Origin of the sequence: Ensifer sp. Root31, from assembly GCF_001424825.1 — a bacterium.
Taxonomy (GTDB): Bacteria; Pseudomonadota; Alphaproteobacteria; order Rhizobiales; family Rhizobiaceae; genus Ensifer; species Ensifer canadensis.
The window spans coordinates 57,672-114,374 of record NZ_LMCO01000022.1; the positions used below are offsets into that span (position 1 = coordinate 57,672).

Here is a 56,703-nt window from a genome sequence, read left to right on the forward strand (position 1 = left end):
GGCTCGACGAGAACCACGACAACGGCAAGCATGCCAAGCGATATGAGATACCAAACCCCGAGCCCTTGGAGGTATTGCCGCAGGACGACGAAGACGATGGTTCCGATGATTGGGCCTTCGAGACTCTTAATGCCGCCGATCACCACGATGAAGAGAACGAATATCGTCCAGTCCAGCATCGAAAACGACGACAAATGCGATATGCGCAACGTCTGCAATGTGACCAGGACGCCCACGAGGCCCGTGAACGGCGCCACGACCAGATAGCTCAGGATACGCGCGGCTGGCAAGTTCACGCCTGCCGTGACGGCGCCCTCCTCATCGTCGCGCATCGCCAGGAGAGCAAGCCCGACACGCGAGCGCATGATGAGCCAGATGCCGAAAAGAATAGTGACTGCCGTGGCCAGAACCATGAAGTAGATAGTCATCTGGCGAATGTCGTTGCTGGCGCCGAAGCGTTTCACGAATGACACGGGCAAGGCCATGCCCGATCCGCCGCCGAAACTGTTCAGGCGGCTCGCGACTAGCAGGAAGACTTCAGCCACGACCCAACTGCCGACCGCAAGATAGGCTGCGCGCAGGCGGAATATGATGGCCAGAATGATACCCCCGGCGAGAAGGCTGAACAGCATTGCCCCGACAATCGCCACCGGGATGGGGAGCTTGGCCAGGATGACGAGCCCGAAGAAGGCATAGGCGCCCACACCGACGAGAGCATGCTGCCCGATGACGACAAGGTTGGAATAGCCGGCAAGCAGGTTCCACAGCATGGCCAGCGAGAGTATCGTCAGCGCCTGCATCATCAACTGGATATCGGCTGGTCCCAACGCAAAGGGCACCACCGTCAATCCCGCAAGCACAAGCACCAGCGCGAGACGCAAAGCCCAGGTCAAAAAACCGGCAAAAGTCGTCGTCATGGCTTACCTCTCAGGTTCTTGGAAAAAGTCCGTTCGGGCGAAGCACGAACAGGGCGAGGAAGGCGAGATGCCCTCCAAGAATCTGGAACGCCGAGTCGATTGATGCCCCCACCGTTTGCGCAACGGCGATAAGGATTCCGGCGAAGAGGACACCCCAGTAACTGCCCAGCCCCGCCAGCACGACTACCTCGAAGGCGACAAGCAGACGGCTCGGCCCGATCGACGGATCGAAATTTGTCCAGATCGCCATGAACGTGCCCGCGACTGCGATGGTCACGCCGACGATCGCCATGACCGCGGCCTGAAGCCGCTTGACAGGAAGACCGTTGAGCCGCCCGGCGGGAAGATTGTCTGCAATCGCCCGGATCGCAATCCCCAGCCGCGTGTGGTGCAGCAGGCGGTCGAGCAGGAAGATCGACAGGATTGCGGCGACAAAGATCATGAGAGGCACGACGCCCAGATAGACGCCCGGTAGGAGCGGAATCGATGCCGCTTCGAGGCCACCTGCCAAGACACGCTGCGGATCGGCGCCGAAGCCGGCAAGCAGGGAATTCTGGATGACGATCGACAGTCCGAAGGACACGAGGATGACCTGCAACTCCCCCAGGCTGGCCGCTCTCTGGAATACCCCCAGCTGCAGGAGCCAGCCGAGGCCCATGCCTACCGGGATCATGAGAATTGCAGCAATCAGTATCGGAAGGCCGAGCGCGTGGGAGAAGGTCAGAAACAGGAACGAAATCAGCACGATCATGTCGCCGTGAGCGATGTTGACGAAACGAAGCACCCCGACCGAGACCGCAAGGCCGAGCGCATACATCGCATAGAGCCCGCCTAGCATCACTGCCTGAAGTGCCTGATTGAGAATGTCGGACATGGTGTCAGCTCCCGAAATAGTGTTTTGCGACGGTGTCGAGGTTGACTTTTTTCGTATCCCCTGAAAGAGCGATCCGGCCTTCCAGGAAACAGTAGAAGTGGCTGCCGAAAGCGAGGGACCGGCTGATATCCTGCTCGACGACAACGATGCCGATACCTCGCTCGCAGATGCGTGGCAGGATTGCGTACAGATTGTTCACCACGATGGGCGCCAGACCCAGGCTGATTTCGTCGCACAGCAGGTATTTCGGATTTGCCAGGAGCGCCCGGCCAATGGCGACCATTTGTTGCTGGCCACCCGAAAGCTCGCGCGCCTTTTGCCGCCGTCGCTCCTTCAGGATGGGGAACCAGTCGTAGATATCCGCAAAGCCCAACCCGCCGCCACGCCCGACCTGCAGCCCAATGTCGAGGTTTTCCTCGACGGAAAGCGATGGAAACAGCCAGCGGCCCTCCGGCACCAATGCGACGCCCTTCCTGATGATCTCGGCGGTCGTCAACCCGACCAGCTCTTCTCCGTCCAGGCGGATGCTTCCCGATACCGTGCCCGCCTGACCGATTACCGCCTTGAGTGTCGACGACTTTCCCGCCCCGTTTGCGCCGATAAGGGATGTGATCTGCCCCCGTCGCGCCTGGAGCGACACGCCATGCACAGCATGGAAGTTGCCGTAGTGCACATGAACGTCACTCAGGTGCAGCGCATTGCCCGCCGACATTGTCATGCGCTGACCCCCTGGCTGATTTCGCCCATGTATATTTCCCGGACCTTGCCGTCCCCCAAAACGGCTTGCGCGTCGCCGCTGGCGATGATCCGCCCTTCGCCCAGCACTACGAGCCGCGTCGCGACGCAGGTAAGCGCATGAATGACGTGCTCGATCCAGATCACCGTGACACCATGGGCATGGACTTTGCGGATGATATCGAGGAGCGCATTGCATTCCGCATCGGTCAGCCCGCCGGCGATTTCATCGAGAAGCAGAAGCTTCGGTTGCACCGCAAGTGCCTTAGCCAGTTCGAGCCGCTTGAGATCGAGAAGCCCAAGCGAACCCGCCGGAAGTTCAGCGCGATGCATCAGACCAGTCATTTCGAGCGCCGAGGCGGCCAGGGGCCGCGCCGCGGAGATGGAGCATCCTGCGCCATGAACCGCGCAGACCAGGGCGTTCTCGTAAACGGACATACCGCGAAAGGGCCGCGGAATCTGGAATGTTCGACCGATCCCAATGTGGCAGCGCGTCCAAGGCGGTGTGCGGGTTATGTCGTTTCCCTCATAGGCGATCCTGCCTGACGAAACGCGAAGGTTGCCGTTGATAAGGTTGAAAAGTGTACTTTTTCCCGCTCCGTTCGGGCCGAGTACTCCCACGATTTCCCCGCGTTCGACCGACAGGGAGACATCCGTGAGAATCTTCAGAGCCCCGAAATTCCTTGAAATGGAAGAGAGTTCCAGCATCGCAAATTTTCCGTTGAAACCGGTTCTGCAGCGCCGGCAGCGCGGACGCCGCCGGCGCCGTTCGATCAGGCATAGGGGATGGGGAACGGCGCACGGTCCACGGGAATTCCCGGCGCCTGGGAGTTGTCGACCACATACATGTCGAGAAGGTAGGGCGAGCCGTTGGCTGCATCGTCCCATTGCACCATCACGACACCCATGTGCGACGAATTGGGCAAACTGCCGGTCGAGAAGTCCACGTTGCCGATCAGGGTCTGAAGGCTCGTGGCCTTAAGAGAGTTCCGTATCGAGGCTCTGTCGTCCACGTTTTCGCAGCGGCGAAGTGCGTCGATCATGACCTCCAGCATCGCATGGGTGGAGCCTAGCGTGGCGGCCCATTGCCGCCCGGCAGCGGCTTCGTAGGCGTCGATGATTTCGACCGCATTCTGCCCCGTGATCGTGGAGCGGAACGGATAAGCCCTGGAAAACCAGATCGGCACGCTGACGCCCCGGGCGCGTTCGCCCAATGGCTTGATGGACGGCGGATATTCGCTCGACTTGGATGCTATCATGACCTTGGGCTGGAAGCCCTGCTGGGCGCACTGATCCCAGAACAGCGTGAAGGCCGGCGGCGGCACGACACATTGCGCCAGTTCCGCATTTGCGGCCTTGAAGGCAGAGATTTGCGTGGAATAGCTAGATGCCGGCAGATCAAACCGGCCAGGATCTACTATTTTATATCCGGCGGCGCCAAAGGTGCCTGAGAAGGCATCCGACAGCGCGATGCCGTCCGCGTCGTTCGGCCAAAGGCCGCCCATTACCTTGTTGGTCTGGATCTTGTCGATGAAGGAGAGTATCGACTTGGCATACGTCGGGCCATCGAAAAAATGGATGAAGGTCCATTCGAAGCCGACCTTGGGATCGCCACCGCGACCGAAGAACCAAGGCTCCACCGGTAATGCTGTCGAAAGACTGGGTACGCCGTTCAGTTCGCACTGGTCCGATGCCGGGTTTGCTGTCTCAGGGCCACCGTAGCTCAAAATCATGTCCACGCCGTCGCGCTGGATGAGCTCCAGCGCGACCTCGGATGCCCGGTTTGGGTTGGACTGGGTGTCCTTGACGATAATTTCGAAGGGATACTCGCGGCCGGCGATTGTAATCTTGTTGCCCATCGCTTTCAGAATTTGCTCGACGACAAATCCGGTCGGCTCAGCGAAAGCAGCCATCGGGCCGGTCTCGGGGGAAACGATGCCGATCTTGACGGCACGCTCGCCAGCTAGGGCTGGGCGGGACAGGGATACCGTCGCCAGAAGCGCGACCCCAGCCTTTAAGACACTACGTCGGTTTACTGCCATCTCCATATTCGCCTCCCATGCGAAATGTCATTCGAAGTGATTTTCCCAGGATCGTTCGTCGCCGGCCTGGACCGACTGCCCTGCCCGAATGCACGCTTGTCCCTGTGCCTTGGCGTGGCGCAGGGGCGTTTGCTTCTTCTGAGAAGGATAGAAAAGTGGGTCGCGAACAATCGTCGCTAACGCGCGGGACCGTGAAGTAGCCGGAGCCGGCCTGCCCAGGATAACATCGCAATGTCACCGGCGCGGCGAGAAGGCGTCCTATCGTCCAGCATATCTGATCCTCCGTATCAGCTTTCCGATTAGAGAGAACAGGGGCGTTAGGCCAGCAACAGAACCGTCAATTTCCGATATCAGACCTGCAAGCCAAGGTATTTCGGGCTCTTCTTCGGCTCGCGAAAACGCTCCGCCTCCGGACGCAAAACTCCTAATAAATTTTGCTGGAATTGCGCCACGGCCTGAACGTCGATGACACGCCGATTGCGGTATTCGGTCGGAGTCTCGCCGGTGACCTGACGGAAGACGCGAGCGAAATGGCTTGCACTGGAGAAGCCGAGATCAAAAGCGATGGTTTCTATCGATTGATGACGCTCGCATAACAGGCGGCGGGACTCTTTAATCCGCAACTGGTTCGCAAAGCGCGCCGGCGTCATGCCGAACTGCCGCTTGAAATTCCTCAGGAGCGAGGATTCGCTCATGCATGCAATGCGGGCCAGCTCTTCGTTCAGAATAGTGTTCGAAAGATCCTTGCGGATCATTCTGACCGCTGCCGTAATGCCGTTGTCCATCCCGTCGGCCTCCTTCATTTCCAGGAGGTCGCGGCTGCGCGATTGCAGGAGCGACATCAACATCTCGTCGATCCGAGCGTCGATACGCATGTCACGAAACATCGGATCATCCTGGCGGAACAAATCCATCATCATCTCGAGCCCCAGAACATCTGCATCGCTGCCGCGCAAGATCGAAAACTTGCGCCAGTCAATTCGTGCGCTCAAGCTGGAGCCCGCCGATGAAAGCTGATGGTTCAGACGCGAAACTATATTGTCCATCCGTCCCGTCTCAATCTCGATGCAGTCGCATGTGATCGGCGCGTCTGCTCGGGCGGCTCCGAGATCTATGTGGATTTCCGTATCCGGCGGGACGTATAACGCATCGCCCGTCCGGAAGCCGAACGCGGTGCTGTTTCCAACACTCATGACCTTGAAGCCATCCGTCAATCTGCAGATGGTCGGATTCGAAAAGCGAAGCAGGACTATCGCCGGCGTATTGGTATAATATCGCGCAGCTTCGGAATGGGCCGTATAGTGCGCCGTCCGATGTTCGACGAGCTTTTCCACTTCTATCGACGAGCTTCCTACTTCCATCGTGGCCGGCAGATAGATCGAATGACGTTCGGCCCTGTCAAAGGCGGTGCCCTCACATCCCATGATTTCCTCCTCAACCAGGAAATGCCAAGCTGGGCAACGACAGACGCCGGAAGCATGTCAAGCTTGATTTCGCCGGATCGAATTCGGCCGCCGTCGGCGGCGCAGCCCAGCAGTGTCTGGCATACATGAGCGATACTCCCTCGCAAGATGTCGTGTCGGCCGCGATGTTCCGCGCGAAAAGATCGTCCAAGCCTATGGGCACCATGAAAACCTGGTTGCTCCAGGTTCAGAAAATTGTGAACGCGTGCACCTCCCGGCAGGTCAATCTCCCCAGGACGACACCTACAGTGTCGACCCTTGTCCCGACAGCCCGGGCGTGCCGCGTTTTCCGTCAGGTTCGTGACGCAGGCGCCAATATGCCGGGACCGTTCTCGTCACACTGCCCAAACACGCCGATCGCCCACACCGAGATAGAGCGTTTCCCATAAACACCGGATCGAGGTAACGCTCTATCTCTTTGATTTTACGCAAAACCGCTCAGCATTTTTGCTGGAATTGCACTAGGTTGATGGCATCCAGTACTTGGCACGCAACTAAGCCGGGCGCGCGATTTGCTTCCAAATGTCGATGATCACCGAACTTACAATCAGCGAGACGCCGAACCACGCCAGACTGCTATTGTAGGTATCGATTCCGAATAGATGCTGAGCGCTGCAATAGTCGGCCAAGAACACGCAGACGCTGTCAACTGAAAGAGCGCAGCCCAGGATCTCAGTCCGCACGCCGGCGGACGTTTGCCAAATGGGACCGTACACCGCCCACCACCAGAAAATCGCCGAGAATAGGAAGACAAATCCGCCAGCACAGGCAGCAACTGCAATGTTTCTGATTACGATCGAGTTCATATCCATCACCCCAGGGTTAAGACCTACCCGCTCGCCGAACTGCGAGAACACCCGCGACGATGATCAGGATGCCCAGCGTCATCGGTTGGGCGTAGCCGTTTGCGCGTACGATGTTCATGCCGTTTGATAGGATCGTCACGAAGAGTGCCCCGACAAGGCAGTTCCAAATTGTGCCACTTCCGCCAGCGAGGGAGACGCCACCAACGACGACCGCGACGATTGATTGTACTGTAAGCATCGCGCCCCCAAGCGTCGGCTCACCTGATCCGACCCTCGCCGTCAAAAGTAAGGCCGCGAGGCCCGTGAGCAGCCCCCCGCCCACATGGGCCGATATCACGACGTTTGATACTCGAATGCCGGCTACACGCGCGGCGCTTGGATTGGACCCGACGAGGTAAAGTGCGCGGCCAAGTACCGTGTGTTTCAAAAGGAAATGCCCGCCTACGACAACAACGACAGCCACCAGAATCGCGCTTGGAACTCCAAAAAGCGGCGCCCCAGCAAAGATGGTCGTCAGCGACGCGGGCAACCCCGCGATGGGGATGCCTTGGGAGACTGTAAGCGCCAGGCCAAGGCAGATATTGAAACTGGCCAGAGTGGTAATGAAAGGATCGATGCGCAGACGCGAAATCGCGATGCCGTTAATCAGGCCAACTACCACGCCCGTCCCAAGCGCCACAGCAGTCGCCACCGCAACGACAACCAGTCCGGAATATCCCGATGCGACAGCCACAACGGCCATCGAGCTCAGAACGCTCGCCAAGGAGACGACGGTTCCAATCGACAGGTCAAATCCTCTGACGATGATGGGAAGCATCTGAGCAACTGCCACAACAAACAGGAGGCTCGTTTGCAATCCAATGTTGGCAAGGTTCTCGAGCGAAAACATGCGTGGCTCGAAAAATGCAAAACAGAGCGCGAGCGCAATCAACGCGGCCAACGGCGCCATCTCGTTCAGATGATCGCGCAACACATCCTTCAGGACCGCTGCTTTGCCAGTATTCGCTGCCATTTCAGTTTCTGAGCTAGGCAAGATCACGATCAGTTCTCCCAGAAAGATAAGCTGCGCCGAAGAGGATGAAGCCGACCGCGACGGTCAGCAACCGACTATCCATCCCGACAAGGTTCAACCCATTCGTGACGATGACGAGCAGCAGGGCGCCAAGGAAAATAAGCTCAGGCCGCGCCCGGCCACCCTTGAGGACAGTTCCGCCAAGGATCGCGCCGGCGATGCTATCCATCAGGAAAGACTGCCCCAGGCTCGGATCACCCGAACCTACCTGGGCGGTCAAAAGGAAGCCGCATAGACCCGCCAACATCGAACAAATCGTGTAGGCACTCAACTCGGTGAGATCAGTGCGCACTCCCGCAGCTTTAGCTGAGAGTGGCGAGCTGCCTATAGATCGCAGATGCCGTCCGAAGGGCGTCAAGTACCAGAAAAAAATGGTCACGACCAAACACGCGGCATAGATGTGAACCTGCAGCGGCAACCCCAGTGGGCGGCTCCGAGCTATATCATGCGTGAGCAGCGTCGGCAGGCCGTAGATCGGCGTGCCTTGAGTGAGCCAGGACGCGAAAGCCGCCAGCAAGGTCCAAGTGGCAAGCGTTGCCACCAGAGGAACCAGCTTCAAGCGTGTTATCAGCAACGCATTGAAGAGGCCGACCAACGCGCCTACCCCCAGGCTGACCGCGCCCCCGACCAGAACCACAACGGCTTCGTGTCCAACGAAGATAGGCATCAGCTCAACCATTGCCATTGCGGCAACCACGCTGGAGAGGGCAATGACAGCTGCGATCGATAAATCCAACCCACCAACAGCGATGACGAACATCTGGCCAGTCGCCACAATCGCGATCAAAGAGGCGTTTCTGAGAATGTTGGAAACATTGCCCATTCCCAGAAAGCGCGGGGCTAAAAGTGCGTACGAACAGCTCAGTGCGGCGAGCAAAAGCACGGTCGTCAAGCCGCGCCCCGGTCGCCACAATGCCGGTGCTGCGGGCCGAGCGGTTGCGATGACCTGGCTCATATCTGTGCTCCCACTTGGCTCGAAATCTGGAATATTGATCCCAGAATATTCGCATCGCTTATACTGTCGCCGCGCAACTCGCGGACGGGACGTCCAGCGTGCATGACGTAAACCCTATTCGAAAGATGGACGATCTCATTGTTGTCCGAAGAAATCAGGATGACGCCAGCGCCTCTTGCCGCAAAGTCGACGATGACGCGGTAGATTTCAAAGCGGGCCCCGACATCGACACCGACGGTCGGCTCGTCAAATATCAGCACATTGAAATCACGGGTCAACGCACGACCGATGACCACTTTTTGCTTGTTTCCGCCCGACAAAGCTCCGGCGATAGCTTCGATATTGCGTGGCCGAAGCCGTAGAGTATCGGCGATCTTGCCGGCCAGCGTTCGTTCCGACTTCAGCCTCAGAACAGCAGAACGCGATACCGAACGATGGCGGAGCGCGGCCATCGTCATGTTGTCGCGAACGGACCGCGTTGCAGCCAATCCATCCCGGCCGCGGTCGGCAGGAAAATAGCAAAGTCCCGAACGGATCATGTTGCGGGGAGTCGGCTTCTCGTGAGACCTGCCGCGGAATTCGATTTGGCCAGCAGCGAGCGGCTCCAGGCCGAACAGCGCTCGCCCTAGTTCGCTCTTCCCGCAACCGACGAGCCCAGCTATTCCGACAATTTCGCCGGCTCTCACTTTCAAGTCCGTGGCGACAACAGCCCCACATGCGGTTTGTATGCCGGATGCCCGCAACAAGATCTCTCGTGCGGGCTCCGGCTTGTCGGGAAATAGGGTCCCCACCTCCCGGCCCGTCATCCCCTGCACCAATTCCGAATCCGAAATGCCGGCCATCGACCGAGTAAAGACATGTCGGCCATCGCGAAGAACTGTTATACGATCGGCCAGACGTCGCAATTCGTCCATCCGGTGCGACACGTAGATTATCGCAACGCCCCGCACTCTCAGGCGCTCGACTGTTTCAAACAGCTTGGCCGCTTCATAGTCCGTCAATGAGGCTGTTGGCTCATCCAGTATCAAAACTTTGGGTAAGATGAGCAACGCTTTGGCGATCTCCACCATCTGTCTGGCCGAGCGCGGCAAATCCCCAACAACGGTTGATGGATCCACGACAAATGACAGGCTCGATAGGATGTCTTTCGCTGCCTGACGCATCAGTCGATGTTGAAGAATCCCGAACCTCTTTGTCTCCCGCCCCAAGAACAGATTCTCTGTCACCGACAGGTCCGGAGCGAGTGAAAACTCTTGGAATACGGAAGACACACCGAACATTCTGAGATCGGCGGGCGAAAGATTGGAGCCGTCCTGACCGTTCAGTACATATTCGCCCGAAGTTGGCTTCTGAAGTCCGGCAATGATGTTGATCAGTGTGGACTTGCCGGCCCCGTTCTCACCCAGAAGTGCATGGACCTCGCCCGGGAAAAAGCCGACCGTAACGTTGTCCAAGGCTTGAACACCAGGATAGCGCTTACTGATGTTTCGGAGCTCTGCTATTGGCTGCATAATGGCCTCCCTAATCGGTGCAAGAGGCGCGCTGGGCACGCCTCTTGTGCCACCGCTATTCGACTGAAAAGATTGGCTGAAACCCTTCCGGCGCGAAGGCGCGCCTGAGATCGACGCTGCCAATGTTTTCGACAGTCAAGGCTTCCAGCACGGGTCGAACTTCGCCATATTGACCACCGCTCTTTTCGAGCTTCTGGACCGCCAGATCCACGGCTACTTGAGCCATGGCGACCGGCCATTCCACGGTCGCGGCGTAGACATCGCCATTCTTGATGCCGTCCAGAATAGCGGCACTGCTATACCAGGTAGCCACCTTGACCTCGCCGCCTCTTCCAGCATCTTCAATCGCACCACCCGCCACTTCAGCAGTTACCGCCGCGCCAAAGATCATGTCGATGTGATCATACGTTTGAAGTGCATCTTCAACGAGCCGGAGCTGTTCGCTCTTGCCCAGATCTCCGTATTTGACGTCGAGAATCTTCACGTTGCTCGACTGTACCGCCTTCGCAAAACCGGCAGCAGCCGCTTCGGCAAATCCAGCACCGGCAGGGCCAGGCATTACCACGACCTTCGGCTCCTTGATCGTCTTCAGATATTTAAGGGCCTGAGTGCCGCCGATGTACCCGCCCATCTCGGGATCGTTCAAAACGTGGGCATCAACTGGGGCGTCGGGAATTGGATTGGCGAGTGCAATCTGGACGACACCCTTGCTCTTCCCTTCCTGAACCTTCTTTGTGACGCCAGCCTGAGAAATGGCAGAAACAATAATGGCGTCAGCGCCGATCGCCAGGCAGTCGTCATATTGGGCGACCTGACGCACAAGGTTTCCGTAGCCGCCCGCCTCGAACACGGTCAACTTCACGCCCAGGCGCTCAGCTTCCGCTACCAGCCCATAGTCGATAGCGACCCACCAGCTATCCTTCATATGAGGCAGTATTGCGCAAATGTGCCAGCGTTTGACCGCCTTTTCGGGCGGAACAAAGTCGACCATCCGTTTCGACCCCGTGGACCAGTCCTCGACGGTCCACGGCCACCATTTGTAGTCATCCGCAGCAGCCGCCGTGACGGTCGCGACCGCCGCCAACAACCCAAATCCTGTCACCCGCGAAAAACGCTTGTGCATTATTCCTCCTCCCAGCTTTTTAGCCGTGTCGCATCACTGAGCGACGCTCCCTTTGTTGAGGCGACCCATAGAAGGGTCACCAAATAATCAGTATACTTACCATCTCCTTTATCGCTTGCCGCATTCTATGCCTCCACACGAATTCGGAACGATTGGTAATACGATATATCGCCACGTGGAGGCGCATATTGGTCCGGGCACAGCACCGCCCACTTCACAATGAAATGCCAGGAAGTTCCTGGCATTGTTCATATCGTCAGGGTTCCTTGACCAAGCGCAAAGGCGCGCGAGAAAGTTCGTTCGCCCCGTCGGCCGCCTTTCTCAAGAGCTTGAGAAAGGTCGCCTTTTCCTTTGTGTCCAAACCTGAAAGAATCGCGCTCTGGACTTCCTCGACCATGGAGTCTATGCACCGAATGGCTTCGACGCCCGAGGGTTGAAGAAACAACTGCCGGACTCGCCGGTCGTTGGGACTCACCTTGCGAATGACGAACTTCTTTTGCTCAAGACGATCGATCACGCCACCGATTGTAGTGCGATCGTAGGCAATCGCGCCAGCCAGCGTGGTTTGATCGATACCTGAATACCGCTCAATCGCCTTTAACGCAGCATACTGAACCGAGGTCAGATCATATCCCGCTCGAGCAGCTGCTTCTACGAACACCGACGCTCCAACCTGCGCCATGCGGCGCACTAGGTGTCCTGGCATATTGTAGAGTTCCAGGTCGTCAGAATTTGCCAAAGTCCACCACCATTCTGATTGTCTTGGCGGGTACATGCTCATGGCTATGTGGTGCAAAGTGTGCGGCATATTGCAAGTTCGTTTTTTCGAACCCATGACACTTCACCGCCTGCACGAAATCAAACACGAGCCCCCGTCGTTTTGCTCACTTGGCGAAAACAGTAACCTCTTCCTGTTCTCCAAGTACGTGGAATGCCACGATTTCAGCAGGCAAGGTATCGCTGACGTTCTCGGCGATCAGGTGAACAGCGCCAGGATGTTCGAAAAACGTTTGACCCGGGCCGTAGACATGTGCCGGTTCGCCCTGGAGCTGAGAGCGGATCATTCCGGAAACGACGTAGACGGAGACGGTGCCGCCATGGGTGTGAGCGCCGGCGCAAGCGTTCGGCGGGAAATGAACACGGGCGATAATGGCTCTGTTTCCCGGCAGCTGACCAAGCGGGTCAATTCGAACAACCTCGGGCAACTCCCTCGGCCGGCTCGGATCGCATAAGTTGCTCGCGGTTTCGTCGATACTGTCAACAGATTCTTTCTGGCCCAGGCTCACAATGGCCCCCGCCGCAACCATCGCGGCAAGCACCACTCCGCCGAGTATTGGCAATAGGGGGCGAACATGCCTCCCTCCTATCGTTGTAGAACTCATCAGATCCTCCCAAACTTCAGGCTCAATTAGAAATGGCCGCGATCGCTCAGTTGCAAGGGGAGCACCGCGGCCTCCCTATTCTCAAAGGGCGTGGATCTCGGAAAGAATGTGAGCGCTCATACCGCCGTCGGTCGGAATGTTTGCGCCCTTGATCCATCCGGAACCGTCGCTGAGCAGAAAGGCGACAACCGGGGCGATGTCACTTGTGCGCCCAGGGCGGTCCATTACCTTCATATCCTCTTCAACGCGCTCTCCAAGCGTTTTGACGAAGTCGGCCAATATCGGCGTTTCGACTGGGCCGGGGCTGACGGCATTGACCCGAATGCCACGATCACGCCATGTCCAACGGTTTTTAATCGTCCAAACGATGACCGCTTCCTTCGAGAAGAAATAGCTTCGATTGGCATCGATGCCAAATTTCTTGCAGAACTCCGGTACATCATCGAAATCAAGGCTTTCGGAAGCCTTGATTGCTTCCAGGCCGTTTGGCCAACCGATGCCGGCCAGTGACGCGATGCTTACGATTGACGCGTTGTCTGCAAGCTTCGGCACGAGCTTTTCGGTCAGATACCTAAGCCCGACAACGTTGACTGCAACAACCTGTTCAGGCGGGCGCGTTGGCGGAACACCGGCGATGTTTGCCAATCCGTCCAAACCGGACGGAAGGGCGGACACGAGTTCATCGATCGAATCCCGGCGTGAGAGATCTGCAGTGTAGAAACTGTCGACGTTGGTCGCCGGCTTGTTCAGATCAACGCCGATAACTGTACCACCTTGCTCCTTGATGACGCGGGCCGTCTCAGCGCCAATACCAGACGCCACTCCCGTAACTACGATTTTCTTTCCAGCGAGCATAATTGCCTCCCTTCTATTTTGATAATCTAACGAAGCCAAAACGTCACATCGGATAGCGTGGCGCTTCATCTCGGATGGTGACCCAGAGCCATTCGCAAAATTCCTCCCAATTCGCCGGCCCGCCAATGCGGCTGCCGTTACCGGATGCTCCACGCCCGCCGATCGGATTCACGACATCGTCTGCAATCGTTTGATCGTTGATATGGAGCATTCCAACATTGATCTCGTTGCCGAGGCGCAGTGCCCTTTGAATTGACTGGGAGATAACAGCCGCGGACAAGCCATAGTCACCGCTGTTTGCCAGCTCAGCAGCCTCGTCGTCCGATTTGAATGTGGTAACAATTGCGATCGGCGCGAAGACTTCTTCATTGAACGCACGCATTTCTGGTGTAACGCCCACAAGCACGGTGGGCCGCATGTACGGTCCGTCTGTGGTGCCGCCGGCGACGATTTTCGCACCCTTTGACACAGCGTCATCGATGATCGCCTGAGCCCTAGACAACTGGTTCGCGTCGATGATTGGACCTAGAGCGACCGCACCACTCATGGGATCGCCGTAGGGAAGTTGTTCAGCCCTTTTCTTCAGAGCATTTATGAACTCGTCGGCGATCCGCTGATGGACGAGGATACGTCCAGTCGCCATGCAGATTTGACCCTGATGAAGATAGGCTCCCCAAGAAGCATTAGACGCTGCCACTTCGAGATCGGCATCGTCCAAAATAATCAAGGTATTCTTGCCCCCAAGCTCGAGCGACAGCTTTTTCAGATGACGCCCAGCCAATTCGCCGACCAGCCTGCCGGTCTTGGTCGAACCGGTGAATTGGATCATCGAGATGTTCGGATCGACGCAGAGCGCCGTCCCCGTTTCGACGTGGCCAGGCAGCACATGCAACAGGTCGGCGGGCAGCCCCGCTTCTATCAACAAGCTAGCAAGCAAGAAGCCACCGGAGACGGGCGTTCTGTGGTCCGGCTTCAACACCACAGCGTTACCGACGGCCAATGCCGGCGCAACGGCCCGCGTCGACAAATAGAGCGGAAAGTTAAACGGTGAAATGACGCCGACGACCCCGACCGGGACCCGTTTGCAGTAACTGATCCTCCCAAATTCGCTTGGCAGTACATGGCCCTGTGGCTGGGACGTCATGCTCGCGGCCAGGCGCAGCGCTTTCACGGTGATTGAAAGCTCAAACTCCGCCTTGGCTCGAATGGAGCCTGCCTCTCGAACAAGCCATTCTATCAGCTCTTCGCTGTTTGCCTCCGCCAGATCTGCGGCCCTGACCAGTATGGACGAACGGACACCATAGTCTGTCCGCTCCCACTCCCTTTGTGCCTGCTTCGCCGACAATGCCGCCTTGGCTACATCGCGACCGCTGGCGATGCCAACCTCGGTAAGTGCATTTCCGGTCGCGGGCTCCTTCACTGGTGCGACTTCCTCCGAGCTCTTCCAGCCGCCCGAAAAGAAAGCACCTCGCCAAACCGTTTCCTGAATCAGCTTGTTGCTGCGCACATCCATTCTCGTTTCCTCCCTATTTGGCCTGCTAAACCCGCGATGCTCACTTCCGTTATGAACGCTGCGCGGCAAGCAATCCTTACTTAAGCAGTATACTCATCATCAGTATACTGTCAATATCCTCGATGGCTCTTGCTGCCTTTGGCGGATTGCCCGAAACCCTTGTTTTCTCGTGCGGCAAAGGATGTGAATGTCGCTGTCCATTTGCAGAACAGCAAGTCGTCCAGTACTGACAGGGCTAGGCAGTCCACCTTCTTAATCAAACTTGCCGGGAGCAGGTGAACAAGTGGCGGCCGCATGATCCAACACAGCCTTGGGCTCGGCCCGGAAGCTAATAGCCATTCTGTTGTAGGCATTCATGAGCGAGATTGCGATCGTCAGATCGACGAGTTCCTTGTCATTGAACACCGCGCGCGCTGCTTGATAGTATTCGTCCGGAACGGCCGTTTCAGCCACCCGGGTTACGCACTCAGCCCACGCAAGCGCTGCTTGCTCGCGCTCATCAAACAGGCTTCGCGCTTCACGCCATACCTGTACAAGAGCAATTTTCTCGATTTTCACGCCCTTCTTGAGCAGATCGCGTGTGTGCATATCGATGCAATATGCACAACTGTTAATCTGAGAAACGCGAAGGTAAACCAGCTCGACCAACACTGAAGGAAGGTCCGCCTGCGAAATGTAGCCATAGACGCCGCCTAGCGCCTTCGCGCCGGACGGCGCGACGTTATTGTAATCAATACGAACACTCATATTAGACCTCCATATTGACCCAAAGTTGTTGGGTTGTCTGTCTGTCACTAAAGCCTGGCGAAGCGCCAGGATGCCGGGTGGAAGCCACCAGATTGCCCAAAGACGTCCAGAGTGACTTCAGTTTCTGGCGTCCAGTTTTTTAAAGAAGACCCGGCATTTCGCCGTCTCCATAGATACGACTTGTGCGGCATGCGTTTACGCGATTTCTCCCGCGTTCCTGATATAGTATGTACACTTACCATCAGCTTACTGTCAATTAGAATAATCGCACGAAATTTTATTCGAGAAGCTGTACGAACGAGAATTCCGGCGGATGCTTACGTTTGGCAGGCGAAGTGACGGTAGGTCATCACGCCCGTAGCTCTGCGGCCGTATCGTGCAGCATCAACGCATCAATGACGTGAGCCGGCGCGTTGTGGACGGCGGCTAGCGCTCGTGCCACGCAATGCGGATCACGTCTCAGCCCGCGGAACCGGGCAAGCGCAAGGCTGACCCGTCGAGCGGCATCGGGTTGCGGGGCTGGCGGATGCTGGAGTGCCGCAACTATTTGCTGGATGACGGAACCCGCCAGCAATAGGGCAAAGCCGCGATCGATTACCGCATCGCGGCTCATGTCCGTCTTGTCGGCCCAGCTTACAAGGCGCAGTATCCGGTGATGCAATCGTGTGCGTCAAACTTCCCTTCTAAGGGCCGCCATTTCCCACAACAGGTCGTTTAGGCCTCCTCTCTTGACCTGCGGCGGACGGATCAGCCAAGTGATCCGCCAGTATCGCGAGAAGCGTCGGCTTCGAAGGGTTTCCCTCGGCGTTCACCAGATGAAAGACAGAAAGACAGTCGACGTGCCAATGCCGGAGAATTTCGGATTTCAGGCAAACTCCAAGTCCGTCTGCCACGTGCCATGACTTGCCGTGCTGGCGCCGAACGCTCCATCGATACCGGAACCGCCGTAGAGCCAGTCAACGCTATCATACCAACCTTCAGGAGTCCGCGACCGCATGATGGAATTGCGCAATGCCGCATGACCATCGGCCGGATGATAAATGTTTTCGCCGATCCAGCGCGATTGCAATTGGACACGGGCGGTACGCAGCACACGTTTGCTCTGATAGATTGCAAGCGCTTTTTCGATATCGGTCGTCGTTGCGAGCTCATTCGATATGCAGACTGCATCCTCCATCGCCATGCACGCACCCTGTGCGAAATACTGCAGCATCGGATGCGCGGCGTCGCCCAAGAGCACGACACGTCCGTCCTGCCAATTCGAAATCGGTTCGCGGTCGCACAGCACCCAGAGCTTCCAGTCGCGTCCGTTGTCGATGATCTTCCTCGCCATGGGATGAACATGTTCGAATCCGCGCTTTACCTCTTCCGCGGTGACGGATTTGCCCGCCACCGGTTCTGACGCATTGTTGTGATAGGTGACGACCAGATTGAACGCTTTCCAGCCGGACAGCGGATAGTGAACGATATGACATTTGGGACCCGCCCAGAGTGTGGCGGCATTCCAGCGAAGGTCTTCAGGCATAAGTTCGGTGGGTATGACTGAACGGTAGGTTGTGTGGCCGGAAACACGAGGTTGGCCGTCACCGACAACTTTCATTCGGATGTTGGACCATAGACCATCCGCGCCGATCAGGGCACTACCGACGACCTTTGAACCATCGGCCAGGGCGGCGGTGACGGACTTGCCATCCTGCTCGTAGTCGATCACTTCCAAGCCCGTCCGAAGTTCAATCAGCGGGTTCTCCCGGGCCGCCTTGAGCAGGACGCCATGCAGATCACCGCGATGGATCACCGCATACGGGTTGCGGAAACGCTGGCGGAACGCGTCATCCAGGGGAATACGCATAATTTCCTCGGCGCTTAGCGCATCCATAAGCCTGAGGCTATCGATGTAGACGGCCATGGCCCGGGCCGTGTCGCCGACGCCGAGCCAGTCGAAGCAATGAAAGGCGTTTGGGCCGAGCTGGATGCCGGCGCCGATTTCACCGAGCACCGGCGCCTTTTCGAGAACGAGGACCTTAAAGCCCTGCCTGGCAAGGCCAAGCGCTGTCGAAATGCCGCCGATACCGCCGCCGGCGACGATAATGGGTAAAGTCTGTGTCATGGTTTCCTCCATCAATATCGAAAATCATGTGCGTACGGCGCGCTCGAAGGCGCGAACGTGCTCGCCGCCGCGCAAATGAATACCCAGGGCCTTAGGCAGCCTCGGCGTCCGGCTGCTTCATCGGATGCGCCTCGGCGAAGGCGGGTAGGGCCTCGCAGGTCTCCCGTAACCGCCGGAGTCGCGGATAAGCTTCGAGGCTAAGACCGAACCGGTCTGCGGAGAACATCTGAGGTATTAGGCAGATTTCAGCGAGGCCCGGCCGGTCGCCGAAAGCGAATGCCTGTTTCGGTTCCCCTGCCAGAAGCGCCTCGCAGGCCGCAAGCCCATCGCCGATCCATCGCTGACACCAGATATCGAGCGCCGCCTGATCCGCTGCGAACGTCTCGCGCAGATAGGCCAGCACCCTCAGGTTCTGCAGTGGATGGATGTCGCACGCGATGACCTGCGCGAAGGCCCGCGCCTTTGCGCGGACGAACGGTTCCGTCGGAAGCAGCGGCGGCTCGGGGTAGGTTTCGTCCAGCCACTCTATAATGGCCAGCGATTGCGTCATGACTTCCTCGTCGACTTCCAAGGTCGGAACCAGAGCCTGCGGATTGAGCGCCGTGTAGACGGGCAGCTTCTGCTGGCCGCCGCCTTTGCGTAAATGGACCGACACGAAATCGTAGCCAATATTTTTCAGGTTGAACGCGATACGGCAGCGGTATGCGGACGAACTGCGGAAATAGCCATGGAAGATCATTCGGGAGCCCCCACCGTCAATTCAACGGGGTCCAGCCCGTCGATCGTGCCTAGAATCCTGTCGCCCGGAACGACCGCGCCGACACCGGCCGGAGTTCCCGTATAGATCAGGTCACCGGGTTCGAGATGATAGAAATGGGATAGATGGCTGACGATTTCCTCCACTTTCCAGACGAGATCGGAAAGCTTCGCGTCCTGCTTCACTTCGCCATTGACCGAAAGGCTGATCGCCTGATCCCTGACCGTGAATTCGGCCGCGCGGGTTATAGGGCCGATGACGGCGGATCGCTCGACATCCTTGCCAAGATCCCACGGGCGCTGCTTGGCGCGGGCGGTTAGCTGGAGATCGCGGCGGGTCATGTCGAGGCCGCTGGAATAGCCGTAGATCGCCTTGGCTGCATCCTCCACGCTGACCCTCCATGCCGGAGCGCCGATCGCGATCACCAGTTCCATCTCATAGTGATAGTTCTCGGTGCCTGGGGGATAGGCGACGGTCTCACCGGTCTGCACGGTCGCGAGTGCCGATTTGGTGAAATAGAAGGGTGCTTCGCGGTCCACTTCGACGCCCATTTCCTTGGCGTGCTCGGCGTAATTTCGGCCGACGCAGAAGATGCGATGAACTGGATAGGCAGCCGTTTCGCCCCGAACCGGAACCGTGGGGAACTCGGGCGAGGGAAAAAGGCGAGCGGTTGACGTGTTCACGAGGGTATCTCCTGTTGAATGGTTCAATTGTGGCGCCACAAGGTCGCTTTGACCGTTGCGACACCGTCGAGGCGGCGCGCGCCACGGCCAGAAAGCCAGCGAAGCAGGTCCGCGGCGGCGCCGCGGATCTCGGAACCGCCGGCCCCAACGACCAGCGGCTGCGATCGATCGGTTGGCATCAGCGTCACGTCGAATGGGGCGTTCGTGGCAAATTGCAGGAGCAGCCTGTCCGTGAGGTCTGCCGGAAAATCCAGAAACGAACCGCCATTGTCGAGGTCGACGGCGCTGATCCAGATCTCACTGGCGCGAAACCACGGTGTCTGCCGGATACATCGCGGTCTCCCCGAGTCGTCTGTAGCCCATTGGTCCCATTGCGCATCCCCGAGATCGCGCCACTCGACATTGAGGTGAACCTCGGCGTGGTCGAACAGATAGCGCAAGGCGCCTGCGGGAAGTGTGCCCCCGAACGTGATCTCTTCATCCCGAGAGGACGTGGATTCGTAAATCGGCGTCCCATTGCCGGTTCGAGTCGATTCCACCAGTCGCGCAAAAGCTCGTGCCCGATAACCGACCTCGGCCACGACATGAGCCCTGGTCCGCCCCGGCAAGAGAGACGGGCCGTGGAAGTCGCGATCGGCGAGATCCCTGAGTTTGCGGGCGAAGTAAGCAGTGCCCCGGCGGACCAGCGCAAGATCGGCGTGGGGAGCCGAAGCGGCATCGTAGCGGGCCCCCTGTCCCTGACGCGCCCGCAACTGCGACCGGGCGTTGTCCTCCTCGTCGATGCTCATCGCCGTCCCGCTTCGATTTGCGAACGCGCGAAATGGAGCCGCTCCATGATCGGCGCGTCGGAAAAGCGGAAGAGGTCGAATTGAGTGTCCGCCCAGAGCGACCACGACACCCAGGAAGGGATGACGAAGATATCGCCCTTGTCGAGCGAGTACTCGACATCGCCAATGACGGCGCCGCCCTTGCCCTCGAATACCTGGAAGACAGTCGAGCCGACCTCGCGGCGGGAGGGCGTCACCGCGCCGGAGCGCAGGCGATGAAACTCGGCGCGGATCGTCGGCATCACGTCGCCGCCCGTCGTGGGATTCACATAGCGGATCGCGGCATGGCCTTGCTCCATTGTTGCGGGCTGTCCTTCATCCTCCAGTAGAAGCTGTTCGGTCAACGCCTGGTCGGTGTATTCCCAGCGATAGGCGCCGATGGGGGAGCTTGCCGTGTCTTGCAGGCCAGACAACGGACGCAAGCCGGGGTGAGCCCACAAACGTTCGCTTCTGGAAAAATTCGGGGTTGCGTAGTCGGTGACGCGTTCCGAACCGAATTCGAAGAAGCCGACGTCGTTCTGATAGGAAAAAGGAATGTCCAGGCCGTCGATCCAGGCCATCGGCTGGTCGGTGTCATTGTGATGGCCATGGAAATGCCAGCCGGGTGTGAGGAGAAAATCGCCGCGGCTCATCCTGACGGGATCACCATTCACGACAGTCCAGACGCCCTCGCCCTCGACCACGAAACGGAAAGCGTTTTGCGAGTGCCGGTGCTCTGGAGCGGTTTCCCGGGGTTCAAGATACTGGATGGCGGCCCAAAGGGTTGGAGAAATATAGGCATTGCCTGGAAGCCCCGGATTGGAGAGCCCGAGGGCGCGACGTTCGCCGCCGCGGCCGACAGGAACGAGGCGACCGGACTCCTCCGCCAGCGGCAATAGTTTTGCCCATTTCCAGACGTGCGGTACCGCCTTCGGCTTCGGATGAAGCGGCATCAGATCGCCAATCTGCGTCCACAGCGGCATTACATGCTCTTCCTCGAAGCTTTTGTAGAGCGCGCGCAATGCCGGACTATCTTCAGGCTGTGTGGAATGATCAATAACTTCAGTCGTCATGGAAGACATGGGTTTCTCCTCTTTCTAGCCAGTTGAGTCAGTATTCCGCGCCAACAAACTGCGGACGGTTCGCGGTCCGGGCACGGGAACCCTCCCTGGAGTCTCGTTGACCGCCTCAACGCATCGCATTTAGTATGTATACATATCATATGTATTCTTGTCTATAATTAAGCGCGTCATGCTTGCTAAATCGGGGGGGGATCCGTAAAGCTGATACGAAACAAGGGCATAGACGCTTATGACTGAACTTTATGATTTGCCCGGCCATCTGATTCGTCGGTTGCATCAGATTTCCGTATCGATTTTCGCAAACCTCATGTCCGAGGCCGGCATTGACTTGACCCCCGTGCAATTCGCAGCGCTGGTAAAGGTCCGCGACAACCCAGGGATCGACCAGGCAACACTAGCTGGTTTGATCGCCTACGATCGCGCGACCATTGGGGGAGTCGTCGACCGTCTGGTCGCCAAGGGACTTTTGCAGCGCGACGTGAGCAGCAAGGACCGTCGTGCGCGGGTGCTGATACCTACAGATGAAGGAGAACGCATTCTGGCGAGTGCGATGCCGATCATTCACTCGGTGCAGGATGAACTTCTCACAGGTCTCAACGACAAAGAACGCAGCCAGTTTGAGAACCTCCTGCGTAAGGCGATAGCCGCTATGAACGATGCGAGCCGCGCGCCGTTGAGGTTCAAGTCCATCGACATTGAATGAAGGATAGATAACTGATCGACAGCGCTCGCGGCGGACCATTGCTAGACTTTGAGAGCGTTACGGCTACAGCGCGCGTTCCACATCCGCTGCTCCGGTCGCCCATCGGCCTTTGCTAACCCAATGAGTTTCAAGAGACGGAAGGGTTTATTCCGGGATTTGTGTTCGCGTCAAAGATATCTTGCAGTTACCTCTTTCGCCTGCGGGTTTTCAGTATATCGGGGGCAGTCGTGAGCTCATGGGTGGGCGTGCGAGCATCATGGCTGACCTCATGCAGCACCAGGTCCTCGATGGCGACGAGCTCGCCCTCAGTCCACAACGAGGCGCAGGCATCGGCGAAATGCATCCTTTCGATCCCCCCTTCCCCGACCGGCGAGCGTTCGATCCGCTCGTCGAGTCGCACCAGTGCGAAGCGGTACGGCCACCCGATCTGGCCCGGTCCCCTTAACGGTATCTGGAGCACATATGGTGGCACGGCGGAACATTGTTACGGTCGAGAAATCGCTTATTGTTGCCGCGATCAACCGTCACGAGGCTAGTACATTTATGTGCGTATTCCGGTGATGCCGGACGGCTATTCCAATCTGAAGCCGGACAGGTATTCCAATCTCATGCCGGACACGATTCCGATTTGAAGCCGGACAGTTGGCGTGCCCCTGGGTCGTATGTGTTTTTGACCTGAACCGCGTTTCGCGGTCAAGCCGGGGTTGCTTGACCGATGGTCACGGCTTTCTGTTTTCGCATACTNAGTGCGTATTCCGGTGATGCCGGACGGCTATTCCAATCTGAAGCCGGACAGGTATTCCAATCTCATGCCGGACACGATTCCGATTTGAAGCCGGACAGTTGGCGTGCCCCTGGGTCGTATGTGTTTTTGACCTGAACCGCGTTTCGCGGTCAAGCCGGGGTTGCTTGACCGATGGTCACGGCTTTCTGTTTTCGCATACTCTCGCCGCTGAGCTCGATGCGATAGGCATTGTGTACGAGGCGGTCGAGGATGGCATCGGCAATGGTTGGATTGCCGATCATGTCGTACCAGTGATCGATGGGAACCTGGCTTGTGACGATGGTGGATCGCTTCTCGTAGCGGTCCTCGATGATTTCCAGGAGATCGCGACGCTGCTCGTCGTTGAGCTTCTCCGGACCCCAGTCGTCGAGGATGAGCAGGTCGGTCCTGGCCAGGGCCTTTAGGACCTTCGGATATCTGCCGTCGCCGCGCGCCAGGGCGAGTGTGGCAAAGAGCCTGGGGAGGCGATGATAGGCAACGGAGAGGTCCTCACGGCATGCCTTGTGTCCAAGAGCGCAGGCAAGCCAGCTCTTTCCGACGCCGGCGGGTCCGATCAACAGCAGGCTGTGGCGCTGCCTGACCCAGTCGCAGCCGGCCAGCTTCATGAAGAGATTGCGGTCGAGGCCGCGGGCGGCGCGGAAGTCGATATTCTCGATCTGGGCGTCGTGGCGCAGCTTGGCGGCGCGGGCTCTCGCCTCGAAGCGCTTCTGGCGGCGGGTGGTCGCCTCGCGTTCGAGAAGCAGGGCAAGCCATTCGCCATGCTCGAGGCTTCTGGCTTCCGTTTGCATCTCGAGTTCCTGATAGGCGCTTGCCATGCCTGTCAGGCCGAGTTCGCGCAGCATGTCGATGGTTGGGTTGATCAGCATCGTTGGGTGTCTCCTCAATGAAAGTAGCCGGGACCGCGCAGATTGACGTGCTCCATGACGGCGGCGGGTTCGGTGGAATGCCGTGCGCTCTTGTGGGTGGCGATGAGCGAGGTGATGGTCTTGCAGGTCAATCCGCCGATCTCGACGGCGCGCGCCGAAACGGCCTCGGCGCGGTCGCGGGTGATGTCGCGATAAAGGCGCAGGATGCCCAAGCATGTTCTGAAGCCTTGTTCCGGATGCGGCCGGCTGGCGAGAATGGCGACGACCAGCCCTTCGGTCTGCGGACCGATGGACGCGCCCCAGCGCCGGAAGCGCTCCGGTGTCCACTCGGCATAGCGGCGATGGGAGCTGGGCATGTGCGCGGGATCTGTTCCATAGCGCGGACCGCCATAGCGGCGCTGATGCACAGCGACGCGTTTGCCGCGATGGAAGATCTCGATCATCCGTGCGGTCGCCCGGATATCGACCTGCTGACGGATAAGGGCGTGCGGAACGGAATAGAAGAAGCTCTGGAACTCGACATGATAATCCGTCGAGACCCGCGCAAAGCGCCATTCGGCGAACTCGTAATTATCGGCGGGCAGGCTTGCGAGCGCCGCGTGTTCAACCGTCTCGAAGAGATGTCGGCGGCTGACGCCCAGCCTTCGCATGATGTGATTGTTGATGCGCTCCAGCACGTCGGCGATCGCGGTATTGGCCTCGGCGAGCGAGAAGAAAGTCTGCTTGCGCAAGCGGCCGAGAAGGCAACTCTGGGCGAAGCGCATGCCGTTCTCGACCTTGGCCTTGTCCTTGGGGCGTCGCGGTCGCGCCGGCAGAACGCCAACACCATAGTGGGACGCCATCATGCCGTAGCTGCGGTTGATCTCGGGATCGTAGAAGCTTGCGCGGCTGACGCCGGACTTCAGATTGTCGGGCACGATCAGGCGGGGCACGCCGCCGAAGAAGGCGAACATGCGCACGTGCGAGCCGATCCAGTCCGGCAAGGTCTGGGTCCAGGTCGCCTCGGCGAATGTGTAGCTCGACGCGCCGAGCACGCCGAGGAACAGCTCCGCCTCGCGGATCTCGCCAGTCTTGCGATCGACGATCGGCACCTTCTTGCCGGAATAGTCCACGAAGACCTTGTCGCCGGCAGCGTGCTCCTGGCGCATCGTCGGCGAAAGGCGCTGCTCGAAACCGCGGAACAGCTCGCAGAAACGGCTATAACCATAACCATCGGGATGGACGCTGCGATACTCCTCCCACAGGATCAGCAGTGTCACGCAGGGCTTCTTCAGCTCAATGGAAAGCTCCGCCCAGTTAGGCTCGTGACGTCGCCGCTGGCCCTGTTTGACGCCGGCGCGGATGAAAAGCCGATGCTCGAGCGCATCGTCTGTCAGTTCTCCTGGCAATGGCCAGTTCAACCCAGCGGCCTTAGCCCGATCCAGGTTATCTTGCACCGTGCTTCGGGCGATCCCGAGGGCCACCGCAATCTCGCGTACGCTTGTCCCGCCGGCAGAGAGCCGAAGCATCTGTCGTATGTGTCGCATGGTCAGCCTTCTCTTTGACGGCATGAAATTCCCCTCGTGGATACTGAGGAGATTCATGCCAAGGTTGCTGACCCAAGGGCATCGTCACGACGGAAAAACCGTCCGGTAATTGATTGGAATGCTGTCCGGCTTCAGATCGGAACGCTGTCCGGATATTGATCGGAATCCCGTCCGGTTAATTCCCGGAATCCGCATGCGCGTGTTCGTCTTGCTGATGGGCTTCCCGGGCGTCGGAAAGCTGTAGTTGAATTGTGCACCCTCCTCCCCGCAAAAGTCATTGGTAATCATTGGTTCAACAATCCAATATCTCGCCTCCCGGACGACGACGGGCTGACGCCCCTCCCAAACGGGATATCGGACTACACTGGGAAAATCCGACAGGTCGTCCTAGACGCGATTGTGGCCTAAGCCCTCCGTCGGCAAGCTTCCGTTGAGAGACAATGGATCGACCTCTCTCGAAAGCCATTTCCTTGCCCGTCTGTTGGTGTTTTCCACCGTACCCTTCTGCCAATTGAGAGCACTTGTGTTCATATCAGTCGGTTCTGCTGCCGCTTTGCCAAATACGAAAGCCGCGTCAAACCCACGTATCGCAGCCGTCACGTTGGTGGTGTCGCGATGGAATGCGACTATGCCGGCCACACGATCCCGATCAAAGATCCGCTGACCGGCGAGATCCGCGCAGCACAGATTTACGTTGCGGTGCTAAGCGCGTCGCAATTGACGTTCTCTTATGCCAGCTTCAGTCAGAAGCCGTCCGATTGGATCGAAGCGAACCAACGAGCCTTCAGTACTTCGGCGGCGTGACGAAGACGACGATCTGCGACAATCTCAAATCCGCGGTCGCCACGGCTCTTTGGTTCGAGCCGACGTTGAATGCGACCTTCGCTGCCTTCGCCGAACAATACGACACGACGGTGTTGCCAGCACGGCCAAGGCGCCCTCGGGATCTGAAAATCCTCTTCCACTTGCCCGGCCTCAGCCAAATGCCAGTCCTCGACGCGAGGCGGATATTTTTCGAGACCCTCAGCGTCACTCAGACTTCTTGCGCGCACGGACAAGTCCCAGATGCTTGGCGTGCAGACCGAACAAATATAAAATGGCGGTCTTATCCTAGCCCGCCTGCAATTCCCCGAGCATGATGCTCCTTGCAATAGCAAGATCTTGGGCAGCTATTCCGGTAAGATCCGCAACCGAAATATCGGTCGTAGGGCTTCGCAGACGTTTGCCAGAAGCCAGAACCTCACCTAATTCTAGGACGGCAGGGCCGGTCGGCCGTGGCCCCAGATGAGAAAGCTCGCCATAGGCTGTGCATTGCTTGATGGAATCAACAACGACATAGTCGGCTTCTGATAGTATCGCGGGGTCCAGCTCCTGCTTGCCTGGGCTGTCTGCGCCAATCGCGGTAATGTGGGTTCCGGGTTGTATCCAGTCCCGGAAGAGTAGAGGTGCCCTCGATGGCGTGGCCGTTACAATCATGTTGCATGCTTCGGCCACCGCCCTAGCCTCATAGGTGATGTTCAATGTGCAGCCTAAGGCCTGAACGCGCGCGACGAATGGCTGCAGATCGACGCCTATTCTTGCCAGTACCCAGACAATCCGGCACCCGGTATAAGGAAGCAGAAGTTCAAGCTGCAGGAGTGATTGTTCACCTGCCCCGATTAGGCCGATTGCAGTAATGTGGTCGGGTGCCAGAAGCCGGGCAGCGATCTGACCGGCAATCGCGGTTCGCATAGACGTTAACCAGCCTCTATCATCCAAGATGCAGAGCGGCTCCCCGGTTCGGGCGGAAATCAACACCATGAGGCCATTATTGTTCGGCCGGCCAAACTTGACATTGCGATAGAAGCCGGTCGAAATCTTTACGACCATCAGGTCACCGCCGTCGATGTGTGCAGACTTCACACAACAATCGCCGTCCACCTCTGAAAATCGAAAATACTGAACGGGTGGCAGTGCCACTCGGCCGGCAGAGCTGGCGACAAACCCCTCCTCGATGAGCTTGGTTGCGCGATCGAGATCAAAGAGGGATCGGATTTCTTCTTTGTGCAGCAGTCGCATTTCAGATCCTTTGGTAAGGACACGCGGCAAGGCCGCATGTCCATCTGTTCGACCAAAACGCTAGTCATCCAGAACGAGGCGCTTGAATTCAGGAGAGAAATTGCTGCCAGTTATGATCGTCACAACGGACTTCCCGGCGAAAAGGTGCGGATGGACCGCGATAGTCGCAAGGCCTGCAGCACCAGCTGCCTCTGCAAGCAGCCCTGTCGCGTTGAAGAGGAGCTTGCCCGCCCTTACCATCGAGTGATCGTCGAGCAGCACCAGATCATCAAGGCATGCTCGAAGTTGATGGACGGAAATTTCGAACGGGTTAAGGGTACCCATGCCGTCGGCGATCGTGTCGATCCGCGACCCAAGCACAACATGTCCCCTCGCGTAGGATTGAGCCATCGCCTGCGCACCTTCCGGCGCCACGCCGACGATACGGGTTCGGGGATGGTGGGCGCGGATCCATGATCCGATCCCGGCAGCCAAAGCACCATCGCCCACCTGAATGACAATCACATCCGGTTCGATACCCGCCTCACTCAACTCAAGTGCGATACCCCCTGCGCCAGCAGCGATGTTGCGGTCGCCACCATCCTCGATCAATGCGGCACCGGTTTCGACGGCAAAGCGTCGAGCGTGATCCATTCCGTCTCCTTCCTCGAGAGGAACGAGGCGCACGTCTGCACCTAGGCGGCGCATCGCCTCCACTTTTAGAGGGTTTGCATCTTCTGGAACAAAGATTGTAGAATCCATATTCCTGCGTCGAGCGGCCCTTGCTATGCCTTGTCCGAAATTTCCGGTCGACATAGTCGTAACACCGTTGGGCTGGCCGTTCAGACGAGCAATCACGGCCTCCGTTCCACGCCCCTTGAAGGAACGAATAGGGTTGAAGGTCTCCAGCTTCATTGTGACGGTGCAGCCGAGTGCCGCGTCAATGTCAGGATGATTAAGGACCGGCGTGTTTAAGAATATCTCATCGATAGACTTATGAGCGGCGATAATTTCATTAGGCGATATCAATATGGGTGCGTCCGCGGGGTTCATTTCATCATCTCGCATTTATTTCTAATACCACCTCACATGCCAGCCCACCAATTGGCAGGCCAACCGAACTTATGCCTAGTAGGTGCGTTCCTTAAATGCACCCAGTTTGCCAGAGGTTCTAACCTCGTTCACCGCCCGGCGAATTTCCCCTAGATAGTCGTCTACAAACGGCAGGTGCGATGCCACCACACCTTGATGAATTCCCAATGGCTCGCGCATCCTGCCCCTGATCCAGCCGCGAGCTTCCAAGATGTCAGCGACCGCCATGATATCCACGGCCGGGTCCGTCGAGACGAAGCAGAACAGATTACCCTCGCCATAGGGCTCCAGAGCTTTCAGACCATCGATCTGATTGACACCACTGATCAGATCCATGGTTGCCTTCATAGTGTCGCTGGTCGCTCGCTCATAACCTTTGCGACCGAGATATTGCATGATCGCCCATGCCGACGCGACTGATCCGGCGGGCTTAGAGCCACCGAACGTTGGCGTCCAATAGGTACCGCGCGGCCAGTCGCTGAATTCAAATGCCTCGTATTTCTGGACGGCCGCATCTCGGTAAATTATGAGACTGGCACCTTTCACGGCGTATCCGAACTTGTGAATATCGGCTGAGAGGCTTGTCACGCCGGGCAAAACCATATCCCATTCAGGGATGGCATAGCCCAGTGATTTGGCGAAGGGCGAGATGAATCCACCCCAGCAAGCATCAACGTGAAGCCAGAGATCTTTTCTAAGGGCGAGATCGGAAATCTCTTCCAATCGGTCGAATAGACCAAACGGATAACTCGGGGCGGACGCGTAAAGCATGATTGTTCGCTCATCGGTCGCCGCTTCCATCGCCGCCGCTGTCGCTCGATACTCACTGTCCAGCGGCGTGCGGCGAACTTCAAGGTCGAGGATCTGAGCCGCCTTATCGAGCGCGGGATGTGCGTTGATCCCCGCGACAACATTGAAGTTGCCTCGAGGTTCTCCACGAAGAGCTCGCGCTTGATCACGGCATGTCTTTACCGCCTGGAAGACACTCTCCGTCCCACCGCTTGTAAAGGATGCACCCGCCCCAACCGGAGCGTTGAACAGATCGAACCCCATGGAGAAGATGTCCGCCTGCATCTGGTCTATGCTGGGAAAAACCAGGCCAGCGCCGAGCGCATTCTCGACAATGTATTTGGCGTAGGCCTCGGTCTGCTTTTCCAACAGATCGTCATCAACATAGTATGTGTAGGACGGCAAACGACCGCGACGCCAGTCGGCATCATTTGTCTTCATCGCATCCAGCTTGGCGGCCAGCTCTTCCCAGGCGACCCCATCCTGCGGAAGCTTCATTCCGCTTGCAGGTTGCTGCGACATCTTTTCTCTCCTTTTTCTATTTGTCTGGTGAGGTAGGCAGATGCGGCGCTACCGCATCTGCCTACCTCGGCGTGCCTGAGTTGGCGCTTAGTGGCGCCACTTAGCATTTCCGGTTCCCGTCACTATTTGACGCCAACCGTTCCTGCCTCAATACCTTCCACGATCTCAGCCACACGCGCGACGATTGGGTCTCGCTTGCTATCGACTTGCCCCATGCTCAACGCCAACGCTAAATCGATATCCGGGCAATAGATGAGCTGAACCCCCCAGAAGCCACCGTGGTCCAGACATGTTCTCTTCCCAAACTTACCACGATACAGCAGCGGTGGCGGATCTTCCCCTGTAACCGGCAGCTGGCCGACCAGGCCTGCGGTCAGTGTCGTGTCCTTCTCAAACATTTTGCCGGTTAAGAGAGGCCGCACGAACTTCACTAGATCACCGACCGTCGATACAATTCCGCCGCCGCCATAAAGATCCATCGAAGGATCTGCATCGGTGATATCCATCTCGCCACGATACTGATGTGCACGTCTTTCATCCGTCGGTGGCGTCTGAAATTTCTCGAAATAGGTCGAGTTAAGTCGCCATTTCTTGAAAGCAAGCTGGTCTGCAACCGCCTTGTGGAGTGGCTCGCCCGACACATGCTCAATGATCTGCCCTAGGACAACGTAGCCGGTATCCGAATACTCGTATTTCTCGCCGGGTTTCCCGATGGGTTTGGCAAAGGTGACAGCGAACTGTACCTGTTCTTCCGGCGTCCAGACGCGGTTGAGGTTGGAGAAGACCTGATCAAAATACTCGTCGGTTTCGGCAAAATTGCCGATGCCACTCGTATGGGTCAAGAGCTGATGAATTGTGATTGCATCCAGATCATATCCGCCACTCTCTAGGATCGCCCCAATCTTCGGCGGGACGAGGTTCTTAATGGGCTGGAAAAGACTAAAGTGCCCCCCTTCCATGAGACGCAGAACGGTTGCCGCGGTGTACACTTTAGTGACGCTCGCCACGCGGAAGGCGTCAGTCACGCGAAGTGGGGTCGGTTCACCGTGTTTCAACAACCCCGCAGCACCGGACCATTCTATGCCGAGAGCGGGAGAACTGACCGCCATGACAACGCCGGGAATGCCGGCATTCTGCGCTACGACCTCTTCGACGATCTGTTGAAACATGGCAGGCGCCACTTGCTTCTTGGCATGTGCTGGCGCCATCATTGCAATGGACATGGCAAAGACAATCCCAATTTTATTCATGTGTGTCCTCCCTTTTTTTGACGCCAATGGCGTCCCCCCTTGGCCAAGGCTCACTGCGTGCATATCCAGCAAGGGCCTCCCTTCGCAGGGCGCCTCGAGCCTCACAGAAACCAAAGCGTCAGCCGAATGGCTTGACGCATCCAAGTGCGCCAACTTGTGCGCTGTTGGCTTGGACCGGACCGTCGGTATGATTGGACGAACCCGTCAAGGGAAAGAAGACTTCCCTTGCTTCACTCCACTCCTTCAGCGCTCGCGTGCTCCAAAGAGCTGGAGCACCACAGCCACCGAAATTGACAGCACAATGAATAGGCTTGACACCGCTGCGATCGTTGGATCGACCTGGTCTCTCAAACTAGTAAACATTAGCTTGGAAAGGGTGGACTTGCTTCCGTTTGTGACAAACAACGAGATGACTGCCTCATCGAATGAAGTCAGAAAAGCGAGTAGTGTACCGCTCGCAACAGCAAACCGGACCTGCGGTGCAACAATCATGAAGAACGCCCTGATCGGCCGCGCACCAAGGCTTTCCGCCGCATGGACCTGGGCAAGGTCGAACGTTTTCAGCCTTGAGAACACCACAACAGTAACGAATGGAATTGCCATCATGACATGGGCAAGTATCAAGCCCGGCACCGAGTTGATTATGCCAATCCTCGCGTAAAGATAGAATACACCCACCGCGATCAGGATGACTGGAACCGAGAGTGGTAGGGAAAGGATAAGCAGCAACACTGCCGGCGCCTTGTGCTCGCTGAGGCGGATACCATAGGCTGCTGCCGTTCCAAGAATGGTGGCTACAACAGCGGTCGAAGTCGCCGTAACGAACGAGATCCAAGTGGCGTTTCGCCAAGTTGGCGAAGACAAGTATGCTTCATACCAGCGTAGCGAATAAGCCTTGGGCGGAAACTCAAGAAAGTCGGCGGCGGAGAACGACATCTGGACGACAATGAGTGTCGGCAAGAGGAGAAAGGCGATGATCGCTCCACCAACGGCGAACAGCACAATGCGATGGCGAAGTTCAAGAAGTTCGAACATCAGTGTTTTCTCCATGCGCGAGCGCCGATCCATCCAAGGCTCAACACGGCAAGGGTCAGGACAACAAGTGCAACACCAAGTGCGCTGGCCGGCCCCCAATTGGAGTTCATAACGGCGGTCCGCTCTACAAGTTGTGCCACCATCATGACACGTCCCCCGCCAAGCAGAACCGGCGTGATGAAGAAGCCGAGGCAGAGCACGAAGATGAAACAGACCCCCGAGAGCAATCCCGGCAGCGACAAAGGCATGAAAATCCGACGAAACACCACGGCCGGCTTCGCACCCATGCTCGCAGCTGCTCGGATAAGAGATGGGTCAATCGTGCGCATGCTGGAATAAAGAGGCAGCACCAGAAACGGCAGCATGATATGTGTCATTCCAATAATGGTGCCCGCCCAATTGTACATCAACGGCAGTGGCTGTTCGATAATGTTCAGGTTCTGCAGCATCGCGTTGACCCCGCCGCGACGCGCCAGAAGAACCATCCACGCATATGTCCGCACGAGGATCGAGGTCCAAAACGGAATGACTACCATCAAGAGACCAATGCTTGCCAGGCGCGGAGGCAGGACCGACAGCATGAAGGCTACCACATAACCAAGTACTCCGCAGATGAGGGTGACTGCAAGGCTGATCTGCAATGTGGTACTGAAGACACGTAGGATGCTGGGCTCGCTTGCTATTGCAATGTAGTTTGCCAGCGTTACGTTGCCGTTGTTGTCCAACAACGAAAGCAACGCAAGCCAGCAGAACGGCGCGACCAGCAAAAGAAGTACGAGCAGCAGAGCCGGTGCAATTAGCAGGTGCTTGCCCTTAACCCACTGCCGCGAAGCGCTCGATGCAATTGATTTCTTGGACGCCGACGTGTCGAAGTGAAGTACGCTCGTCATCACGCCTCCAACACCAAAGTGTCATTGACATGCAAGAGCAAGTTCGCCTGAGATCCGACCAGCGGCATTAGCATGCGGTTTTCAGCTGTCGCTGGAAGCCGGACCGGAATCTCCTGGCCCGTACTTAGGCGTGCGAAAATAACGAAACTGTCTCCCTGATAGACGCTTCCCGTAATCTTGGCAGGAATGGCGTTGGTATCTGGTGACCGCTGGTCTTCACCGCCAAAGGTTAGGTTTTCCGGGCGCAGAAGAAGTAACCCTCGCCGCAATTTCGGCTCGACCTCCGCCAGCCTTAGTTCCACACCATCGATACTTGCTTTGTTTCCCGAAACGGATGCGGGGACAAGCGCAGATTCGCCAATGAAGCTTGCGACAAATGGGGAATTCGGCCTCTGATATAGATCGATGGGAGTGCTAATCTGTTCTATTTTGCCGCTCCTCATGACCGCGATCCGATCGGACATAGTCAGCGCCTCGCGCTGATCATGGGTCACCGAAATGATCGTCATCTTCAAGCGCGTGTGCAGTCCGCGAAGTTCGAGCTGCATTTGTTCGCGCAGATTTTTGTCGAGCGCTGACAAAGGCTCATCCATCAACAGGATCGGCGGCTCAAAAACAATTGCTCGGGCAAGGGCCACGCGTTGCTGTTGTCCCCCTGACAATTCATTAATCTTCCGCGACCCGTAAGAAGCAAGTCCCACAAGATCAAGCGCGCCCTCGGCCTTACGCTTAGCATCGTTCCCCTTAATGCCGCGCACTCCGAGCGGAAACATCACATTTTGCAGGACCGACATATGCGGGAAAAGTGCGTAGTTCTGAAATACCATACCTAGGTTGCGGTCGTAGGCCGGTGTTCCAATGACCTGCCGCCGCCCGAGATAGAGGCATCCGGAGTCGGGCTGAACGAAACCGGCAAGCACCATGAGAAGTGTGGTCTTGCCCGAGCCTGACGGTCCGAGCAGGGTGAGAAACTCACCCTGCTCGACTTGGAACGACACATCGTCAAGAACGGAAAGGCGACCATAACGCTTGCAGAGACCTTCGCCCTTGACGGCCAGATGGTCAGACCCAGCTGTGTGTCTGTATAGTTCGCTCATTAGTTTTCTCATTCCTGCATAAAGGCATCCCACATCGGCTGTATCTTCGCCAGATTGTCGGCCCACCACTCGTCATCGGTTCTAAATTGAAGAGATAGATTCTCTGCAGACGAATTGATGGATTTCATCTGCTCAGGCGTGATCCTGCCTGTCTCGAAGGCCCTGCTGTTGATCGGACCGTAATCGATCGCTTTCGGGATTGCAGCTTGGATATCTGGTCGCAGCAGATCGCCGATCGTTTGCATTGCCAGGTCCCGGTTCTTCGCCCCCTTCGGAACGGCAAGACAATCGATGCCAAGCAACGCCTGATTATATGTAAACGCGGCCTGAGCGCCACTAGCGATGACCGTCGATGCCCTTCCGCTCCAGATCGGCAGCAAATCAACCTCGCCGTCGTTCAGAAGTTGAGCGGCCTGCCCACCGCTCGACCACCAGACCGTGATGTACGGCTTGATCTGACGCAGCTTTGCAAACGCGCGTTCTAGATCCAAAGGATAGAGATCTTCTCCCTTCACGCCGTCTGCCAGTAGGGCAATCTCCAACATTTGGTAGGGGTTATTCCACATTGCACGATTGCCTGGGAATTTTTCAATGTCCCAGAGATCGGCCCATGTTTTCGGGCCCCCATTACTATATTTTTCTGTGCTGTAGGCCAGAACGGTCGAGGCGTAGGCCGGACCACCAATCCAGTTTGGCCGGACAAGTGCCGGATCCACGCCCTCGGCATTGATCTTTCCGTAGTCGAGCTGCTCGAACAGTGACTGTTTTGCGCCCATGGCGCAGTCTAGCCCGGTAACATCAATGAGATCGATCGCCACCGCGCCGGCGTCAACCTGTACCTTGATTTCGTTCAAACCATTCAGCGTTACTTCGGCGATGGTTAGCCCGCGCTCTTGTGCGATCGGCTGCACCGCGGCCTTCGAGAGAGCGGCTCCCCATGCTCCCCCGTAAGTGGCAAGTGTCAAATCCTCAGCCATGGCCTGAGAACACGCTCCGCACTGCAACATGACGACCAGCGTCACCAATGACGCGCGATTGAACATCATTTAGTTCCTCCTCTCCTTGACGACTCTCCCCAGCCTTAGCTGAAGATGACCTGGATATCGGTGTATTCCTTCATGCCTTCATCCGCGAACTCGACGCCGAAGCCAGAACCTTTCACTCCTCCGAAGGGGGCATTCGGTTGAATCGCGGCATGTTTGTTGATCCAGACAGACCCGCATTCCATCCGCGCAGCGACTTTCCTTGCGGCAGCAATATCCGAGGACCAGACCGAGCCGCCAAGACCAAATTCGCTATCATTGGCCATTCGCAACGCGTCTTCGACATTGCTGTACTTGATGATCGGCAAGGCCGGGCCAAACTGCTCCTCGTCGACAAGTGGATCGCCATTGGAAAGACCCGCAATAATCGTTGGAGGGAAAAACAGACCCTCCGCAGGCTCTCCCCCCAACAGCACTTTACCGCGCGCCTTAGCGTCCGCCACCAAGCGTGAAACCTTCGCGAACTGCATCGGATTCTGGATAGGGCCCAGCAAGGTCGGTTCCAATGCGCCGTCACCCACCGGAATTCCCCTAGCAAACTCAACGAGTTCGTCGCAGACGGCATCGTGGATAGATTCGTGCACATAGAGTCGCTTTATCGCAGCGCAGGTCTGTCCATTGTTGATAAACGCGCCCCAAAACAAGCCCTCGGCGATCTCGGCAGGATTTGCATCCGGCAGAACGATTGCGGCATCATTGCCACCAAGCTCGAGAGTTAGGTGCTTTATCGTCTCGGCGGCGGAACGCATGACCTTCTGACCGGTTGCGCAAGATCCAGTGAAAACGACCTTCTTCACATCGGGGTGGGCGGCCATAGCAGCCCCAAGGTTGAACTGCCCACTATCATCTCCCGTGACCACGTTGACTACGCCAGGAGGAAGCACCTCATTCATGATTTCGACCAGGCGTATCGTCGAAAGGGGCGTAAGCGGCGAAGGTTTGATGACAACTGTGTTGCCGGTGCGCAGTGCTGGCATGATATGCCAGATCCCAATCATAACCGGGAAATTCCAGGGCGTAATCGACCCCACTACACCGAGCGGCTTACGATGAAGCTCGACCAGGCCATGCTGATTGTCTTGCAGCACCTTGACCGGCAATGAAAGCCCTGCGGTATGGCCCGCCCAGGCCAGTGCTCCGCCCATCTCCCAACGCGAACCCATGCCGTTCAACGGCTTGCCCTGTTCGAGTGTAATCAGCCGCGCCAGCTCCTCAGCGCTTGCCTTAATATGTTCCGTTACCGCGATGCACGCAGCTTGCAAGGCGTCATCGCTCTTTGCGGACCAGGCAGGAAACGCGGCCTTCGCAGCTGCAATGGCCCTAGCCAAATCCTCCTCACCCATGGCCGGAGCGCGACCGATCTCGATGCCGTTGGCAGGGTTCACTACTCCAAAGCTACTTTGGGCGACTACTGGCTTCCCGTCGATGATGGCACTGTGCACTGTCATTTTGTCTCCTCCAACATTTTCTACACAGGGTGTGGAACATTCAGCTGTGTAGGTTATGCCTTAAGAGTGGATCAGGCTTGGACACTGCCGTCGTCAAAATTGGACTAACCCGTCAGCAACTATGCACAACGTCACCCGGCGTTACCGCGTATTTTTTCCTAAACTCGCGATAAAAATGGGAAAGATCGTTGAAGCCTGCGTCATATGCAATCGGAGCGATACCATCCGGAACCTTCCTCTCCCCTAGAGCCTTGAGGCGGGCATGCGCAAACTCAAGCCTTCGGTTTAGCAACCGCCGACTGGGCGTTTCGCCGAGAGGTTGGAAATGGCGCTGGAGCATACGTTCGGGCACGTTGAGCTGGCGCGCGAGATCGCTCGGCCGGAAAGCCGGATTCAGGTAATAGCGGTCGATAAGGGCAAGCGCCCTGGACAGCAACGTTTCGCTCGGCTTTGCAGCATCACCACGCGCAATACCATGAAAGTATGCGCCGAGCAGATTCATCAGTGCCTCGTTGAGCTGCGGCGCAGGCAACCTTTCGCTGGCCAACTTGATCAAGACCGCCCTTATTGCCGACCAAAGAGCATCGTCGCGCCTGATGTCAATGCCGTTCAGACAGGCCTTGCCCAGACGATGGAACATCTCTTCGCGAGGCAAATGCAGGGTCATCTGATTCGAGCGGACACCATTGTAGACGAAGGCAGATGGTCGAACGGAATCGACCAGAAACATGTCCCCGACTTCCAGAGGGACGGATCGCTCGCCTTGGTCGATCCGGCAGCTGCCTTGATCCTGTATGATCAGGAATAGGTGCTCTCCGGGGTCCTTGCGAATGGAATTCGCATCTCTTCTGACGTACTTTGCGTCCAGGGATACGACAGCTGTATCGAAGTGTCCGACACGGATTCTCGAGAAGTTGCCTGCTACCATACCGGTGCGCGACATAGGCTCCAGATGAAAAATCCCACAATTTTTGTATATTTCGGCTTGTAGCGTTTCAACCGCTATAGCCCTGTGTACTGGCGTGCTCAGCGTTTCCATTTTTCCCTCCCTTTTGGATCGCACCGCATGTTGCAAACTGAAAAGCGGCTGGCACTCACCGACCTCCCCTCCCGGAGGCAAGTTCAAGGCGCAAGCCAGCGCCGTTTCAATCATAGATTAAGTTTGAGCGCTCCTTTGCCACGAGAACAACATGCCATCATGCGATCCTGTCGCCGACGCTCATCCCCAGACAAAACCCGATCACGGTGATCAATCTCGCCCCCGGCCACACTGACCTCACAGCTACCACATAACCCCTCACCGCAGTCATACGGCACGTCCAATCCAGCCGCGTTCAGAACTTCTAAAAGCGTCCTGTCTTGCGCAACAGTCAATGTGACTCCGCTGTTGACGAGTTCGACATCGAAGGCTTCCTCCACGTGGGGCTCGCGGATCGCGCTTAAAGGTGCAAAATGCTCAACGCGAAGGCTGACTTCGTCCTTTCCTTGGACGAGAAGCGCCAGCATGTCGAGTAGCCTGCTCGGGCCGCAAGCGCATACTTCCGCACCGGCGGGCAGCTCATTAATCAGCGATGACAGGCTGAGCCTCCCTGTCTCGCCCGAGACATGGATGATGGCACAATCGCCGTGGCATGAGACCTGCTCCGTAAGAGCCATTTGCTCGCGTTTCCCGACAAGATACACCAGCCGATACGGCTTTCCAGCAATCCGTAGTGCATCGGCCATGGCAATGATCGGCGTGATTCCGATGCCGCCCGCAATCAATAGATGGGTCGAAGCCTCCGGATCAAACCGAAAGAAGTTCTTCGGCCCCCGCATGGCGATCTCCATACCGGGCCTCAGGTTTTCGTGTAGCCATTTCGATCCACCCCGCCCCTCTGCCTCAAGCTGAATCGCAAGGGTGTAAATTTCCGCCTCAGCGTGTCCGCACAACGAATACTTTCGTCCCTCACCATTCGGCAACATCAATTCCACATGCGATCCCGGCGACCATCGTGGAAGCACGTCACCATTCGCCGCTGCGAGAGACACCGTGATAATGTCGCGCGCTTCTGTATCACGCCGCGTAACTACCATCGACCGGACTAGGGACTTAACATCGGGTCCACCGATTCGGAAAACCGTCGGGACCGTCGCTTCCGGCTCCGCTTCGAGATCCCATTCAACCCAAAGCGCCTGCGGACCGCGGAAGGACGTGTTTGGCAGATACGAAAACTGTTGTCTGGCCAAACGCAGACCCGGAATGCGCCTGGTCAGGGTTTCGATAAAAATGCACATCTCCATCCGAGCAAGGTTCTTACCTAGGCATTGATGCGCCCCGTAACCAAACGTCAAATGCTCCGATGAGTTGTCACGGTAGACATCCCACTCGTCTGGGTTTTCGAAATGGTCCGGATCGTGGTTGGCCGAGGCTGTGACAACGAATAACTTGGCGCCCTCTGGAATTCTTATACCGCCCAACGTCACTTCTTGTGTCGTTTGGCGCCGCCAAGCCACAATTGACCCGGAATGTCGCAAGCATTCCTCGACAGCAGCTGGAACAAGCGCCGGGTTTTCGCACAGCTTCTGCCAGCGAACGGGATCCGAGAGTAGCAGTTTTATCGCATTTGCGGAGGCTAAGGATGTTGTTTCATGTGCCGCGACTAAAATCGCCATGATCATGGAATGCAAGAAGTTGTCGGTCACAACCTCCGGCGCAATTCGATTCTTGGCGATCATATCGTACATCCAGCCTTCACCGGATGGATTGGCGATCATCTTGCTGAGCACCTTGCCTGAGTACACCCAGAATTGCCCAACAGCATTTGCCACTTCAAGTTGCTCATCTGGTGTTGGCCGACCCCAAATATTCACGGTGTGGGCCGCAGAGAAACGTCGCAACGTTTCTTTGTCTTCATCTGGCACTCCTAAAAACTGAAGTGCAACCGTCAGCGGAACGTCCCAGAGAAGTTCGTCGACGAGATCCACGCGTCCTCGCTGGAGAAAGCCGTCTACCCTATCCTGAACGATCTGTTGAACTGCCGTGCGATGGCGCTCCAGTTGGGCTGGAGTGAAAGCGTCCAAAAGTAATCTCCGGCGCTCCATATGCACCGGCTCAACTTCGTTCACGAGCGTCCGGTCCATCTCGTAATTGTAGGACTTTAGGATGGCCAAAGCTTTTTCGGGCGCAGGGATAATTTTCTCGAGAACATTGTACGCTGAGAATGTGATCGGGTCCTTGAAAATGGCTTTGATGTCCTGATACCGGCTGACGATCCAATGTCCCATGGCCTCGGAATAGAAGACAGGCTCACCCTCCCGAGAGAAGCGCAGAGCCTGTGCGGGGTCAGCCTGATAATCGGCACCGAACATATCGAAATTGCGGGCCTGCCGCGAAAACGGGCAGTGGCTTTCCGTGCCACTAGATGAGGAAATCATGCTCACTCCCTGAAACTCACAAATTTTTCACTTGGCTTTGTGCTATTATCGCACATAGTGTACGATATTAGATACATACATGTGAGTCCGCGTCAATTGGTGCTGTCAACACCGTGAAGAAGAGACTAGAAGCCAATGAGAAATTGCGGAGAAGGATCGTGGTCGCACAATTACAAACTTTGGAGCGTGGTCTCAGAGCTCTCGACATTGTTGCCTCGTCGCAGCACCGCCTATCGATCGCACAGCTAGCAAAAGAACTCGGCGTTCATCGCACTATCGCCTACCGTATCGTCCACACGCTGCAGACAGCCGGATACATCCACTCGGACATCTCCGAGGGGCTTCATCTCGGCAAAGCCATCCCAGCCCTTTTTGGGGCGGTAAGCGACGAGCTGCCCCCTAGCACCCAAGCCATTCTCGATGAGTTGTCGAGCCGTACCTTGGCGACTTCCGCTATCGTGTTCGCTGATGGAAATGACTGTGTGGCACTGCGGGTCGCGGCCCAAAATGACGGCCCCGTCCAGGTCTCCTATCGACTCGGCAGGCGCCACTCGATCACACAGGGAGCATCAGGGATCGCACTATACTCGCTCCGCGCCCCGCACCCCGACGACCCAGAGCCCGTGCTTGAGGCGCGGAGAACAGGCTATGCCTATTCGTGCGGTGCAATTCAACAAGGCGCGAGCGGAGTTTTTGTACCCATCGCCGAACTCAACATGGCCGTTGGCGTCGTTGCAATGCACGCGCTCGATCCTGAAGCTGTCCTGCCGGCGCTACGCGGCGCAAGAGAGAGGCTGATTCGCAGTTGACGGCGGGCTGGTTGAGCAAACATCGAGGTCGCGGCCTGGCGTGATGCCGAACTGCCGGCGGAAGGCCGTCGCGAAGTTGGCCGCGGGAATGGACCAGGCACATTTACCGGGCTGCCGGTTCCCGCGATACATTATGCGACTGTCGCGAATGGGAACAGGCTCGATCGTGAGGTATCCGTCGCGGATCGCTGGCCAACCGTAAACCTGCGAGCCCATTGTCGATCAAGTGTGAAACCGCCCATTGAGGCTGCGGACTTGCAACAATACACATTCGTGTGTATTGTCTGAACTATGAAGAGCGGTGACATCATTGCGGCCTTGCAAAAGGATGGCTGGTACGAGGTTGCCACCAAGGGCAGCCATGTTCAATTTAAGCATCCCGATAAACTTGGCCGCGTTACTGTTCCACACCCGAAAAGGGACATCCCGATCGGAACGTTGAAGAGTATCGAGAAACAAGCCGGACTCAAGCTGAGGTAACGAACATGCGCAATTATATCGGATTGATCCATAAGGATGCCGACAGTGATTACGGCGTGTCCTTTCCCGATTTTCCTGGCCTGATCACCGCGGGAACAGACCTCGACGATGCGCGAGCTATGGCCGAAGAAGCCTTGTCTCTACACATTGAAGGCCTAGCCGAAGACGGCGAAGCAATTCCCGAACCTTCCACACTGGAAGCGGTAATGGCAGACGCGGAGAACCAGGACGGTGTTGCAATTCTAGTTGGCGTCAAGGCTGAAGCCAAAAGAGCGGTTCGCGTGAATATTACCCTGCCGGAAGACGTCCTAAAGGCGATCGATGCATTCGCCGAAGCGCAAGGGCTGACCCGCTCGGGCTTCTTGGTTCGGGCCGCCAGGCATGAGATCGGCCACGCAAACGACGATCACAACGATATTTATGCAGAGGCGCGGCTAGGGGCCTGAACGGAACTCTGTCCATGCCCTCCCTCACCCCTTATAAGACGCTGATGGTCTGGTGATCGCACGTCCCTCTATTCGAGACGCTCTATTTCGCCTTTCACCGCTGCCCTGAATCGAGAGATCCGGGCGATCCAGCTTTCTCCGCCAGGAGCCATGCGGTACGCCTCACCTTTCCTTCATCGCCCCTGAAGCGACCTCAGCCAGCGGTGAGAACAAATACTCCAGGATGCGACGTTGTCCGGTTTTGATCTCGATGGTCACCGTCATGCCCGGCGCCAGCGGAACGGCTTTGCCATCGACCAGAATGTCGGTTTCGACTGGGTCGATGATCACGGGATAGACGAGGTTCTGCACACGCTGCGCATTGCTGACCGGAACGGCCGATTGCAGATTGCCGGACATTTCCTCAAGCTGGCGAGCGTCTGGTTGGGGGATGGCGTCGGTGGCGACACGGATCACCGTGCCGTGCAGAATGCCGTATCTGGTGAACGGCAAGGCCTCCACCTTGATGACGGCCTCGTCGCTCGCCTCGACAAAGCCGATGTCGCGGTTGGGCAGATAGGCTTCGATCTCCAGCTTCTGGTCGCTTGGCACGATCCGCATCAGTTCGGTGCCCGGCGTCAGCACCTGGCCAACGGTGGTGATCGCCGATGCCTGGACGATACCTGTTTCCGGACTGCGGATGGTCATGGCCGATAGCCGTCGGCTTGCCTTCGCCAGTTCCTGCACCGCTTGCTCGGCCTCGCGCATGGCTTCGGCGAGGCGCTGCATGTTTTCCGACTGGAGGGTGCTGAACTGGCTGTCCGCCTCCGACTTCAGCACATCGAGTGCGGTCCTTGCCTCCTGGTGCCCTTTTGGCTGACGAGGTCGCGCTCGGCCTCCTGCAGCGTTTCCTGGGCGTCGATCATCGCCGCCTTGGTGCCGGCCTCGACATCGACGAGCCGGCTGCGCATCGACACACGCTGAGACAAGGTGGAAACGAACGTCTGCTGGGCGGCAAAGGACGAGCGCACATAGGCGGCCAGCCGCTCTTCCCACTGCTGAGAATTTCGAGAGCCGCGCCGCTGCCTATGACGCCGGCCGCAATCGGCAGGCCAATATCCACAGCCTCTCCGCCGCCCGGCTGGAACAGCAGATCGGCGCGGGCGGCGCGACCTGGCTCGACCGGCGGCTTGTGTCAGCCGAGCCATCGGATCTCGTGCCCTCCGGCTTCGGCCAGCAGGTGCGCGAGGCGATGGACCGCCGCCGCGGGCACCATATCGACCGGGGTGACGCGGCCCGCCAGCCGAACGGCGGCATCGCCTATCGGCGCAATCTCCTCGCCACGCTGCGCGAGCGCGAGGTTGCCCGTGTCGGTGGAGAGCTGGCCGCGAGCAAGGGCCTGCCGTTCCGCGCCGCCGCCGACGGCGAGACCGTCACCGGCAAGTTCACCGGGACCCTCCAACTATCGAGCGGCAAGTTCGCCGTGGTCGAGCAGAGCCATGAGTTCACGCTTGTTCCGTGGCGGCCGGTCATCGACCGCCAGCTCGGCCGCGAGGTCAGCGGCATCGTTCAGAGCGGATCGGTGTCGTGTCAGTTGGGCCGGCAGCGGGGAATAGGCCGATAGCCTTCCAGCGACGACAACCCCTCAGCTTTGAAGCCAAGTCGCTGGGCGCAATTACCCTTAGCCGTAGGGGTTGGAAGCTGGATCACCACGTCCATCGGTCCAAACATCATCGGGAAGGGATCGGTACCTGAGACAAACTCGATTATGGTCCGGGTAGCTGATTACATCAACCGGGGCGCGGGTGCCGACGACGAGGCAACGGGTTGGCGCATCGCTTCTATTTTCAAGGAAGTGGCCGGTGGGTTCCCCTGCACCAAATGTCGCCGCGTCACCGGGATGAAGAAGGGTCTCCGTGTCGCCTTCGATCACAGTAACGGTCCCCTCCAGCACATAGACCATCTCGTCTTCGGACTTGTGCCAGTGCTTGAGGGAAGAACGCGACCCCGGAGATAGTATCTCGATGAAGGCCCCAAACTGCGTGAGGCCCCCGGCCTCGCTGATCCAGAGAACCCGGCTCGGCCCGCACACGCTTTCTTCAGAGATGTCCTCCGCTATCATTTTGCCGGGTGTTACGATTGCCATTATTTCCTCCTCTCCAGCTCTGCGGGGTCGAAACAGCAAGGTTCGGTTGCTGCCGTCCGCTTGCGATCTCGGGCGGTTATGCGCCTCAAGTCGGCACAACAATGTCAGCGCTTCGTATCCAGCCACGGCCCGATCACCAACCTCTTCCATCTTCGCCGCAAACGGACCAGCACTGCTGAACATCGCAAACTGCGAAACGCCGCTATGAACATGTGGCGCGAAATTACGCTGTCGACCGCTGCATAACTGGCAACAGGGTGACCATCCTCGGCCCCACTCAAGTTAAGACGACGCTAGAGCTTTTCCAGGGCCGCTATGAGCGTCACCTTCTGGAAGGTGTCGGCCATTTCCCGCAACGGGAGGCTTCGGCGCTGGTCAGCGAGGAAATCCTGCGGTTTTGCCGAACCTGATCGGGTCTGAACAAATGTATGGTCCGGTTGTCGCTCGTGGTGCGAAGGCTTTCACATGAACGTCCGGGCGAGCAGCCACGCGACCGAAAGCGCGAGCGCCAGCGCCATCAGCCGGTTGAACAGGCGCATCCGGCCCTGACCGATCCGCGCGCCGCCCCATGCCCATAGCGCGAGCGACAGCCAGCAGATCGCGCCGAACAGCGCGGCGAATACGACCAGCCCCATCGCGCGATCAGCGAGCGGCAGTACGAAGGCCGAGAGCGAGCAAAACACCGCAAGCCATGCCTTCGGGTTTAATCCCTGCACCAGCGCGCCCAACCAAAAGCCGGGAGCATGGTCGAGGTCTTGCCGCTCGACCTTGCCGTCATCGCGCGCGAGGCCCAAGCCATCCACAACAGATAGGCGCTACCGATCAGGGTCATCGGTCGGGCAAGCGCCAATATCCATCCGGTTCCCGCCAACATGCCCGTGCCGAAGGCAAGCAGGAGCACGAGGAAACTCGCGGTCGCCCCGGTAACGAAGGCCAGCGCGCGCGTTGCGCCGTAGCGTGCGCCGGTCATCGCACCGATGATGTTGACTGGCCCCGGCGTGGCCGAGGCGGCCACGCGAAACCGGACGTGGCAAGAAGCGTCTCGAAAGGCGGCATGGTCAGCGCAACAGCGGCAGGCGGCCGCAAAACCGGTCCACGGCCTTGCGGGGACCGCCAAGCAGGATCGCCTGCGGCGCGTGGTCGGCCAGCGGCGCGGCGGCGATGCGGGCGGTATAATCCGCATAGTCTCTCGCCTCGAAGGCCGAGCGCATATAGGCCAGCCGGATCGGTAAATCTCCGGCGGCAAGGAACAATGCGGGCAGGTCGGCGGCGGGCGCACCGAGAATCGGCAGGGCGACGCTGGTGATACCGGAAAGCGTCACGCCGTCCTGCGTGGGGGTCGCGGTCCCCACCAGCTCGGGACGCAACTGGCCGAGGCTCATGCCGAGGACGGCGGCGAAATTGGTCTTGAGGCCGAGGGGCAAATCTTCGGCAAGGATGACGACGGGCTTGAACGACATGAAGAACGGTCCTTTTTTCGGAACGCTCTGACATGGATCAGCCCGGCGAGGATTGGATCAAATTGACCTTTCAGTGCCGGACCAGCGCGCCCGGTGTCACGCCGTAATGACGTCGAAACTGCCGGATGAGATGCGCCTGATCGCAGAAGCCCGCCGCGATGGCCGCCTCGGCCGCCGGAGTGCCGTCCAGCAGCATCCGGCGCGCTCGATCCACACGGGCTTGCACGATATGGGCGTGGGGCGTCAGCCCTGTAGCGCGTTTGACGCTGCGGATCAGATAGGATGCGTTCAATCCGGCATCGTCCGCCAGTTCGGCGAGCGTAAGCGTTTCTCCGGCTTCGACACCGGCCGCGATCCGCGCGCGGACCAGCCTGACGGCGCCCGGCTCCCGGCCCGCCGCGCGCAGTTCGGCCCCGCCATAGTGCGTGAACGCCTGAACCAGCACGTCATGGATGGCTTCTTCGACGGCGATCTGCCAATCCGCCGCCTCTTGGATATTGAGGCGATGGGTCAGTGCAGCGAGGGAGTGGGTCAGCTTCAACCCTTGGTCCTGCGGTGCGATAGCGGAAAACCCGCGCAGATGCCGCAAGTCCAGAATCGCGCGCACCGCGTTCTCGGAGGCATAGAGCATGTTGTAGCGAACGCGGCCGGCGGCGGCGTGGCCGGTATGCGGTTCCTCGGGGTTCATGAGCGATAGTGAACCAGCCGGCAAAACCATGCTCTCACCCCGGCAGACGTAGCCGCCCGCGCCTTCGGCGATAGCGCCGATGGCGAAGCCTTCATGTGCATGGCGGCCGAAAGTCTGTTTGCTGAACGCGGCCTCGAACAGTTCGATGCCATGATGCCAGCCAAGATGATGGTAGAGATTTCGCTGCATGGCGAAGCATTAACACCGGGGCGTAGGACATAGGAAGATAGGACAAAGTCTCTTTGCGTCACTTTGGCTGTGTCTTTATCGGATAGTGCAACAGCAACCGATAGCCGCCCCGGCGGCCGTGTCCCGGCATGGCCGCGCCGCCGATCCGCTGAGCCGGATCGGCGGAAAATTGGGCAATCAGAGAGTCTGCCGCTCACGTTGGCTTGCTCTAAATAGCTGTGCCATGGAGATGCGTTGATTTCGCCCTCGAATGTTCGCTGAAACTCAGGCGATGGTATGGGGCGCGTTTGTCGGTGCTTATACTATTAAAGCCCCATGCGATGACCTCTACGCCCTTCGCGACGGACGCATCGACCGCGGCGGCAACGTGGCTCGTGAACGTCTCACGTTCGGCCTGCGACAGTGACAGCCAGCTAGGCCTATAGTTGTAGAGTTCAACAAAAAATCTGCTGCATGTTGGCTTCCTTCCGAATGCGCTGTTGTCAGCAACGTCATTAAACCGTCATTTTCTGCCAGATCGGTTCGGTGCTCGCGAACCGTTCCCGGTAGTCGCCCGGCAGAATCCCAAAATTCCGGAGAAAGGTCCGGCGCAAATTCTGCTCGTCACCGAAGCCAGTTTTCGCGGCGATCGCCTTCAGCGAAGTGTCCTTTTCGAGCAAAGCCGAACAGGCGGCGTCTAACCGGATGAGCTCGATCGTCCTTCCCGGGGTGCGGCCGACGACGGCTGCGTAACGGCGGGCGAATGTCCGGGGAGCCATGTTGACCTGCGCGGCGAGTGTTTCAACCCGCAGGTCGCCATTGAGGCTGTTGGCGATCCAAGCATGAAGCTTGTCGAATGTTGGGTCCCTTGCGGTTTGGGACGCCAGCGGCGCGGAGAACTGGGACTGGCCACCGGGGCGCTTCAAAAACATGACCAGCATGCGCGCCAGAGCAATCGCTATGGCGTATCCGTGGTCGGCTTCTATCAGGGCAAGGGATAGATCTATGCCCGCCGTAAAGCCAGCCGAGCTCCAGATATCGCCGTCGGCAACAAACAAAAGATCGCGTTCGACTTCTATCCGCGGATAACGAGCGGCGAGCTCCTCGCCCGCTTGCCAATGGGTCGCGAGGCGCCGTCCGTCCGCTAATCCGGCCTCCGCAAGAAGGAAGGCGCCCGTGCATACCGAGCACACCCGGCGGGCGTCGGAACCGTGATGCGCGAGCCAGGCGACGGCGTCTAAGGGAACGGGAGGGCTCTGCGGGGGTCCGCCACCTGGGACGATCAGTGTGTCAATACTGTTCGCCTCAATGCCGCGCAGATCTACAGTGTCGATCGTCATACCGTTCGAACACTGAATGTGGCCCCCCGTAACAGATGCTATGACGACCTCATATCCGTTCTGATCATCATCGAGAAAGTCGCGAGCAAGATGAAAGACGTCCGCGGGCCCCGAGATGTCGAGCGAAGCCACATCCGGAAAAGTGAGGAAAACGATCTTTCGACGAGCATTCATCAATCGAACCATGAGAAGGCACCATCATCAGTGCGCTGGGCTCGCCAGGACATCGAAGATAGTTGCTTTTGGCGTGCGAACAATTATGGGACGCCGGGCATATTTTTGGCAATCTCGGGCAATCGCTCGATTGCCATGTGGCCCGGAAGAATTTCGAGTGCCTTCGAGAGCGTTGTCGAATCAGCAAGTTCGGGCCGGCCCGTGCCGTGCGGCGGTTGTGGGGCGTATTCAAAGATTAACTCGACAAGCCGACCGTGCTCCACACCAACAATGTGGGATACCATAGCCAGCCCGAAATCGACGCCCGCAGTCATGCCACCACCTGTGGCGCGGTTGCGATCGATCACCCAGCGGGCGTCCGTCGGTGTTGCCCCAAATAGCGCTAGGTGCTCGCGCGTAAACCAATAGGACGCGGCTTTGTAGCCGCGAAGAAGGCCGGCGGCTGCGAGAAGCAACGAGCCGTTGCAGACGCTTGTCACCCATTGCGCCCGCTGGCCGCGATCAGCGATGAAATCAATCGTCTTCTTGTCTTCCAACTGCGCAAAGAGAGCCTTGGTGTTGCCAGGGACGAACAAGATATCGGGATTTTCCCAGCAGTCCTCGAAGTCGTGTGTTGCCTCAATTGTAACTCCCGCGTCGGACCGGATCGGGCCCTTCTTCTGCCACACGATCTGCGTCTCGAAGCCAGGCAGAAAACTGAATGCTTGGAGAGGGCCGACAAGATCAATCAGCGTGAGCCCCGGAAAAGCAAGAGCAAGGATTTTCAAGTTCGACCTCTTTTTGATGGTTGAGGGAGTTGATCGGAGTGGCCGGATTTTGCAGTCGGGCGGTGCAAGGCGTCTATGACATAGAACCGTCAAATCCTGCCATTCGCGGGTGTGGATTTGGTCAGCGTAACTTGCAGCGCGCTTAGCCCATCACGATCACGGCCGCCACAGCCGGATTGGCCAATGCAACGAGCTCCGTCCAGCGAGTGCTATTGGGGTTGGGCCTCCAGCATCGGGACGGCGTCGAGAAGCATCTGCGTGTAGGAATGTCGGGGCGCCGTGAAGACTTGCGTCGCAGTCCCATGTTCGACGATCTCGCCGTGACGCATCACCACGACGCGGTCGCACAGGTGATGGACGACCGACAGGTCGTGGCTGATGAACAGCAGTGTGATGTTGAGTTTACGGCGCAGCTCCATCAACAGATTGATGACCTGCGCCTGGATCGACACATCGAGGGAGGCGACAGGTTCGTCGCAGATAATGACCTCGGGCTGCATGGCGAGCGCCCGCGCGATTGCGATGCGCTGGCGCTGGCCGCCCGAGAACTGGTGCGGATAGCGATCCGCCAGCGCCGGATCGAAGGCGACGGCGCGAAGCCACCGGTTGACGTAGTCGCGAGCACTGGTGCGCGTGCAGAAACCGTGCGCGATCGGCCCTTCGGCCATGGACTGGTAGATCGTACGACGGGGATCGAGCGAGGCGAAAGGATCCTGGAAGATCATCTGCACGTGGGTGCCGAGCTTACCCGTCGCGGAGCGCACCGGCTTGCCACCGATGCTGATCGTGCCTGACGTCGGCGGATAGATGCCGCACAATATGCGTCCGAGCGTCGATTTGCCGGAACCGGATTCCCCGACTAGGCCGAGGATCTCGCCGCGGGCGATGGTGAGGTCGGCGGATATCACCGCATGGACCGGACGGAGCTCCCGCGCCAGCCCCCAGCGCATGGCGAGTGCGCGCAGGAAGCCCATGCGCGGGGCGAAGATCTTTCCGACCGCCTCCGCCTTCAAGAAGGCCGTATCGGCTGCGGCGCCGATGGCAGCGCCGCCAAGCCCGCTCAGATCCATCGGACCGGCTGCTTCGGTCGCAGCGGACGCCAACGGCTCGCCGCGCTTCGAACGCGACGGCAGCGCGTCCAGCAACCCTCGCGTATAGGGATGCCGCGGACTGTGCAGGACCTGCCGCGCAAATCCCTGCTCGACGATCTTGCCGCGCCGCATGACCGCTATCCTGTCGGCGATAGAGGAGACGGTGGCCAGATCGTGGCTCACCCAGATCAGGGATATTCCGATCTCGGCGACCAGCGCTTTCACCATGCGCAAGATCTCGGCCTGCACCGAGACATCAAGCGCGGTGGTCGGCTCGTCGGCGATCACAAGCTGCGGGCGATGGAGAAGAGCGATGGCGATGGCGACACGCTGGCGCATGCCACCGGAGAACTCGTGCGGATACTGGTCCACCTTGCTTTCCGGATCGACGATCTTGACCCTCGCCAGCGCCTCGACCGCGCGGCGGCGTATTTCGGCCTCCGACACCTGCTCGTGCGCCCGAAGCGCCATGCCTATCTGGTCGATGATCCTGACCACCGGGTTCAGCGTCATCATTGGGTCCTGGAACACCATGGAGATGTCCTTGCCCCTTATCTTGCGCAGCTCCCTTTCACGCAGGCCGACCAGCTCGCGCCCATTGAAGCGGATGGAACTGCCCGACTGGATGCGACCGGTCTCATCCAGAAGGCCGATCAGCGAGAAACCGGTGATGGACTTGCCCGAGCCGCTTTCGCCGACCAGCCCCATGACTTCGCCGCGCTTCAGCGTGAAGGAGATGTCGTCCACCGACTTGACGGTGCCCTTGTCGGTCTCGAAATAGGTCCGCAGATTGCGGACATCCAGAAGATCACTCATTTGCGCAGCCTCGGATTGAGCTGGTCCCGGATCTGATCGCCGACCAGGTTGATCGCCATGATGAGGACGATCAGTGCGACGCCCGGATAGATCGCGATCCAGTAGCGTCCCGACATGAGATACTGGAAGCCGTTGGCGATCAGCATGCCGAGGGACGGTTCCGTCGGCGGCAGGCCGACGCCCAGGAACGAGAGCGTTGCTTCCAAGGAAATGGCGGAGGCGATCTGCACGGTGGCGACCACGATGAGCGGCGGCAGAGAGTTCGGCAGAATGTGGCGGGTGATGACAAACCAGCCGCTCATCGGCACGGAAAGGGCCGCCTGGACATAGTCCTTCTGGCGCTCGGCGGCTGCCGCGCCGTGGGCGGTTCGCACGAAGTAGGCATACTGGGCGAAGACTAGGGCGAGGATCAGCTGCGACTTGCCCTGGCCGAGGATCGCGGCCACGACGAAGGCCAGCAGGATCGCCGGGAAGGAAAGCTGGATGTCGACGATGCGCATAATGACGGATTCCGTGCGTCCACCGACATAGGCGGCAAAGCACCCCACCACGGCACCGATCGAGAAGGCGATGGCGCCGGCCACCAGCCCCATCTGCAGGGAAATGCGCAGGCCGTAGACGATGCCCGAAAGCAGGTCGCGCCCCTGGCTGTCCGTGCCCAGCAAATGCAGGATGCCGGTCGACCCCACATAGCCCGGCGGACGGCGGGCATCGCGCAGCACCAGCGCCTTCAGGTCATAGGGATCCTGCGGCACGATGAACGGCGCGAAGACCGCCATCAGGATGATGGCGACAACCACCGCAAGAGCGGCGACCGCGACCTTGTTGCGGCGGAACATGTGCCAGAACTCGGCGAGCGGCGAGACGGATCTCACCGCGCTGGCTTCCATCGACATCTCAGCGCCTCCCCTGCCGCAGGCGCGGATCGAGCGCCGCATAGGCGAGGTCCACGCACAGATTGATGACCACGAACAGCGCCGAAACCAGCATCAGGTACGCGACCATGACGGGCCGGTCGAGCGAGGTGATAGAATCGACGATCAGCTTGCCAAGGCCGGGCCAGCTGAAGATCGTTTCGGTGACGAGCGCGAAGGCAAGCGTCGACCCGAGCTCCAGCCCGAACACCGTGACGAGGGGAATCGAGATCAGCTTGAGCACGTGGCGGCGCAGGATAGTCCCTTCGGAAATGCCGGCGGCCCGCGCGAATTTGATCGTATCGGTCAGCATTACCTCACGGGTGCCGGAGGCAGCCAGCCGGCACATCATCGACAGCTTGAACAGCGACAGGTTGAGGGCCGGCAGGATGAGATGCGACCACCCGTCCAGGGTAAGAAAGGAAAAAGGGATACCGAACAGGTCCGCCGTTTGCCCGCGACCGCCGGCTGGAAGGATACCGAACTGCACGGCGAAAACCATGATCAGCATCAGTCCGATCCAGAAGGTCGGCACCGAAAAGCCCAGGATCGACACCGCCATGATCGCCTTGGCGAGCAGACTGTCGGGCTTGTAGCCGGCATAGACGCCCAGCGGAATGCCTATCAGGGAAGCGAACAGCACCGCGATCAGCGTCAACTCCAGCGTCGCCGGCAGGCGCTGCGCGATCAGCGTGACGACCGGCATGTTGAAGACGAAGGATCGCCCCAGATCGCCGGTCAACAAGCGCTGCAGGAATTGGAAATACTGCTCCCACAGGGGTAGATCGAGCCCGTATTGCGCGATGACCTGCTGGCGCATCTCCTGCGTCACGTCGGGCGAGATCAGAACGTCGACCGGATTGCCGATGACGTAGACGCCCATGAAGACAAGCATGGACATGACCAGGAGTACGAAGAGCGCCTGTCCCAATCTGCGAAAAATGAAGGATGCCATGTCTGCCTCTGGGTGGATGCGCATAAGGGGGCAAAGCGCCCCCAAGGTTTCAGTGCCAGCCGCGCTCGATCTCGTGACGAGTTTCCTCGACGCCGACCTGCCAGATCGCCAGCATGTCTGCGTCGGACCGCTGAAAAACGCCGTGATAGTTGCCTTCGGCGATACGCTCGCGCTTGCGGCCGGCATCGACCCGCGCGGCGGCCGCAAAGTCGATCCGCTCCTTCTGGAAGTTCGGGATCGGCGCACCCTCCAGGCGAGTCCAGGGGAAATTCTCCATCCAGCTCGCATGCGAAGCGGCGGGATCGATTTCCAACACCTTGGCCATGGTCTTCGGCGCACGCCACCAATCATGCAGCTTGACCGAGCAGTCACGGTTGCGGTTCATCCATTCGCTAATCACCGGGTTGATCGGCGTGTTACCACCATGACCGTTCACGATGAGGATGCGCCGGAAGCCGGAGCGATGGAGGCTGTCGAGCATATCCTCGAACACGCCGATATAGGTGCGTAGCGACAGGCTCACCGTGCCGGGGAAATCGGCAAAACCCGAGGCCATGCCGTAGGGCAGGCACGGGAAGACCGGCACCCCGAGTGGCTCGGCCGCCTCCACGGAAACGCGCTCGGCCAGGATCATGTCGGTGGCGAGACTGAGATAGGCGTGCTGCTCGATGGAGCCGACCGGCAGAACGCAGCGATCATCCTGCTTCACCCGCTCCTCGACCTGGCTCCAATGCATGTCCTGAATACGCATAATCCGTCCTTCTCGCTGCTCGGCCACACCTCCGGGACGTCGCCCGTCCTCACCATCTCTCGGGGAGCCGTTTCTTGAATTTAGTTCTTTATGGATCAAAAATTACGATTGACGCAAGGGTTTTACGCCAAATAAGGTTCCATTTGAGATCAATATCTATTTTGTGTGAGATAACGGTATGGACGAGGCGATGCGTCAGGCACTGTTTGAGGGGCGGGCCGGCCGGGAGGAACCCCTGGCCTCGCCCGGCACCAAAATCGACGCCCTCATGCACGCGAAGCTGTGGGACAATCCCTGCTGGTTCTCGTTCCGGCTGAACTATCTGGCCCTCCATTTCAACAACCCGGTCTATGGTTACATTCAGCAGCAGCTTGGCCTGCTGCGCCCCGAATTCGTGGTGCTGTGGTCGCTTCATCTGGGCGGAAGCTCGACGCTGACCGATGTCGTGCGCTCCTCCGGCTTTCCGAAGAACACGCTGAGCCGCGCGGCAAACAAGTTGACACGTCTGGGCATGATCGATCGCCAGACCGACCCCGACGATCAGCGTCGCATCACGCTCGAGCTGACCGGGAAAGGCCGGGAAGCGGTGGACGCCACCAAGGGCATGATGATCGAGCACGAGCGGCGCATGCTGGAGTGCCTCAGCCCCGCCGAGCGGCTGAACCTTTCCGAAATTCTGACCAAGCTGGTCACGGCATCGGGCCAATGGCCGCAGATGATCGATGGCGACCAACCGGACGAAGGCCTGTGATCCGCGAGACGTTTCGGACGATGCCAGACGGTGGCGAATGCGCCACCCAATACAAAGAGAGAGGAACCAAATGCCAATGAAATCCATCCTACGCGCGGCCCTGGTGGCCACGATCCTGTCCTCACCCGCCGCCGCGCTTGCCGCGGATCTGGTGATCGCGACGAAGAACGGTCCGGCCTCGATGGACCCGCACTTCACCGCGACGTCGGCCAATGCCGAGGCGACCAAGCATATCTTCGACACGCTCCTGCGCTCCGGCAACAACCTGGAGATCCTGCCGTCGCTGGCCACCAGCTGGCAGGCGCTGGACGACACGACCTGGGAGTTCAAGCTGCGCCAGGGCGTGAAGTTCCACGACGGCTCCGACTTCACTGCCAAGGACGTGAAGTTCTCCATCGAACGCATCCCCAACGTCACCGGGCCAAACCCCTCGACCATCTACGTGCGGCGCGTGGCCAGCGTCGAGATCGTCGACGACTACACGGTGCGCGTGAAGACCAACGGCCCTGCGCCCACCCTGCCCAACGATTTCATTCGCCTGTTCGTCGTATCCCACAAGGCCGCGGCCGATTACTCGACCAAGGACAGCTCGGCCGAGGGCTTCAACACGGGCAAGGCGACCATCGGCACTGGGCCCTACAAGTTCGTCAGCTGGGCGCCGACGCAAGACCTGGTGCTGGAGAAATTCGACGGCTACTGGGACGGCCCGCAGCCCTGGGACAAGGTGGTGCGCAAGGAAATCCCTAATGACGCGGCCCGCGTCGCCCAGCTGAAGGCCGGTCAGGTCGATCTCATTTCCAAGGTGCCGGCGACCGATCTCGCCAGCATCGAGTCCGATTCCGCACTGCAGGTGATCAAGACGGAATCGATCTACATCCCCTACCTTGAGTTCGATTTCCGCAAAGACGCTCCGCAGGTATGGGACAATGCCGGCAAGAAGCTCGACAAGAATCCCTTCCTCGATCCGAAGGTGCGGGAAGCCTTCGATCTGGCGCTCGACCGCGAAACCATCGTGGAATTTGCGCTCGAGGGAATGGGCGTCGTCTCCACGCAGCTCGTCAGCCCCAACATCTTCGGCTACAACAAGACGATCGCGGCACCGGCCTTTGACGTCGAGAAGGCGCTCAAGTTGATGGCTGAGGCCGGATACCCCGACGGCTTCAAGGTCGCGCTCAGCTACGCCAACGACCGTATGCCGACGGAACTCGGCCCGACCGTCGCCCAGATTCTGGCTGCGATCAATGTGACCGTCGAGGTACAGGGCGTGCCGGCTGCGGTGTTCAACCCCGCCAAGACGCGCGGCGAATACTCGCTCTACATGGCCTCCTGGGGCACGCTAACGGGCGAAGCCAACTATATGCTGTCGTCGCTGATGCACACCAACGACGCGGCCAAGTCGCTCGGCGCCTTCAACGTACGCGGCTATTCCAACCCGCAGATGGACAAGCTGATCGAGGATGCGGCGGTCGAGATGGACGAAGGCAAGCGCCGTGCGCTGCTCGAGGAAGCGAACCTGCTGGTGGCGACCGACCGGCCCGACCTGCCTTTGGCCACCAATCTGTCCGCCTGGGGCGCCAAGGCTGACACGGTGACCTACGACCCGCGCTCGGACGAGGATACGCTGGCCATGGATGTCCATCCCAAGCAGTAATCCGCCAATCTGCCCTAGGGCACCGGTCAAGACCGGTGCCCTTTCTCGTATCGATCGGAGAGTTCCATGACGAAATTCGCCCTTGCCATCCATGGCGGCTGCGGCGTGATGGCCAAGCTTGACCTCAGCGAGGCCGAATGGGTCGCGGCCCGGCACGATCTCGGGCGCGCCCTGAAAGCAGGCTACGCCATCCTGGAACGCGGCGGGAGCGCCATCGACGCGGTGCAGGCTGCCGTCGTCGTCATGGAGGACAGTCCGCATTTCAACGCCGGCCATGGTGCGGCGCTGAACGAAAACGGCATCCATGAACTGGATGCCTCGATCATGGACGGAACGACGCTCGCCGCCGGTGCGGTCTGCGCTTCTCGCCATATCCGCAATCCGGTGCTTGCTGCGCGTGCCGTCCTCGAACACGGCGACACGATCCTGCTCGCCGGCCCCGCCGCGGATCGCTTTGCCGAGGCCAAGGGACTGACGGTGGAGGAACAGGCCTATTTCACCACCGAACGGCGCAAGCAGGCGCTGGCCGCGATGAAAGCGCATGTCGCCGCCGGCACGCAGGTTGCCGCCAGCGAGTCCGAAAAGCACGGGACGGTGGGCGCGGTCGCGCTTGATCAGTATGGCCACCTGGCCGCCGCCACCTCGACTGGCGGCTACAACAACAAGCCCGACGGGCGGATCGGCGACAGCCCCGTCATCGGCGCCGGCACCTATGCGCGTGACGGCGTCTGCGCCGTCTCCGGCACCGGCAAGGGCGAGTTCTTTATCCGCCATGTCGTAGGCCACGAGGTCGCCGCGCGTATGGCCTATCTCGGCGAGGACGTCAGGACGGCCTCGGCCAAGGTCATCATGGAGGACATGAAGCCGCACAATATCGGCGCAGGACTGGTCGCCGTCGGCGCTGACGGCACCGTCGCCGCTCCTTACAATACCGACGGCATGTTCCGCGGCTGGGTCACCGACAAAGGAGAATTCCATGTCGCCTCTCATGAAGAGATCATGCTCGCCTTGTAAACGAAGCATCCGGGGCCGCAGTGATCACCTTTTGTCGCGGGAGGTAGAGACGAACGGTGTAGTTCCAGCACCCTTTGTCCATTCCCCGGGTCCGAAAGAAATGTAGATTTCTTTGCCATACCGGTAATCACGTCCGGCGGGTCAGACCACGAAGACCGGTAAAGCTCTCGCGAAGTCGATGGTCCTCATATCCGTTATACCCTTTCTGCAAAAAGGTATAACGCAGTGCGGGCGATCCACTATGCTGTAAGTACGCGATAGGCGCACCCATGGCCCCAGGGGTGCGGCGCGCTGCCACTTTCCCTGCCATATCGCTTACAACTCAGATCACTTGCTCCATAATACCGGACAAGTCCACCGGCAGTTGCAAATTT

General features: G+C 58.6%; 55 protein-coding genes and 4 pseudogenes (1 of these 59 cut by a window edge). 10 read left to right on the forward strand and 49 right to left on the reverse strand.

Annotated features, from left to right (window positions below; genetic code table 11):
- The 22 genes from ASD00_RS19725 to ASD00_RS19830 all read right to left on the reverse strand — a co-directional run.
- Positions 1-917, reverse strand: partial view of a branched-chain amino acid ABC transporter permease gene (locus ASD00_RS19725; protein WP_057208499.1) — the 5' portion only. It extends 88 nt beyond the left edge of the window; only the first 917 of its 1,005 coding nucleotides appear in the window; the start codon lies at positions 915-917; the stop codon falls past the left edge of the window.
- 10 nt (positions 918-927) lie between these two features.
- Positions 928-1,791: a branched-chain amino acid ABC transporter permease gene (locus ASD00_RS19730; protein WP_057208500.1), complete on the reverse strand. Its 864-nt coding sequence runs from the start codon at positions 1,789-1,791 to the stop codon at positions 928-930.
- A gap of 4 nt (positions 1,792-1,795) precedes the next feature.
- Positions 1,796-2,509: an ABC transporter ATP-binding protein gene (locus tag ASD00_RS19735; protein ID WP_244496094.1), complete on the reverse strand. Its 714-nt coding sequence runs from the start codon at positions 2,507-2,509 to the stop codon at positions 1,796-1,798.
- Entirely contained in the window at positions 2,506-3,234 is a 729-nt protein-coding gene (locus ASD00_RS19740; RefSeq protein ID WP_057208502.1) for an ABC transporter ATP-binding protein, read from the reverse strand. The genes ASD00_RS19735 and ASD00_RS19740 overlap by 4 nt, the downstream gene beginning before the upstream one ends.
- A 65-nt stretch (positions 3,235-3,299) precedes the next feature.
- Positions 3,300-4,574: an ABC transporter substrate-binding protein gene (locus ASD00_RS19745; RefSeq protein WP_057208503.1), complete on the reverse strand. Its 1,275-nt coding sequence runs from the start codon at positions 4,572-4,574 to the stop codon at positions 3,300-3,302.
- 344 nt (positions 4,575-4,918) lie between these two features.
- Positions 4,919-5,992 carry an AraC family transcriptional regulator gene (locus ASD00_RS19750; protein ID WP_057208504.1) on the reverse strand — a complete coding sequence of 358 codons (1,074 nt, stop codon included), beginning with the start codon at positions 5,990-5,992 and terminating at the stop codon, positions 4,919-4,921.
- 533 nt (positions 5,993-6,525) lie between these two features.
- A complete protein-coding gene (locus ASD00_RS19755) occupies positions 6,526-6,837 on the reverse strand; it encodes a hypothetical protein (protein WP_156585694.1) in 312 nt (103 codons plus the stop codon).
- A 16-nt stretch (positions 6,838-6,853) separates the two neighbouring features.
- Positions 6,854-7,849, reverse strand: a complete 996-nt coding sequence (locus ASD00_RS19760; RefSeq protein WP_057208506.1) for an ABC transporter permease — start codon at positions 7,847-7,849, stop codon at positions 6,854-6,856.
- Between the two features lie 13 nt (positions 7,850-7,862).
- Complete coding sequence (locus tag ASD00_RS19765) at positions 7,863-8,864, reverse strand: ABC transporter permease (RefSeq protein ID WP_057208507.1); 1,002 nt, start codon at positions 8,862-8,864, stop codon at positions 7,863-7,865.
- The gene (locus ASD00_RS19770; protein WP_057208508.1) at positions 8,861-10,375 is read right to left on the reverse strand and encodes a sugar ABC transporter ATP-binding protein; all 1,515 of its coding nucleotides are present in this window, start codon (positions 10,373-10,375) and stop codon (positions 8,861-8,863) included. Before ASD00_RS19770 ends, ASD00_RS19765 begins: the two co-directional genes overlap by 4 nt.
- 55 nt (positions 10,376-10,430) lie before the next feature.
- A complete protein-coding gene (torT, locus tag ASD00_RS19775; RefSeq protein WP_057208510.1) occupies positions 10,431-11,498 on the reverse strand; it encodes a TMAO reductase system periplasmic protein TorT in 1,068 nt (355 codons plus the stop codon).
- A 256-nt stretch (positions 11,499-11,754) separates the two neighbouring features.
- The gene (locus tag ASD00_RS19780; protein WP_348272071.1) at positions 11,755-12,333 is read right to left on the reverse strand and encodes a MarR family transcriptional regulator; all 579 of its coding nucleotides are present in this window, start codon (positions 12,331-12,333) and stop codon (positions 11,755-11,757) included.
- A 49-nt stretch (positions 12,334-12,382) separates the two neighbouring features.
- A complete protein-coding gene (locus ASD00_RS19785) occupies positions 12,383-12,880 on the reverse strand; it encodes a cupin domain-containing protein (protein WP_057208511.1) in 498 nt (165 codons plus the stop codon).
- An 81-nt stretch (positions 12,881-12,961) separates the two neighbouring features.
- On the reverse strand, positions 12,962-13,735 hold the full coding sequence (locus ASD00_RS19790; protein WP_057208512.1) for a coniferyl-alcohol dehydrogenase: 774 nt from the start codon (positions 13,733-13,735) through the stop codon (positions 12,962-12,964).
- 43 nt (positions 13,736-13,778) lie between these two features.
- Positions 13,779-15,248 carry a benzaldehyde dehydrogenase gene (locus ASD00_RS19795; RefSeq protein ID WP_057208513.1) on the reverse strand — a complete coding sequence of 490 codons (1,470 nt, stop codon included), beginning with the start codon at positions 15,246-15,248 and terminating at the stop codon, positions 13,779-13,781.
- A gap of 252 nt (positions 15,249-15,500) precedes the next feature.
- Positions 15,501-15,995 carry a carboxymuconolactone decarboxylase family protein gene (locus tag ASD00_RS19800; RefSeq protein WP_057208514.1) on the reverse strand — a complete coding sequence of 165 codons (495 nt, stop codon included), beginning with the start codon at positions 15,993-15,995 and terminating at the stop codon, positions 15,501-15,503.
- Positions 15,996-16,344: 349 nt separating this feature from the next.
- Positions 16,345-16,608 carry a hypothetical protein gene (locus ASD00_RS19805; protein WP_156585696.1) on the reverse strand — a complete coding sequence of 88 codons (264 nt, stop codon included), beginning with the start codon at positions 16,606-16,608 and terminating at the stop codon, positions 16,345-16,347.
- Positions 16,609-16,860: 252 nt separating this feature from the next.
- Entirely contained in the window at positions 16,861-18,114 is a 1,254-nt protein-coding gene (locus ASD00_RS19810; protein WP_348272072.1) for a 3-hydroxybenzoate 6-monooxygenase, read from the reverse strand.
- 79 nt (positions 18,115-18,193) lie between these two features.
- A complete protein-coding gene (gene maiA / locus ASD00_RS19815) occupies positions 18,194-18,841 on the reverse strand; it encodes a maleylacetoacetate isomerase (protein WP_057208518.1) in 648 nt (215 codons plus the stop codon).
- Positions 18,838-19,542, reverse strand: coding sequence for a fumarylacetoacetate hydrolase family protein (locus ASD00_RS19820; protein ID WP_057208519.1), 705 nt, complete (start codon positions 19,540-19,542; stop codon positions 18,838-18,840). The genes maiA and ASD00_RS19820 overlap by 4 nt, the downstream gene beginning before the upstream one ends.
- A gap of 23 nt (positions 19,543-19,565) precedes the next feature.
- Complete coding sequence (locus tag ASD00_RS19825) at positions 19,566-20,330, reverse strand: maleylpyruvate isomerase family mycothiol-dependent enzyme (RefSeq protein ID WP_057208520.1); 765 nt, start codon at positions 20,328-20,330, stop codon at positions 19,566-19,568.
- Positions 20,327-21,430 carry a cupin domain-containing protein gene (locus ASD00_RS19830; protein WP_057208522.1) on the reverse strand — a complete coding sequence of 368 codons (1,104 nt, stop codon included), beginning with the start codon at positions 21,428-21,430 and terminating at the stop codon, positions 20,327-20,329. The genes ASD00_RS19825 and ASD00_RS19830 overlap by 4 nt, the downstream gene beginning before the upstream one ends.
- Before the next feature lie 229 nt (positions 21,431-21,659).
- Between ASD00_RS19830 and ASD00_RS19835 the strand changes: the two genes are divergently transcribed.
- Positions 21,660-22,133, forward strand: a complete 474-nt coding sequence (locus ASD00_RS19835; protein WP_057208523.1) for a MarR family transcriptional regulator — start codon at positions 21,660-21,662, stop codon at positions 22,131-22,133.
- Between the two features lie 193 nt (positions 22,134-22,326).
- Here the strand turns inward: ASD00_RS19835 and ASD00_RS41825 are convergent.
- From ASD00_RS41825 to istA, 3 genes and pseudogenes are all read right to left on the reverse strand, one after another.
- A pseudogene (locus ASD00_RS41825) lies at positions 22,327-22,539 on the reverse strand (hypothetical protein); the annotation flags it as partial.
- Between the two features lie 488 nt (positions 22,540-23,027).
- Entirely contained in the window at positions 23,028-23,783 is a 756-nt protein-coding gene (gene istB, locus ASD00_RS19845; protein ID WP_057208524.1) for an IS21-like element helper ATPase IstB, read from the reverse strand.
- A 14-nt stretch (positions 23,784-23,797) separates the two neighbouring features.
- Entirely contained in the window at positions 23,798-25,309 is a 1,512-nt protein-coding gene (istA, locus tag ASD00_RS19850; RefSeq protein WP_156585698.1) for an IS21 family transposase, read from the reverse strand.
- A gap of 193 nt (positions 25,310-25,502) precedes the next feature.
- Here istA and ASD00_RS41830 point away from each other — a divergent pair.
- Together ASD00_RS41830 and ASD00_RS39015 are read left to right on the forward strand one after the other, a co-directional pair.
- Positions 25,503-25,714: pseudogene (locus ASD00_RS41830) on the forward strand (chloramphenicol phosphotransferase); the annotation flags it as partial.
- A gap of 180 nt (positions 25,715-25,894) precedes the next feature.
- Positions 25,895-26,256, forward strand: a pseudogene (locus ASD00_RS39015) (IS21 family transposase); the annotation flags it as partial.
- Positions 26,257-26,419: 163 nt separating this feature from the next.
- Here the strand turns inward: ASD00_RS39015 and ASD00_RS19860 are convergent.
- The 11 genes from ASD00_RS19860 to ASD00_RS19910 all read right to left on the reverse strand — a co-directional run bounded on the left by ASD00_RS19860 (position 26,420) and on the right by ASD00_RS19910 (position 39,929).
- Positions 26,420-27,367 carry a hypothetical protein gene (locus ASD00_RS19860; protein WP_057208526.1) on the reverse strand — a complete coding sequence of 316 codons (948 nt, stop codon included), beginning with the start codon at positions 27,365-27,367 and terminating at the stop codon, positions 26,420-26,422.
- Positions 27,368-27,427: 60 nt separating this feature from the next.
- A complete protein-coding gene (locus tag ASD00_RS19865) occupies positions 27,428-28,399 on the reverse strand; it encodes a pyridoxal-phosphate dependent enzyme (protein ID WP_063963313.1) in 972 nt (323 codons plus the stop codon).
- A 75-nt stretch (positions 28,400-28,474) separates the two neighbouring features.
- Positions 28,475-29,749, reverse strand: a complete 1,275-nt coding sequence (locus ASD00_RS19870) for an aminotransferase class V-fold PLP-dependent enzyme (RefSeq protein WP_057208529.1) — start codon at positions 29,747-29,749, stop codon at positions 28,475-28,477.
- Between the two features lie 122 nt (positions 29,750-29,871).
- Positions 29,872-30,999 (reverse strand): serine hydrolase domain-containing protein, encoded by a 1,128-nt coding sequence (locus tag ASD00_RS19875; protein ID WP_057208530.1) that lies wholly within the window; start codon positions 30,997-30,999, stop codon positions 29,872-29,874.
- A 243-nt stretch (positions 31,000-31,242) separates the two neighbouring features.
- The gene (locus ASD00_RS19880) at positions 31,243-32,034 is read right to left on the reverse strand and encodes an ABC transporter permease (RefSeq protein ID WP_057208531.1); all 792 of its coding nucleotides are present in this window, start codon (positions 32,032-32,034) and stop codon (positions 31,243-31,245) included.
- Complete coding sequence (locus tag ASD00_RS19885; protein WP_057208532.1) at positions 32,034-32,924, reverse strand: ABC transporter permease; 891 nt, start codon at positions 32,922-32,924, stop codon at positions 32,034-32,036. The genes ASD00_RS19880 and ASD00_RS19885 overlap by 1 nt, the downstream gene beginning before the upstream one ends.
- Complete coding sequence (locus tag ASD00_RS19890) at positions 32,924-34,021, reverse strand: ABC transporter ATP-binding protein (RefSeq protein ID WP_057208533.1); 1,098 nt, start codon at positions 34,019-34,021, stop codon at positions 32,924-32,926. The genes ASD00_RS19885 and ASD00_RS19890 overlap by 1 nt, the downstream gene beginning before the upstream one ends.
- Before the next feature lie 8 nt (positions 34,022-34,029).
- Positions 34,030-35,067, reverse strand: a complete 1,038-nt coding sequence (locus ASD00_RS19895) for an ABC transporter substrate-binding protein (protein ID WP_057208534.1) — start codon at positions 35,065-35,067, stop codon at positions 34,030-34,032.
- A gap of 35 nt (positions 35,068-35,102) precedes the next feature.
- A complete protein-coding gene (locus ASD00_RS19900) occupies positions 35,103-36,512 on the reverse strand; it encodes an aldehyde dehydrogenase family protein (protein WP_057208536.1) in 1,410 nt (469 codons plus the stop codon).
- Positions 36,513-36,624: 112 nt separating this feature from the next.
- Positions 36,625-37,551, reverse strand: coding sequence for a helix-turn-helix domain-containing protein (locus tag ASD00_RS19905; protein WP_057208599.1), 927 nt, complete (start codon positions 37,549-37,551; stop codon positions 36,625-36,627).
- A 110-nt stretch (positions 37,552-37,661) separates the two neighbouring features.
- Positions 37,662-39,929 (reverse strand): cytochrome P450/oxidoreductase, encoded by a 2,268-nt coding sequence (locus ASD00_RS19910; RefSeq protein WP_057208537.1) that lies wholly within the window; start codon positions 39,927-39,929, stop codon positions 37,662-37,664.
- Positions 39,930-40,042: 113 nt separating this feature from the next.
- Here ASD00_RS19910 and ASD00_RS19915 point away from each other — a divergent pair, with 113 nt between their 5' ends.
- The 3 genes from ASD00_RS19915 to ASD00_RS19925 all read left to right on the forward strand — a co-directional run bounded on the left by ASD00_RS19915 (position 40,043) and on the right by ASD00_RS19925 (position 41,664).
- A complete protein-coding gene (locus ASD00_RS19915; RefSeq protein ID WP_162249739.1) occupies positions 40,043-40,738 on the forward strand; it encodes a helix-turn-helix domain-containing protein in 696 nt (231 codons plus the stop codon).
- 291 nt (positions 40,739-41,029) lie between these two features.
- Positions 41,030-41,218, forward strand: coding sequence for a type II toxin-antitoxin system HicA family toxin (locus ASD00_RS19920; RefSeq protein WP_057208540.1), 189 nt, complete (start codon positions 41,030-41,032; stop codon positions 41,216-41,218).
- Between the two features lie 5 nt (positions 41,219-41,223).
- Complete coding sequence (locus tag ASD00_RS19925) at positions 41,224-41,664, forward strand: type II toxin-antitoxin system HicB family antitoxin (protein WP_057208541.1); 441 nt, start codon at positions 41,224-41,226, stop codon at positions 41,662-41,664.
- Positions 41,665-41,826: 162 nt separating this feature from the next.
- On the opposite strand, the gene ASD00_RS19930 is transcribed toward ASD00_RS19925, so the two are convergent.
- Both ASD00_RS19930 and ASD00_RS19935 read right to left on the reverse strand, forming a co-directional pair.
- Positions 41,827-42,483 (reverse strand): HlyD family efflux transporter periplasmic adaptor subunit, encoded by a 657-nt coding sequence (locus ASD00_RS19930; protein ID WP_057208542.1) that lies wholly within the window; start codon positions 42,481-42,483, stop codon positions 41,827-41,829.
- Positions 42,477-42,674, reverse strand: a complete 198-nt coding sequence (locus ASD00_RS19935) for a hypothetical protein (protein ID WP_057208544.1) — start codon at positions 42,672-42,674, stop codon at positions 42,477-42,479. The genes ASD00_RS19930 and ASD00_RS19935 overlap by 7 nt, the downstream gene beginning before the upstream one ends.
- 11 nt (positions 42,675-42,685) lie before the next feature.
- Between ASD00_RS19935 and ASD00_RS19940 the strand changes: the two are divergent.
- Positions 42,686-43,267, forward strand: a pseudogene (locus tag ASD00_RS19940) (DUF3363 domain-containing protein); the annotation flags it as partial.
- A 57-nt stretch (positions 43,268-43,324) separates the two neighbouring features.
- On the opposite strand, the gene ASD00_RS19945 reads toward ASD00_RS19940, so the two are convergent.
- The 11 genes from ASD00_RS19945 to ASD00_RS19995 all read right to left on the reverse strand — a co-directional run bounded on the left by ASD00_RS19945 (position 43,325) and on the right by ASD00_RS19995 (position 52,913).
- Positions 43,325-43,789: a cupin domain-containing protein gene (locus ASD00_RS19945; RefSeq protein WP_057208546.1), complete on the reverse strand. Its 465-nt coding sequence runs from the start codon at positions 43,787-43,789 to the stop codon at positions 43,325-43,327.
- Positions 43,790-44,250: 461 nt separating this feature from the next.
- Positions 44,251-44,517, reverse strand: a complete 267-nt coding sequence (locus tag ASD00_RS39025; protein ID WP_057208548.1) for a hypothetical protein — start codon at positions 44,515-44,517, stop codon at positions 44,251-44,253.
- Complete coding sequence (locus tag ASD00_RS39030; protein ID WP_057208549.1) at positions 44,493-44,804, reverse strand: LysE family transporter; 312 nt, start codon at positions 44,802-44,804, stop codon at positions 44,493-44,495. Before ASD00_RS39030 ends, ASD00_RS39025 begins: the two co-directional genes overlap by 25 nt.
- Before the next feature lie 43 nt (positions 44,805-44,847).
- Positions 44,848-45,249 carry a DUF2000 domain-containing protein gene (locus ASD00_RS19960; RefSeq protein ID WP_057208551.1) on the reverse strand — a complete coding sequence of 134 codons (402 nt, stop codon included), beginning with the start codon at positions 45,247-45,249 and terminating at the stop codon, positions 44,848-44,850.
- 70 nt (positions 45,250-45,319) lie between these two features.
- The gene (locus tag ASD00_RS19965; RefSeq protein ID WP_057208552.1) at positions 45,320-46,126 is read right to left on the reverse strand and encodes an AraC family transcriptional regulator; all 807 of its coding nucleotides are present in this window, start codon (positions 46,124-46,126) and stop codon (positions 45,320-45,322) included.
- Between the two features lie 494 nt (positions 46,127-46,620).
- Positions 46,621-47,631 carry a DJ-1/PfpI family protein gene (locus ASD00_RS19970; RefSeq protein WP_057208553.1) on the reverse strand — a complete coding sequence of 337 codons (1,011 nt, stop codon included), beginning with the start codon at positions 47,629-47,631 and terminating at the stop codon, positions 46,621-46,623.
- A 71-nt stretch (positions 47,632-47,702) separates the two neighbouring features.
- Positions 47,703-48,386, reverse strand: a complete 684-nt coding sequence (locus ASD00_RS19975) for a DJ-1/PfpI family protein (RefSeq protein ID WP_057208555.1) — start codon at positions 48,384-48,386, stop codon at positions 47,703-47,705.
- 209 nt (positions 48,387-48,595) lie between these two features.
- Positions 48,596-50,293, reverse strand: a complete 1,698-nt coding sequence (locus ASD00_RS19980) for an ABC transporter ATP-binding protein (protein WP_057208556.1) — start codon at positions 50,291-50,293, stop codon at positions 48,596-48,598.
- On the reverse strand, positions 50,290-51,189 hold the full coding sequence (locus ASD00_RS19985; protein WP_057208557.1) for an ABC transporter permease: 900 nt from the start codon (positions 51,187-51,189) through the stop codon (positions 50,290-50,292). Before ASD00_RS19985 ends, ASD00_RS19980 begins: the two co-directional genes overlap by 4 nt.
- A 1-nt stretch (position 51,190) precedes the next feature.
- Positions 51,191-52,162 carry an ABC transporter permease gene (locus ASD00_RS19990; RefSeq protein WP_057208600.1) on the reverse strand — a complete coding sequence of 324 codons (972 nt, stop codon included), beginning with the start codon at positions 52,160-52,162 and terminating at the stop codon, positions 51,191-51,193.
- A gap of 49 nt (positions 52,163-52,211) precedes the next feature.
- On the reverse strand, positions 52,212-52,913 hold the full coding sequence (locus ASD00_RS19995; protein WP_057208559.1) for a creatininase family protein: 702 nt from the start codon (positions 52,911-52,913) through the stop codon (positions 52,212-52,214).
- A 178-nt stretch (positions 52,914-53,091) separates the two neighbouring features.
- Between ASD00_RS19995 and ASD00_RS20000 the strand changes: the two genes are divergently transcribed.
- From ASD00_RS20000 to ASD00_RS20010, 3 genes are all read left to right on the forward strand, one after another.
- Positions 53,092-53,664: a MarR family winged helix-turn-helix transcriptional regulator gene (locus ASD00_RS20000; RefSeq protein WP_057208560.1), complete on the forward strand. Its 573-nt coding sequence runs from the start codon at positions 53,092-53,094 to the stop codon at positions 53,662-53,664.
- Positions 53,665-53,740: 76 nt separating this feature from the next.
- A complete protein-coding gene (locus tag ASD00_RS20005) occupies positions 53,741-55,315 on the forward strand; it encodes an ABC transporter substrate-binding protein (RefSeq protein WP_244496095.1) in 1,575 nt (524 codons plus the stop codon).
- A gap of 66 nt (positions 55,316-55,381) precedes the next feature.
- Positions 55,382-56,329, forward strand: coding sequence for an isoaspartyl peptidase/L-asparaginase (locus ASD00_RS20010; protein ID WP_057208562.1), 948 nt, complete (start codon positions 55,382-55,384; stop codon positions 56,327-56,329).
- Positions 56,330-56,703 lie beyond the last annotated feature (374 nt).

What these genes read in the sequence shown, in the direction of transcription:
- ASD00_RS19730 (WP_057208500.1), bottom strand. Translation starts at nt 1,791, where the DNA reads ATGTCCGACATTCTCAATCAGGCACTTCAGGCAGTGATGCTAGGCGGG.
- ASD00_RS19735 (WP_244496094.1), bottom strand. Translation starts at nt 2,509, where the DNA reads ATGACAATGTCGGCGGGCAATGCGCTGCACCTGAGTGACGTTCATGTG.
- ASD00_RS19740 (WP_057208502.1), bottom strand. Translation starts at nt 3,234, where the DNA reads ATGCTGGAACTCTCTTCCATTTCAAGGAATTTCGGGGCTCTGAAGATT.
- ASD00_RS19745 (WP_057208503.1), bottom strand. Translation starts at nt 4,574, where the DNA reads ATGGAGATGGCAGTAAACCGACGTAGTGTCTTAAAGGCTGGGGTCGCG.
- ASD00_RS19750 (WP_057208504.1), bottom strand. Translation starts at nt 5,992, where the DNA reads ATGGGATGTGAGGGCACCGCCTTTGACAGGGCCGAACGTCATTCGATC.
- ASD00_RS19755 (WP_156585694.1), bottom strand. Translation starts at nt 6,837, where the DNA reads ATGAACTCGATCGTAATCAGAAACATTGCAGTTGCTGCCTGTGCTGGC.
- ASD00_RS19760 (WP_057208506.1), bottom strand. Translation starts at nt 7,849, where the DNA reads ATGGCAGCGAATACTGGCAAAGCAGCGGTCCTGAAGGATGTGTTGCGC.
- ASD00_RS19765 (WP_057208507.1), bottom strand. Translation starts at nt 8,864, where the DNA reads ATGAGCCAGGTCATCGCAACCGCTCGGCCCGCAGCACCGGCATTGTGG.
- ASD00_RS19770 (WP_057208508.1), bottom strand. Translation starts at nt 10,375, where the DNA reads ATGCAGCCAATAGCAGAGCTCCGAAACATCAGTAAGCGCTATCCTGGT.
- torT (WP_057208510.1), bottom strand. Translation starts at nt 11,498, where the DNA reads ATGCACAAGCGTTTTTCGCGGGTGACAGGATTTGGGTTGTTGGCGGCG.
- ASD00_RS19780 (WP_348272071.1), bottom strand. Translation starts at nt 12,333, where the DNA reads ATGGGTTCGAAAAAACGAACTTGCAATATGCCGCACACTTTGCACCAC.
- ASD00_RS19785 (WP_057208511.1), bottom strand. Translation starts at nt 12,880, where the DNA reads ATGAGTTCTACAACGATAGGAGGGAGGCATGTTCGCCCCCTATTGCCA.
- ASD00_RS19790 (WP_057208512.1), bottom strand. Translation starts at nt 13,735, where the DNA reads ATGCTCGCTGGAAAGAAAATCGTAGTTACGGGAGTGGCGTCTGGTATT.
- ASD00_RS19795 (WP_057208513.1), bottom strand. Translation starts at nt 15,248, where the DNA reads ATGGATGTGCGCAGCAACAAGCTGATTCAGGAAACGGTTTGGCGAGGT.
- ASD00_RS19800 (WP_057208514.1), bottom strand. Translation starts at nt 15,995, where the DNA reads ATGAGTGTTCGTATTGATTACAATAACGTCGCGCCGTCCGGCGCGAAG.
- ASD00_RS19805 (WP_156585696.1), bottom strand. Translation starts at nt 16,608, where the DNA reads ATGAGCCGCGATGCGGTAATCGATCGCGGCTTTGCCCTATTGCTGGCG.
- ASD00_RS19810 (WP_348272072.1), bottom strand. Translation starts at nt 18,114, where the DNA reads ATGGAGGAAACCATGACACAGACTTTACCCATTATCGTCGCCGGCGGC.
- maiA (WP_057208518.1), bottom strand. Translation starts at nt 18,841, where the DNA reads ATGATCTTCCATGGCTATTTCCGCAGTTCGTCCGCATACCGCTGCCGT.
- ASD00_RS19825 (WP_057208520.1), bottom strand. Translation starts at nt 20,330, where the DNA reads ATGAGCATCGACGAGGAGGACAACGCCCGGTCGCAGTTGCGGGCGCGT.
- ASD00_RS19830 (WP_057208522.1), bottom strand. Translation starts at nt 21,430, where the DNA reads ATGTCTTCCATGACGACTGAAGTTATTGATCATTCCACACAGCCTGAA.
- ASD00_RS19835 (WP_057208523.1), top strand. Translation starts at nt 21,660, where the DNA reads ATGACTGAACTTTATGATTTGCCCGGCCATCTGATTCGTCGGTTGCAT.
- istB (WP_057208524.1), bottom strand. Translation starts at nt 23,783, where the DNA reads ATGCTGATCAACCCAACCATCGACATGCTGCGCGAACTCGGCCTGACA.
- istA (WP_156585698.1), bottom strand. Translation starts at nt 25,309, where the DNA reads ATGCGACACATACGACAGATGCTTCGGCTCTCTGCCGGCGGGACAAGC.
- ASD00_RS19860 (WP_057208526.1), bottom strand. Translation starts at nt 27,367, where the DNA reads ATGCGACTGCTGCACAAAGAAGAAATCCGATCCCTCTTTGATCTCGAT.
- ASD00_RS19865 (WP_063963313.1), bottom strand. Translation starts at nt 28,399, where the DNA reads ATGAACCCCGCGGACGCACCCATATTGATATCGCCTAATGAAATTATC.
- ASD00_RS19870 (WP_057208529.1), bottom strand. Translation starts at nt 29,749, where the DNA reads ATGTCGCAGCAACCTGCAAGCGGAATGAAGCTTCCGCAGGATGGGGTC.
- ASD00_RS19875 (WP_057208530.1), bottom strand. Translation starts at nt 30,999, where the DNA reads ATGAATAAAATTGGGATTGTCTTTGCCATGTCCATTGCAATGATGGCG.
- ASD00_RS19880 (WP_057208531.1), bottom strand. Translation starts at nt 32,034, where the DNA reads ATGTTCGAACTTCTTGAACTTCGCCATCGCATTGTGCTGTTCGCCGTT.
- ASD00_RS19885 (WP_057208532.1), bottom strand. Translation starts at nt 32,924, where the DNA reads ATGACGAGCGTACTTCACTTCGACACGTCGGCGTCCAAGAAATCAATT.
- ASD00_RS19890 (WP_057208533.1), bottom strand. Translation starts at nt 34,021, where the DNA reads ATGAGCGAACTATACAGACACACAGCTGGGTCTGACCATCTGGCCGTC.
- ASD00_RS19895 (WP_057208534.1), bottom strand. Translation starts at nt 35,067, where the DNA reads ATGATGTTCAATCGCGCGTCATTGGTGACGCTGGTCGTCATGTTGCAG.
- ASD00_RS19900 (WP_057208536.1), bottom strand. Translation starts at nt 36,512, where the DNA reads ATGACAGTGCACAGTGCCATCATCGACGGGAAGCCAGTAGTCGCCCAA.
- ASD00_RS19905 (WP_057208599.1), bottom strand. Translation starts at nt 37,551, where the DNA reads ATGGAAACGCTGAGCACGCCAGTACACAGGGCTATAGCGGTTGAAACG.
- ASD00_RS19910 (WP_057208537.1), bottom strand. Translation starts at nt 39,929, where the DNA reads ATGATTTCCTCATCTAGTGGCACGGAAAGCCACTGCCCGTTTTCGCGG.
- ASD00_RS19920 (WP_057208540.1), top strand. Translation starts at nt 41,030, where the DNA reads ATGAAGAGCGGTGACATCATTGCGGCCTTGCAAAAGGATGGCTGGTAC.
- ASD00_RS19925 (WP_057208541.1), top strand. Translation starts at nt 41,224, where the DNA reads ATGCGCAATTATATCGGATTGATCCATAAGGATGCCGACAGTGATTAC.
- ASD00_RS19945 (WP_057208546.1), bottom strand. Translation starts at nt 43,789, where the DNA reads ATGGCAATCGTAACACCCGGCAAAATGATAGCGGAGGACATCTCTGAA.
- ASD00_RS19960 (WP_057208551.1), bottom strand. Translation starts at nt 45,249, where the DNA reads ATGTCGTTCAAGCCCGTCGTCATCCTTGCCGAAGATTTGCCCCTCGGC.
- ASD00_RS19965 (WP_057208552.1), bottom strand. Translation starts at nt 46,126, where the DNA reads ATGCAGCGAAATCTCTACCATCATCTTGGCTGGCATCATGGCATCGAA.
- ASD00_RS19970 (WP_057208553.1), bottom strand. Translation starts at nt 47,631, where the DNA reads ATGGTTCGATTGATGAATGCTCGTCGAAAGATCGTTTTCCTCACTTTT.
- ASD00_RS19980 (WP_057208556.1), bottom strand. Translation starts at nt 50,293, where the DNA reads ATGAGTGATCTTCTGGATGTCCGCAATCTGCGGACCTATTTCGAGACC.
- ASD00_RS19985 (WP_057208557.1), bottom strand. Translation starts at nt 51,189, where the DNA reads ATGTCGATGGAAGCCAGCGCGGTGAGATCCGTCTCGCCGCTCGCCGAG.
- ASD00_RS19990 (WP_057208600.1), bottom strand. Translation starts at nt 52,162, where the DNA reads ATGGCATCCTTCATTTTTCGCAGATTGGGACAGGCGCTCTTCGTACTC.
- ASD00_RS19995 (WP_057208559.1), bottom strand. Translation starts at nt 52,913, where the DNA reads ATGCGTATTCAGGACATGCATTGGAGCCAGGTCGAGGAGCGGGTGAAG.
- ASD00_RS20000 (WP_057208560.1), top strand. Translation starts at nt 53,092, where the DNA reads ATGGACGAGGCGATGCGTCAGGCACTGTTTGAGGGGCGGGCCGGCCGG.
- ASD00_RS20005 (WP_244496095.1), top strand. Translation starts at nt 53,741, where the DNA reads ATGAAATCCATCCTACGCGCGGCCCTGGTGGCCACGATCCTGTCCTCA.
- ASD00_RS20010 (WP_057208562.1), top strand. Translation starts at nt 55,382, where the DNA reads ATGACGAAATTCGCCCTTGCCATCCATGGCGGCTGCGGCGTGATGGCC.